Raw genomic sequence first — 54,818 nt, forward strand, 5'->3', positions numbered from 1 at the left:
GGGAGAGGCGGGGAATATTGTTGCTTTGACTGCTTCTGTCCTGTTTTTTTGCTGCCGGAGCAACAACGCGAAAACGTGTACGGGGAAGCTTTCCCTGAATAGAAAATAAGTGCATGAAAAAGAAAATAGAAATCGCTTCCTGGCCTCGAAGGTCCCATTATGAGTATTTCCGGACGTTTGACTGCCCTTCGTTTTCCATTACGTCTCCGGTCCGGGTGGATGCCCTGTACCGTTATGCGAAACAGGAGGGGATTTCCTTTTTCATTCTGTGCCTGTTTGTGCTGTTGAAGGCGTTGAACAGGGTGCCCCAGCTGCGCCAGCGGGTGGAAGAAGGGGAGGTGTGGGAGTATGAGTCCGTGAATGCCCTGGTTCCGGTGCTGGCAGCGGATGGAGAATTCACTCAGATTTTAGTGGAATACCGGATGGAGCTGGCTGATTTCCTGGAACATGCCGTTCCTCTTGTCCAGGCGGCCAAACTTGCTCCCGCCCAGGCGAATCCGTGCCACAGGGCGGATATTGCCGTATTCAGCTGCCTGCCGTGGATTCCATTCACACAAGTGGCCAGCGCTTACAGGGTGTTCCGGGATCAATACTTTCCCCTCATCCATTGGGGGAAGGTGGAGGCGGATGCTTCCGGCAGGATGGTGATGCCCGTAGCCATTCAGGCGAACCATGTGCTGGTGGATGGAGTGCACGTGGGCCGTTTTTACGGAATTCTGGAAGAATTGTGCGGAAATCAATTCAGTTAAAAGGATTTTCCTGTACGCAGCATTACCTGCGAGCAAACAGGAAGGAAACCTAAGCCAGACAGCCCGGACAGTTCTGGACTGAGTGCCCCGGGGATATTTCCACCAGCTCCGGTTCCCGGTCCGTGAAGCAGAGCGCCGGGTTTCCGAGGGTGTTTCTGGGGCGGAAGCTGCATCCGCAGGGCTCCTGAGTCATGTTGGGTGGCAGTCCGGGAATGGTATAGAGGGGGGCGCCTTTCGCATGCAGTCCGGGAATAGATTTCATCAGGGCTCTGGTGTAGGCATGCCGGGGATGTTCCAGAAGTTCTTCCGCCGGGGCGCTTTCCACAATGCGGCCTGCATACATGACGTTGATGCGGTCCGCGTATTGGCGCACCACGCCGAGGTCATGCGTGATGAGGATGACGGAGGTGCCCATGTCCTGCTGAAGTTTTCTGATGAGATCCAGCACCTGCTTCTGGACAGTGACGTCAAGGGCGGTGGTGGGTTCATCCGCGATGAGTATTTCCGGCCTGGTGATGAGGGCCATGGCAATCATGACGCGCTGGCGCATGCCGCCGGAGAATTGGTGGGGGTATGCGTCCATGCGCTGTTCCGCATCCGGTATGCCTGCCAAGGCAAGCTGTTCCAGCGCGCGTGCCCGCGCTTCTTTTTTGCCGGCCCCTTCGTGAATGATAAGGGGTTCCGCCACCTGCTCCCCGATGGTCAGGTACGGGTTGAGAGAGGTCATGGGGTCCTGGAAGATCATGGAAATGCGTTTGCCGCGGATGGCGCGGAGTTCCTTTTCCGTGCAACGGAGCAGATCCGTGCCGTCCAGCATGGCGGAACCGCTTTCAATGCGGCCCGGAGGCATCGGAATGAGCCCCATCATGGAGTAGCAGGTGACGGATTTTCCGGATCCGGATTCACCCACGATGCCAAGCGTTTCCCCCGGAGCTACATCAAAGGACACATTCCTTACCGCCCGGACAATGCCGGCCCTGGTGTGGAAGGAGGCGCTGAGGTTCCTGACGGAGAGCATGCGGAGAAGGAGGGATGATCAGTCGTTGCGCACGCGTGAACGGGCGGAGAAGATGACCGGAATGCCGGGAGCGGGGTAGGCTTCCCTTATTTTGTTGCGCAGGTACTGGGAATAGCTGTCCGTGAGCAGGCTTTTGTCATTGACGAAAAGAACGTAGCGTGGGACGGGAATAGTATTGTACTTGGGGTCCACCGCTGTGGTGGCGTAATATATTTTCAGCCTTCTGGCGGAACCGCTGGCGGAGCCGGGAGGGTTCATCTGCTGGGCGAGCTGGATCAGGCGGTTGAGCTGGCCGGTAGTGGGCAGGTTATGGGATTCCCGACGGATGCGCGTGATGACTTTGAAGATGATTTCCACGCCTTCCGCTTTTTTGGCGGAGGTGGCGATGAAAGGCGCATAGCTGATGAAGAAGAGTTCCCTGCGCACCTGTTCCTCCACTTCCGCCATGCGGTCCTTGCGGGGGGCATTCGGATGGAAGAGGTCGAATTTGTTGACGATGATGATACAGGGTTTTCCTTCTTCCGCAATGATGCCGGCAATGCGGCGGTCCTGTTGCGTGATGCCCGCCGCGATGTCAATGACCAGCAGGCAGATATCCGCCCGGCGGATGGCTTTCTCACTGCGCATGGCGGAGAAGACTTCTACGGAGGTGTCCCGACGGGAGCGGGGACGCATGCCGGCGGTGTCAATCAGCACGTAGGGCTGGCCGTCGTGCAGGTAGGGGATGTCAATGGCGTCACGGGTGGTGCCCGCCACATTGGAGACGATCGTGCGCCTGTCCTGGAGGATGGCGTTGACCAGAGAGGATTTGCCAGCGTTGGGGCGTCCCACTACGGCTACCTTGATGGGAAGGGGCGTTTCCTCTCCGTTTTCCGGTTTTTCCTCCAGTTCTTCTTTAAGCGGAGCCCCTTTCTGCTTGAGAAAACCGTCCAGCCGGGAGGCTAATTCGGAGAAGCCTCTGCCGTGGGCGGCAGAGAGAAAGATATGGTCGTCAAAACCCAGTCCGGCAAATTCGCCCAGATTGAGATCCTGTTTTTCATGGTCGGCTTTGTTAAGAAGGAGGATGACGGGAATGTCCGATTTACGGAGGTGGTCCGCGATGCTCTGGTCGATAGGGGTGAGGTGATCCCGGCAGTCCAGCACGAAGAGGATGAGGTCCGCCGTTTTTATGGCAATGTCCGCCTCCGCCTCCACCTGTTCCGCAAAGCCGTCGCTCAGGCGCGCGCCGATACCGCCCGTGTCCATGATTTTACAGGCGCGGTCCGTAATCCTGCAGGGGGCGGAGAGCCGGTCGCGGGTGACGCCGGGTTCATCATGCACGATGGCGATGCGCCTGCCTGCCATTCTATTGAAGATGGCGGATTTCCCGACATTGGGCCTGCCTACGATGGCGATGGTGGGGACGTGCTGCATGCACATCATGTTATCCGAAGCTCCCATGCTGTGAAAGCTAATTCCACGCCAGCGGGGGGGACTTCCGCCGGGGGCTTATCCCTTGTGCGTGGCCCGTTTGTGAAGGCGCAGCGCCACGGCAACCGTGATGATGTTGGGAAGCCAGAGCAGAATATAGGGGAGCATCGTGTCGTTTTTACGGGACAAGTCCGCAAAGATCAGGGCTAAAAAGTAGAGTGAGGCGATCAGGATGCCCAGGGCAAATCCCGTGGAGGTGTCTTTTCTGCGGGTATTGATGGCCAGCGGCACGCCGATGAGGGCAAAGACAATGCAGGCCAGGGAGAAGGAGGCTCGCCTGGGCAGTTCCGTGGCGAATTCCGTAGTCTGTCTTTTATCCAGATAGCCGGGCGTGTCCAGAGCTTCCCGGATTTCCCGGTTGGTGAAGCGGTTGGCCTTGATGCGCCGGGAGCGGGATTTGTCCAGATTGATGCTCAGAGGCATTTCGTCCATGGTCACGCTTTGGGAGATGGAGTCTTTTTCCTGAGTAGTGATGAGGGGATTGATGAGGTGCAGAGTGAGGATTTTTTTCTCGGGAGAGAAATCCATGGTTACGCGTTCCGAGTGCATGGCCACGGCCGGAGATTTTTCGTCCGCTTTCTGGTAAATGTGCATGCCGTGGATGACGTCGTCCACGCGTTTGTCGATGTAGATTTCCAGGTTGTCGAATTTGGTAATGGCCTGGCCTTCATTGAGAAGCCCTTTCGGGTTGATGGAAGCGGCTTTGATGAGCAGCTCGGAAATGGATTGCTTGGCACGCGGTGCGATGTCTATGTTAATCCAGTAGCAAAGGCCGGAAAGGGCAATGCCGATGGCGATGGCGGGGGCGCTCAGACGCCACAGGCTCATGCCGGACATGCGCATGGAGGTGAGTTCGTTGTCTGAGGCCAGACGGCCGTACACCAGAAGAACGGCCGTCAGGAATCCCCACGGAATGGAGAACATCAGTGAAAAGGGGATGACCTGGAAGATGAATTCCAGAACGATGCTGATGGGGGCCTTATTTTCCACCAGGAGGGGGCGCAGTTCCTTGAACAGGTTGCCCAGAAGGAGCAGGGCGCTCAGGGCCATTACCCCCAGGGCCGTGACACCAAGCAGCTGGCGGGCAATGTATCTGTCAAGGATCTTCATGCAGTAAAACCGTGCCTGATATTGTGCCTGAAGGCTGCGGACAAGTCAATCTCGCGCACGGAACAATGCACATCCCGTCCCGGAGGAAGGGCTTGGTGAGCGGGGTGGGGAACTTCCTTTGCTGCAAATGAAAGCGGGATAGGCATGTTGCTCAGCTTTCTTTTTGTTCCAGGCTTCCGAGCAGTTTTTCCCGCTGCGGGGGAAGCTTGCCGAAGTGGGATTTCAGAATGACGTGCGCCGGGATGCCTGGGTGGGCTATTCCATGCAGCTGGGCGAGTTCCTGTTCGAAGTGCAGGACGGCGCGGAGCGTAGGGTCATTGTTTTCCAGATAGGTGTAGGCCCTCTGCAGCAAGTCGTAAAATTCCGGAATGGGCGTGTCCGGTTCCAGCATTTGGAGAAACAGGCGCGCGAAATAGCCCGCCGCACTGAGCCGGAGGTAATTTTTCCGGAGGGCCAGGCGCGGCGAAAGCAGATCTGCGGAGGTCAGGGTGTGCAGATCCCCTTTTTTTGCCTGCGTCCACTGCATGCGGCACTGATAGAAAATGTCCAGACGTCCGGCAAAGGGACTGCTAGGTTTTCTGGCGCTTTTTGCCGCCGTTCTGATAAGGCCTTCCTCCGTGCACCAGACGGCAATCAGGCCGTTTTCTCCCAGGGGGTAGAGCTTCAGGACCGTCGCTTCCGCGTTCATTAACGGCGTTTTTCCAGTCCGGTTTTTACCGGCTGTTCGGTGGGGACGGTCTGCCCGTAAGGGGAGGGAAGGATGCCGGCTTCCGTCATGGCGTCCGTAAAGGCCTGGATGGCGCTGGTGCCTCCGTGGATGCGGATGGCGGAAAGAAGCTGTTCCTGGGCAGCCTCCTTGTTCCCTTCCATCAGTTTGAGGATGGCCTGGGTGCAATAGTAGTATGGCGTATCATCCATCGGGCCGTACAGCTTTTCCAGTTCCGCGGCAAGCGGCTGGTTATCCAGTTTTCGGGCGCAGATATAACGCTTGAATTGCAGCAGGGGCGTCATGCCGGAATTGTCCTTGAAGGAGGGAAGGAGTTCCGTGAAAGCTTTCAATGCTTTGGAATAGTCGTGATTGACGTAATGCGCTTCCGCCAGGTTGAACCGGATGGTGAGGTTGAAGGGATCCAGTTGCTGGGCTCTTTCAAAATTTTCCAGGGCCTTTTCGATATTGCGGATTTCAATGTAGCAGGCGCCGCGGAGGTTGTATAAGCCCGGATTCCCGGTATAAAGTTTTTCCAGCTCCATGAGGGAAAAAAGACATTCCATGATCCTTTTTTTGGCAAAGAGCTGTTCCGCTTTGCGGAATTGGTCTATATAGCTTTTCCTGGTTGTTTCCGGCAGTCTATTGAATTCCTGAATCCAGGCAGGGGAAGGGGAGCCCGGAAAGGACTGTTGCGCGGAGGCGGGAAGAAAGGCGAGCGCAAGCGCCGCCAGCAGGAAGGAGCGTGTCTTCATGAATCAATCAGGAGTTCAGGTGGGGAATGATTTTTTGTAGCGCGGCTTCCGCCGTGAGTCCATATTTTTTTCTGAGGATGGATTCCGAACCATGCTCAATGAATTGATCCGGCCATGCGATGGCTTCCACGGGCGTCTTGATGTCTCCGGTTTCCAGGGATTCAAGAACGGCGGAGTTGAAGCCGCCGCTGATGGAGTGGTCTTCGAAAGTGCAGACTACCCTGCTGCGTTCTGCGTGACGGCGGATACATTCATCATCCAGAGGTTTGATGAAACGGGCATTGACCAGGGTGACGGTATAGCCGCGCGCTTCCAGCAGCGAGGCGGTTTCCCGGGCGATGCCGATCATGGTGCCCAGGGAGACGAGGGTTACATCCTGCCCCGTCTGAAGTACTTCCGCCTTGCCGATGGGGAGGATTTCCCCCTTGGCGGGGACGGGTACTCCGGCGCCGCAGCCCCTGGGATAGCGGATAACGGTGGGCCCGTTCTGGTAATGGTTCATGGTTCGGAGCATGTGGACGAATTCAGCTTCATCCTTGGGCTGCATGAAGACAATGTTCGGGATGCTGCGAATCATGGCAATGTCAAACAGCCCGTGGTGTGTGGGTCCGTCGTCCGGGGACAGTCCGGCGCGGTCCATGCAAAAACGCACGGGCAGTTTTTGCAGCGCGGCGTCATGTTGAATCATGTCAATACAGCGCTGCATGAAAGTGGAGTAAATGGCGATGTAGGGTTTCATGCCCTCCGCCGCCAGCCCGCAGGCGAAGAGGGCGCCATGCTCTTCCGCGATTCCTACGTCAAAATAACGTTTGGGGAAAGCTTCCTTGAATAAGTCCAGCTTGGTGCCGCTGGCCATGGCGGCCGTGATGGCTGTGATGGATTCATCCTCGCGCGCCATTTTCACCAGCGTGGAGCCGAAGATATGGGAGAATGTGGGGGTGGGGGCGGCCTGCGTTTCCCCGTCCCTCACGCAATAGGAGCCCAGGCCGTGGAATTTGGTGGGGTTGTCCAGGGCGGGCTGGTAGCCCTTGCCCTTCTGGGTGACCACATGCAAAATAACGGGTTCGTTGAGATCCTTGATGTAGGCGAGGGTACGTATCAGGGTGGGAATGTCATGTCCGTCCAGGGGGCCGAAATAGCGCAGCCCGAATTTGTTGAACAGGAGTGACGGGAAGATCAGGTTCTGGGTGGTGCCTTCCAGCTTGAAAGCAAAGTCCCTGGCCTGCGCGCCGCCCAGCTTTTCAATGAAGGAGGCCGTTTTATCCCTTAACCAGGAAAAGGTTTCCGAAGTTTGCAGGGAGTTGAAGTATTTTGCCAGCGCTCCTACGTTTTTGTCGATGGCCCATTCGTTGTCATTCAGAATGGTGATGTAGCGTTTGGTGGTCTGGCTGATATTGTTCAGCGCCTCCAGAGTGGTGCCGCAGGTGAATGCCGCATCTCCGGCTACGGCCACCACATGGTAGTCTTCTCCTTTCAGGTCCCTGGCCGCGCACATGCCCAGGGCGGCGGAAAGCGCCGTGCCCGCATGCCCCGCTCCGTAGGAGTCGTGAGGGGATTCGGACATTTTGGCGAATCCGGAAAGCCCCCCATGCTGGCGGATGGTATGGATCAGGGGAGCGCGCCCCGTCAGCATTTTATGGACATAGGCCTGGTGGGAGACGTCAAAGATGATTTTATCCCGCGGCGTTTCAAAGACGCGGTGAAGGGCAATGCTCAGTTCTACTACGCCCAGGTTGGGGCCCAGGTGGCCTCCGGTGAGGGAAAGGGAGTGAATGAGCGTATTCCGGATTTCTTCCGCGAGCCTGGGCAGTTCCGACTCAGGAATTTTCATCAGGTCTGCGTGGCTGCGGATGCTTGCCAGCAGTCCCGGAAGTTCAGGTGAGGGAGAATTCATTGCTGTCTGGTTCATCGGTATCCGTTTTATCCTGAACGGTTTCCGGGTTGCTGAGAGTTTGAATGCGCAGTTCCGCGTCATGCAGGATGCTGCGGCAGTGACGGATGAGCTTATTGCCTTCTTCCACCAGGGCTATCATGTCTTCCAGCTCGGTAACGGGGGCTTCCGTCAGACGTATGATCTCTTCCAGGCGTGCTACGGATTCTTCAAAGCCTGGAGCGTTTTTCCGTTGTTTGGCCATATGGGGATTAAGGTTGAGGAGTGGTTTCCTGAAGGTCTTTGTAAAGAATCATTTCCGCTCCCTGAATGAATTGGCGGGAATCAGGCGTTCCGAAGCGCTGCGCCAGGGGAGCAAGCGCCTGACTGTGGTCAAAGAGGTACACGGGATTTTTATCCTTGGTCTGGAACAGAACGGTGCCTTCCAGAACGAGGGGGGTGAATTCTCCGTAGGAGGAGGCAATGGTGCGGAGGTTCATTTTTGATGTGGAAGAGGGAGTCACCAGAATGCTGCCCACCTTGCCGCCATGGAATTTCAGAATGCGTTCCAGCACCATGAGTTGTTCCACCATTTTGGGGATGCCGATGGCTTTCCGGTCTGCATACCAGCCGACGGCGGCCGGCTGGTCCGTGAGAATGAAATCCTTTTCCGCCGTCTGGGAGCGAAGATCCCGGTTAAGGCCCTGGGGATAGTAGGGAGGCCATGCCGGAATACCGCGGCCGGCCGTCAGGATGCCCACCCGCACAATGTGCGGAAGGTTGAGCAGAAGCGGAAGGGATGTGATGAGCAGGGAAAGCAGCAGAACGCCTCCCCGAAGGATGGAGATTAGTTCTCTGTTGGAATGCCTGGCAATCAGGTTGAGAACAAATGCCGTGCCGTAGGCCGTGAAAAAGGGAGCGAAGAGGATTTGAATCTGCCCTAAGGAAATGCCGGTTTTATTGGAGGTATAAATGGCCATGCCGATGACGGCAGGAACCCACATGGCAAAAATGCCCCATTTGGACTGGTTGACTTCCGGCCGTTTGAATTTATGCAGGAGGGCCAGCAGAAATACCATGGCCAGGGGAAGATTGCCGAGGTTTTCATAGAGAAGGTCACCCTGTGTCAGAATGTTGTTGATGACGGAAGTGACTACTTTTTGGGCGGCGATGGGAATGCTTCCGGAAACCAGAGCATTCATCGCTATTTCTTCATTGCCGGTCAGCCCCGTGAAGATGGTGTAGTAAGCCGTTCCGAAGAAGCCCCCGCTAAGGGAGCGGTTGATGTAAATAGGGTAGGCCAGGAAAAGAAGGAGAATGATAAGGCCCGGGATGCAGTACAGGCCGTGCGGCCTGAACCGGATGCCTGCAAAAATCAGAAAACCGGCCATGGGCCACAGTCCGATCCACCCGGTGAGGCAGACGCATGAGAAACAGATGGAGCTGCCGATGAGAGGCAGCAGGAATGCGCGGTTCTCCTCCTTGTTTTGCAGCGCCCGGTACAGAAAATAGATGCCCCAGGCAAAGAAGAAGAGCATCATCATCTGCGGGAGGCCGCTGGTGGCGTATTGCAGGAAAAGATTACTGAGTATCATCGTCAGGCAGGTGAAGCAGGCGATGGTGACGTCAAACATCCGGAGGAGGATGTAATAGCAGCTCAGGACGGCCAGGATGAAAAACATGCAGGAAATGCCCGCCACAATTCGGTCAGGCAAATAAATCATGGATGAGCCCGTCATGCTCCACAGATCAAATTTGTGGACGCCGGCCATCTTGAAGACGACTGCTTCCACCAGAATGTTCAACGGAGCGTTGCGTGTGTCCCGGAGGGCGTAGGGATTGAATTTTTCCGGATCGACGAGGGTTTCGCCCTGTCCGGCCCGGATGGCTTCCTGTTCGTGTATCTGGGCGTCTGAAAGAAAAGGGTTGAGGCCGGCGCGGGTACTCCCGGAGACCATCTGGATGGGCCTCAGCCAGTTGGTGGTCATCCCCTGCCCCCTGGCTACGTTGCGGGCGATTTGGGCGTGGTCCATGGCGGCGTCGGTGCCCAGCCCGTTAAAGTTGAAAAAGTACTGCACCCCCGTGATTGCCAGCAGCAGGATAAGGATGATGATAAAAGGGGTGCGGGATGCCGAGGAGGACTCATTCATGAATGGAGGATATCTTGTAGTTTGCGTTGAAGGGTGCGCCGGCTGATGCCCAGCAGGTGGGCCGCTGCCGTTTTGTTGCCGTTTGACTGGGCCAGCGCTTGTTGGATGGCATTCCGTTCCAGCAAGGATAAATTCAAAACCCCGGCCGGGACAAGCCCATTCTGCGTGTTGGGTGCATTGTCCTCCGGCCGTTCCTGTGGAGGGGCTTCCGGAGAAGTATCCTGCAGTTGAGGGGGAAGATGGTGGATGCCTATGCTGGCGGAATTGCTCATGACGACGCCATGTTCCATGGCCGTGCGGAGTTCACGAACGTTTCCCGGCCACTGGTAATTCCGGACGGCTTCAAGCGCTTCCCGGGAAAGAGGCTTGAATTCCTTGTTGTTTTCTCTGGCGAATTCTTTCAGGAAGGCGGTTGCAAGCAGGGGAATGTCTTCCCGGCGGTCCCGGAGGGGGGGCATTTGGATATGCACCACATTGAGACGGAAGTAGAGGTCTTCCCGGAATTTCCCTTCCTGGACGAGTTTTTTCAATGATTTGTTGGTGGCCGCGATAACGCGCACATTGACGGGAATGGATACATTGGACCCTACGCGTTCTATGGTCCGTTCAGACAGCACCCGCAGCAGCCGGACTTGCGTTCCGGCGTCTATTTCCCCGATTTCATCCAGAAAGATAGTGCCGCCGTCCGCCTGCTCAAAGCGGCCGATGCGGCGTTGTCCGGCTCCGGTGAAGGAGCCTTTTTCATGGCCGAACAGCTCGCTTTCCAATAATTGGGGGGAAAGGGCCGCACAGTTGACGGCCACGAATTTATTTTCCGGCCTTCCGGAGAGGGAATGGATGGCCTGGGCTACGAGTTCTTTCCCGGTGCCGCTTTCCCCCTCAATCAGCACGGTCGTTTTGCTGGGAGCCACCTGGCGAATAATGGAGAATACGTGTTCCATGGCGACGGACCTGCCCAGCAGTTTTTGCAGGCCGGAGTCCGCCTGGATGCGGGTGGTGAGTTCCTGGTTGGCCGTTTCCAGGTTCCGTGTGTGGAGCGCCCGTTTAAGCACCAGCTCCACGGCGTCCAGATTCAGGGGTTTGGTGACGAAGTCGTACGCTCCCTCTTTTATAGCTGCTACGGCGGCATCCACGGAGCCGTAGGCAGTCATCATGATGCTTTGCGGAGGGTGGGGCAGGGCGGCGGCGGCTTTCAGCACATCCATACCGCTTTCCCCGCCCAGTCTCAGATCCGTCAGGACCAGATCCGGAGATTCTTCCCGCAGGAGGGCGGAAGCCTGGGAGAGATTGGCGGCGGTGTATACCTCGTAATCATCCTGAAAACCCATGCGCAGAGCGTCGCGCGTAGGTTTTTCATCATCTACGATCAGCAAGACAGGCATCTTCATGATGGAATGGAGGGGGGCAGGAGCCTGATGGTGCGTTCCACGCGCGGCAGGAAGACCGTGATGGTGGTTCCCTGACCCGGCTGGCTGGCCAGGGTGATGGAGCCGCCGTGTTCCTTCACGATGCGGCGAACGATAAGCAGCCCCAGTCCGGAGCCGGTGGATTTGGTGGTCAGGAAAGGTTCATAAATACTGCCCATGACCTCCGGTGAAATGCCGCAGCCGGTATCCGCCACAGTGACGAATACGCTGTCATCCGTATAACCGCTTTTGAGCAGAATAGTGCCTCCCTCCGGAGGAATGGCCTGGTAGGCATTCTTGATCAGGTTGTAAAAGACCTGTTTGATCTGGACGGGGTCCAGTCTGAGGATGGGAAGACTGGGCTGGAGGTCCGTGTTGATCTGGATGCCGCGCTGCTGGATTTCCGGTTCCAGCAGTTTCAGCACTTCCATGAGGATAGTTTCAATATTGTAGGGTTCCCGGATGGGCCTGGTGGGGCGGATGGCCTGGAGGAATTGCTTCAGGATAACGTCCAGCCGCGTGGTTTCGCTTTCCGCTGTTTTCAGCAGTTCCTCCATATCCGTCCGGTATTTTGGAGGCAGCTGCTTTGCCTTTCTGGCCAGGAGCTGGAGATGGAGGCCTATGGAATTGAGGGGGTTGCCTATTTCATGAGCCACTCCTGCGGCCAGTAGCGTCAAGGCATTCAGTCGTTCTGCCTCAATGTTTTCCGCGTTTTTCTTCTGCCGGGGTGTTTCATCCCGTATCAGGACCAGGTGGCCCTGGTTTTTGCCGCCGATAGGGGAAATGAAGATGTTCAGGAATCTGTGCTCCGGGTAAAAGATTTCCGTGTCCCGGGAGACGGCGGTCCGGCTCTGCTGGATAGTGTCCCATGTACAGTCCCTGCCCAGGAAAATACAGAAGTCATCCGGAGTGATCTGCCCGCGTTCCTTGTCAAAGAGTTTGAGGGCAGCCTGGTTGACGAACAGAATTTTCCCCTTGTTATCCAGCAGGATCAGGCCTTCCTGAATGGCTTCAAATACCTGCTGGAAAAAACCCTGCTGTTCCGCCAGCTTGACAAAAAAGCGCTGGAGGTCTTCCTCCTTGATGTGGTCAATGCGGCCGATCAGCTTGTCAATGGTGTCTTTTTTCATGGCGGCGGTTCCGTTGCCGTGCGGCTCGCTCTTATATATAAAGAGCGGCATGTCACAAATCAAGCTGATGTGACATATTGTCGCGCATTTGCGGCTGGACATGATTCCGGGGGAGAGGGCAGGATGACGGCATGCCTGAAGATTTTCCCTGCATTCCCTTTGTCAGAACGCGCCAGGTAGCTTTTCATGATACGGATGCTTCCGGGGTGGCCCATTTCTCCCGTCTGCTTTGTTTGGTGGAGGAAGTGGAGCACGAGTACCTGCGTTCCCGGGGAGTGGAGATTTTTTCCCCAGACTGCGGCTGGCCCCGCGTGCATGTGGAGGCGGATTACTCCAGCTCCGCGGGGCTGGGAGATTGGCTGAGCATTGAATTAAGTCTGGGAACGGTGGGAACCAGTTCTCTGGAATGGAAATTTGCCGTGTTCCATTCCGGGCGTCCGGTGATGAGGGGAAGATATGTGGTCGTTCGTTTGGGGAGGGGCGGCAAACCTCAGGCAATTTCGGAATCGGAGAGGGAATGCCTGATTTCAGGCTTTTCAAAAGGAGGAGATGCCTGTAAATAAAGCCCATGTCTTCTAAAAAGCCTGTCGTTCTTGTTATTCGCGACGGTTGGGGCCGCAATCCGTTGGGGCCTGATGTCGCGAAAGAGTACGGTGACGCCACTGTTCTGGCTGATACCCCCTTCACTGATTACCTCCTTGCCAACTATCCCCATAGCCTGCTGGGCGCTTCCGGGGAGGATGTGGGCCTTCCGGACGGTCAGATGGGCAATTCCGAGGTAGGGCATTTGAACCTGGGCGCGGGCCGCGTTGTCTTTCAGGATCTCTGCCGGGTGGACAATGCCATCAAAGATGGTTCCATGGGGGAAAACGCCGTGCTGAAGACCGCTTTTTCCCAGGCCGCTTCTTCCCGCCTGCACCTGCTCGGCCTGGTGAGCGACGGCGGTGTGCACAGCCATATCAACCATTTGATCGGCATCGTCAAATATGCTTATGAAGCGGGTGTCCGCGATATCTGCATCCATGCCATTACGGATGGCCGCGATTGTTCGCCGACCAGCGGAGCCGGTTTTGTCCGCCAGCTGGAGGAAGCCGTCAGGCCGTACGGCGCCAAAATTGCCACGGTTGTCGGCCGTTTCTATGCGATGGATCGGGACAAACGCTGGGACCGCAATAAGCTGGCATGGGATGCCATCGTGCTGGGCCGCGGCGAACAGTGCTCCTGCTCCCCTGCCGAATATGTGGAGCAGTGTTATGCGAAGGGGGAGACGGATGAGTTCCTGAAGCCCGGCATTTTTGCCTATGGCAACGAACAGCGTGTACGGGATAACGACGTGGTGTTCTTCTTCAATTTCCGTGCGGACCGCGCCCGGCAGATGAGCGACGCTTTCCTTTATCCCGAATTTGACGGCTTTGACCGTGAAGTGACGCCTAAAGTGCACTATGTGACGTTAACGGAATATGATGCCAAGTATCCCTCTCCCATTGTTTTTGAACAGGAACAGTTGAACAATATTTTCGGGCAGATTGTGTCGGAAGCCGGGAAAACCCAGCTCCGCATAGCGGAAACGGAAAAGTACGCCCACGTTACTTTCTTCTTTAACGGAGGTGTGGAGACCCAGTTCCCCGGAGAAGACCGCATTCTTGTTCCTTCCCCCCGGGAAGTGGCCACTTATGACCTGAAGCCCCAGATGAGCGCGGCGGAAGTGGCGGATAAGTTTGTGGACGCTGTGGACAAGTACGATGTGGTCATCATGAATTTCGCCAATGGGGACATGGTGGGCCATACCGGATTTGTGGAAGCCGGCATTGCCGCCTGCGAAGCGGTGGACAGCGCCTTGGAAAAGTGCGTGAAGAAGGTGTTGGAACTTGGCGGCAAGCTGCTTATTACGGCGGATCACGGCAATGCCGAACACATGCGCAATGAGGATGGTTCCCCGAATACAGCCCACACGACCAACCTTGTGGACCTTATTTATGTGGCGGCTGATAAGGATCAGGTAACCCTTTCCAATGGCATTCTGGCGGATGTCGCTCCCACGCTGCTGAGCCTGATGGGGTTGAAACAGCCTGCTGAAATGTCCGGGCATTCCCTGGTGGCGTCCAGGAAATAGCGGTCTGCCTGGTTAATTCATGAAATCCGTTTCTGGATGCGTTCCGGAAACGGATTTTTTATGTCATATTTTCCGGATAGGGCAAAATGGGACAGCTGTCGGATGCGCAATGAATAACCCGGCTTCCGTTTTTGATGAAAAAAACTTTTTCGCGAATTCTGATGACAGGCGTGTTTTGTTCGTGTCTCTCCGGCGCTTCAGGCATTTTTTTGCGGTAAGGGGCCGGACATGAAGAAATAGTTTTTCTGCCTGCGGGGAAATTTTTCTGTTTTATTCTTCATCTGTGGAGAAACCGCCGGACGGGGAGGAAAAAGGATCCCGGGAATCCGAAATGGAGTTCTGGAAGGAGCGGGGAAAATGGCACGGATAAAATATTTAGGAAAAGATGAATAAAAGACTTGTCATGATATAAAATCACGTTATATTGGCCGTCCCCAAACGTGCCGAAAGGCACAAGAAATACGTTTTCTATCGGGTTTGCCTCCGGAAAAAAGGCGCGCTTCCTGCTTATAAAAAGGAATGTTCGCCTTGAATATCGGATCAGACCGACGAACCACAACCAAAGCAGGAAAACATGCCGACCATTAATCAGCTCGTCCGCAAGGGACGTATTACTCCGGAAGAGAAGTCCAAATCACGTGCTCTTCATAGCTGTCCGCAACGCCGCGGTGTTTGTCTCCAGGTGATGACCCGTACGCCCAAAAAGCCGAACTCGGCTCTCCGTAAAGTGGCTAAAGTCCGTCTTACCAATGGTGAAGAAGTGATCGCCTACATTGGCGGCGAAGGTCATAACCTTCAGGAACACTCCATCGTGCTTGTTCGCGGCGGTCGTGTGAAGGACTTGCCGGGTGTTCGCTACCATATCGTCCGCGGCGCTCTTGACTGCCTCGGTGTTGACAAGCGCCGTCAGGGCCGCTCCAAGTATGGCGCCAAGCGTCCGAAGGCTGCTGCCAAGTAAACCAAACATCTTACCTACTATATATTATGGCTCGCCGTAAACGCGTTTATAGAAAAATCGAACGTCGTGACCCCCGTTACGACAGCGCTCTTGTTGGTAAACTGATCAGCAAGGTTATGCTGGATGGCAAGCGCTCCCTTGCGGAACGCATTGTTTATGCCGCTATTGACATGGCTAATGAAGGCACGGACAGCATTGATCCTCTGGAAGTGATCACCCGCGCTATTGAAAATGCCAAGCCCCGTGTGGAAGTGAAGAGCCGCCGCGTCGGTGGCGCTACTTACCAGGTGCCGCTTGAAGTGGATCCGGCCCGTTCCGAATCCCTGGCCATGCGCTGGATTGTGAACTATGCCCGCAACCGCAAAGGGGTGCCGATGCACAAGGCTCTCGCCAACGAAATCAAGGAAGCCGCCAACAATCAGGGTTCTTCCGTTCGCAAGCGCGACGACGTTCATAAAATGGCTCAGGCCAACCGCGCCTTTGCTCATTTCCGCTGGTAATTCCTTCCGCGACTGTCAGCCGAATCATTCACTTTCGATCACTACAGATACTTTCCAGACACTATGTCCGATCACGTAAATAATCCCAATCGCAAGGCTCCCCTTGAGCGTTACCGCAATATCGGTATTTCCGCTCACATTGACGCCGGCAAAACCACGTTGTCCGAGCGTATTCTTTTCTACACCGGCATGATTCACAAGATTGGTGAAACCCACGACGGTTCCACCACGACCGACTGGATGGAGCAGGAACGCGAACGCGGTATCACCATTACCTCCGCTGCTGTCACCACCAACTGGAAGCAGGTGAAGAATGAAGGTATCAGCAAAGTGTTCGAAGGCGAAAATTTCCAGCTGAACATTATCGACACTCCCGGACACGTTGACTTCACCGCTGAAGTGGAACGTTCCCTTCGCGTGCTTGACGGCGCCATCGTGGTGTTCTGCGGCGTGGCCGGCGTTCAGCCCCAGACGGAAACCGTGTGGCGTCAGGCCACCAAGTACAGCGTGCCCCGCATGTGCTTCGTCAACAAGATGGACCGTACCGGCGCCAACTTCAACAATGTGCTGGACGATATCCACAACAAACTGGGCGCGAATGCCGCTGCCATTCTGATTCCCATCGGCGCTGAAGACCAGCTCCGCGGTCAGATCGACGTGGTGAACCAGAAGGCCGTCATTTACGCCGACAACGACCGCCTGGGCTCCACCTACACGATTGAGGATATTCCCGACGAACTCAAGGAAGAAGCCGAACTGGCCTACCATGAACTCGTGAGCCGTGTGGCCGACGTGGACGATGAGCTTGCCGAAAAGGTGCTCATGGAAGAACCCTTCACTCCCAAAGAGCTCAAGGAAGCTATCCGTCGCGCCACCATCGCCAACAAATTTGTGCCCGTTGCCGGTGGTTCCGCTTTCAAAAACAAAGGCGTCCAATTCCTGCTTGACGCTGTGGTGGATTACCTTCCCTCTCCGGTAGAAACCGTTCCCGCCCATGCGGAAAGCACGCTGGATCCGGAAAAGACCTTCGAAATCACCGCTACGGACGACGCCAAGCCCATGGTGCTGGCGTTCAAGCTCTGGGCTGACAAATTCGTCGGCAAGCTGGTGTTCATCCGCGTGTACTCCGGTGTTCTCAAGAAGGGTGACACTGTGTACAATCCCCGCACCCGCAAGACGGAACGCGTGGGCCGTATTATCCAGATTCAAGCTGACCAGCATACGGATATTGATGCCGTGTACTCCGGTGACATTGCCGCCATCGTGGGGCTGCGCAACGTGACCACGGGCGACACCATCACCAGCCCGGACAATGATATCTGCCTGGAACCCCCCACCTTCCCGGAAACCGTTATTTCCATGGCGGTAGAACCCAAGACCAAGGCTGACCAGGAAAAAATGTCCAATGCTCTGGGCCGTCTGTCTGAAGAAGACCCGACTTTCCGGGTGAAGACTGATGAAGAAACCGGCCAGACCCTGATTTCCGGCATGGGTGAGCTTCACCTGGAAATCATTATTGACCGCCTGATGCGCGAATTCAAGGTGGAAGCCGACATCGGCAAGCCCCAGATTGCCTATCGCGAAACCATTACTGCCCCTGCCCATGGCGACGGCAAGCTGGTCAAGCAGTCCGGCGGCCGCGGCCAATACGGCCACGTGGTCATCGATGTGAAGCCGAACGAACGCGGCAAGGGGCTTACCATTGAAAACAAGATCGTAGGCGGCGCCATTCCCAAGGAATACATGAACGCCGTTTATGCCGGCCTTAATGAAGCCATGACCACGGGCGTCGTCGCCGGTTATCCGGTGGTGGACGTGCACGTTGAAGTGGTGGACGGTTCCTACCACGAAGTGGACTCCAATGAAAACGCTTTCAAGATGGCTGCCATCTTCGCCATGAAGGACGCTTTCAAGAAAGCCAAGCCGATCATGCTGGAACCCATCATGTCCGTTGAAGCTTCCACCCCGACCGATTACCAGGGCGACATCATGGGCGACCTGAACCGCCGCCGCGGCCAGATCAGCAACATGGAAAACAAGGCCAATGCCTGCATTTTGAAGGCCATGGTCCCCTTGTCCGAAATGTTCGGTTATTCCACCGCCATCCGAACCCTTTCCAGTGGCCGCGCTTCCTATTCCATGGAGCCCTCCCACTTTGAACAGGTGCCCCAGAACCTCGTTGACCAGATTGTCAGCGAGAAGGCTAAATAAACAAACCTTTGAAGTATAACCAATAGACCGCACGTCCATGCAAAGTCCAAAAATCCGCATTCGACTCCGCGCATTTGACTACCGCGCTATCGACCGCTCCTCCCAGGAGATCGTTGAAACCGCCAAGCGCACCGGAGCCAAAGTTCACGGCCCAATTCCGTTGCCGACCCGCATTGAAAAGTTTTCTGTGAACCGCTCCGTTCACGTCAACAAAAAATCGGCCGAACAGTTTGAAATCCGCACCCACAAGCGTCTGCTCGACATCGTCGATCCGACCGCGCGCACGATTGATGAGCTCAAGAAGCTTAATCTTCCGGCCGGGGTGGACATCACGATCCGCATCTAGTTTGGCACCCGGATAAGTAATTAAAAAACAGAAAGACACACTACAATGGCTCTAGGACTTATCGGAAAAAAGGTCGGCATGACCCGTCTGTTTGACCAGGAATCCGGCGCTATGGTGCCCGTGACCGTCATTGACGTCAAAGGCAACACCTTCGCTCAGATTAAAACGGAAGAGAAGGACGGCTACAATGCTATCCAGGTCGCCTTTGATGCGCAGAAGGAAAGCCGCGTGGCCAAGCCTCAGGCCGGCCACTTCAAGAAACTGGGCATCCAGCCTACCAAACTTCTCAAGGAATTCCGCGTAGAAGCATCCGAACTGCCTGCTGAAGGCGCTGAAGATCCCGGCGTGGATCTTTTTTCCGCCGGACAGTGGGTTGATGTGATCGGCACTTCCAAAGGCAAGGGGTTCCAGGGCGCGATGCGCCGTCACAACTTCCACGGTTCTCCCGCCGCCCACGGTTCCATGATGCACCGCCGTACCGGCGGCGTAGGCGGCTGTTCCACACCCGGCCGCGTCTGGAAGAACCAGAAGATGCCCGGACAGATGGGCAATGCCAAGCGCACGGTGCAGAACCTTAAGGTCGTCGCTGTTCGTCCGGAAGATAATGTCATTCTTATCTCCGGCGCTGTGCCCGGCGCGCGCGGTTCCTACCTCGTGATTCGCCCCGCCAAGAAGAAGTAAGGCTTTAGTTAACCTCACATTGATTATAGGAAAACCTATCTATGTCCGCAAATACCTTTACATTAGAAGCCGCCGCCGCCGCCAACATTCAGGTTGTAGGCAGTGACAAGGGCTCCCAGGCTGTGCATGACCTGATCATGGCTTACCAGGCGAACCGCCGCACCGGTTCCGCCAATTCCAAGACCCGCGCAGAAGTCAGCGGCAATAACAAGAAGATCTTCCGTCAGAAGGGCACCGGTAATGCCCGTCACGGCGATAAGCGCGCTCCCATCTTTGTGGGCGGCGGCGTGGTCTTCGGTCCCCGTCCCTGCGACTACAGCAAGAAGGTGAACAAGAGCACCCGACGCCTGGCTCTGCGCCGCGTTCTGGGGGACCTGATTGCCGCTTCCAAGGTCAGCACCGTTTCCGAATTCTCCGTGGCTGACGGCAAGACCAAATCTTTCATCAAAGCCGTCAAAGACCTGACGGACGCCAAGAAGGTGCTCATTGTGGCAGCTTCCTTTGACGAAACCACTTACCGTTCCGCCCGCAACGTTCAGGAAGTCCTCCTGATGACCGCCGCGGAAGTGAACATTGAACAGCTCATGAATGCTGATGCAGTGATCCTCGTTGACAACGCTTTAGAAACCCTCGCCAGCCGTACTGCTTAAGAAGCCATGAAAGACATTTACCAAGTCATCAAGAAGGTGCGCATCAGCGAAAAGGCCACCATGCTCCAGGAAACTACCGGCGAGCTGGTCTTTGAAGTTGATCGTGACGCCAACAAAATCGAAATCAAAAAGGCTGTCGAAGTCGCTTTCGGCAAGAAGGTCGCATCCGTGCGTACCGCCAACTATGACGGCAAACTCAAGCGCCAGCGCCGCTCTGATGCAGGTCGCACCGCTCATTGGAAAAAGGCTTACGTCAAGCTTGCCAACGGTGAAACCCTTGATCTCGTTTAACGCCCCCTACTAGGAAGGAAAGCTATCATGTCCCTTAAGTCATTCAAGCCAGTTACTCCCTCTAACCGTTACAAGGTGTGGCCGTCCTTTGACGAAATCACTACCTCTACCCCGGAAAAGAGTCTCTGCAGACCCCTCAAGAAATCCGGCGGCCGCAACAACAACGGCCGCATCACTACCCGCCACATTGGCGGTGGTCATAAGCGCAAATACCGTCTGGTGGACTTCAAGCGCAACAAGTTTGACGTGCCCGCTACCGTTCTTACGATCGAATACGATCCCAACCGCACCTGCCGCATTGCTCTGATTGAGTACAAGGATGGTGAAAAATCCTACATTCTGGCCCCCACGGGGCTGCAGGTGGGCATGAAGGTGGAAAGCGGCCAGAAGGTTGCTCCCAAGGTAGGCAATGCCATGCCCTTGAAGAACGTTCCTCTGGGTACTTCCGTTCACAACATTGAAATTCGTCCGGGTTCCGGCGGCAAGGTTGCCCGCGCTGCCGGCCAGCAGGCCATCGTTTCCAACCGTGAAGCAGGCTACGCGCTGATCAAGATGCCTTCCGGTGAAATCCGCCGTTTCAATGAAGATTGCTACTGCACGATCGGTCAGGTGGGCAATACCCAGCACATGAATGAAATGTCCGGCAAGGCCGGTCGTACCCGCTGGATGGGTGTTCGTCCTACCGTGCGCGGTATGACGATGAACCCCGTCGACCACCCGAACGGTGGTGGTGAAGGCAAATCCAAGTCCGGTGGCGGTCGCCAGCACCTCAAATCTCCGTGGGGCCACGTCAAGGGCCAGAAGACCCGCCGTCTCCGCAAGCCCAGCGACTCCGTCATCGTACAGCGCCGCAATGCCAAGTAATCAATATATTATAACTTTAACTAGGATTATATAACATGGGACGTTCTCTCAAAAAAGGCCCTTTTGTCAGCCAAAAGCTTCTCGCCAAGATCGACGCTCAGCTTGAATCCGGCGACCGCAAGCCGATCAAGACCTGGAGCCGCGCATCCATGATTACGCCTGACTTCGTCGGCCTGACTTTCCTGGTGCACGCCGGCAAGAACTTTGCCACCGTGTACGTCACGGAAAACATGGTAGGCCACAAGCTTGGTGAATTTGCTCCGACTCGTGTCTTCAAACAGCACGGCGGTATCGGTAAGAAGTAATCAGTAAGTTAACAATCAACATGTCGAATTCTTCTTCCATCCTTGCATACTCTCTTACCACCCTTGTAGGGCTGGGCGGGGTGTTGCAGGGAGCGGAAGAGGATACGGCGGCACTGACGCGCAGAATCGAGCGCCTCGAAAAGCAGAATGCGGCCCTCAAGGCATCTTATGCCCAGGCCCGCAGCGACGCCGACAAGGCGGCCGCACAGCTGGTGGAGATCCGTTCCAGGCTGGAAGCTTTGGGGGGCGCTGCGCTAGGTAACAGCGAGGAACGCCTGATTCAGGCGATGGCGGACATCGAAGCCTTTAATGACCGCATTCAGCGGCTGGAGCAGGCGTCCGTCAAGCTCTCCGGAGCCATCCTTGCCTACATGAAACAAGCCATATCCGAAGATGCGAACGCCAGGACGGCTGTGGAGAGTTCTCTGCGCCTGCTGGAATCCGTTCTGGGATACAGGCAACAGCCCGTGCGAGATGGCGCGGGAACCCTGGCGGAAGCCAAGGTGCTCAGCATTGATTCCGAATCCGGAGTGGTGGTGCTGAATACCGGCAGAACGGCAGGAATGCAAGTCGGGATGCCGGTTCGGTTAACCCGGGGAGCTCAAACCATCGGAGAAGCCGTAGTCACGGACGTCCGCAAGGAAGTATGTGGCGCGCTTGTTCAGAAGCTTGAGACGCCTGCCGATCCGGTGCGCGTCGGAGATTCTGCCTCAGTAAAAACCAACGACTAAATCATCTTCATAATAACCTGCACTACGAGGAAAAACCCATGGAAGTGAAAGCTGTTTACAAATACGCCCGCATCTCCGCCAAGAAGATGCGCGATGTTGCTCAAGAAATCCAAGGCTTGTCCGTCTCCCAGGCGACCGACATCCTGTCCTACACCCCCAAGAAGGGTGCCTACCTGCTGAATAAGACGCTCAAGTCCGCGCTGGCCAACGCCGAAAATAATGCGGAACTGTCCGTTGATACGCTGGTGGTCAAGTCCGTCATGGTCGATGAGGGCCCCACGATGCGCCGCACGATGCCCCGCGCCCGCGGATCCGCCAACATGATCCGCAAGCGCACATCCCATATCACCGTTATCCTGGCCGATCAAGAAGGCTAGGCCATACCAATCTAACACACATATAGCTGAACTAATATCATGGGTCAGAAAGTAAATCCAATCGGGTTCCGCCTCGCCGTCAACAAGGACTGGCGCTCCAAGTGGTACGCCACGGGCCAGGATTACGCCACCAAGCTGCATGAAGACTTGGTGATGCGCAAGTACATCAAGGAACAGTTGATGTCCGCCGCCGTTTCCAGCATCGTGATTGAACGCGCCTGGAACAGTGTCCGTATCACCGTCCACACTGCCCGTCCGGGTCTTGTCATTGGCCGCAAGGGTGAGGAAATTGAAAAGATCCGCCAGTATCTCCAGGGCCTGTGCGGCGCTTCCACCCAGGTCAACATTGACATTGTGGAAATCCGCTCCCCTGAAACGGACGCCCAGCTTATTGCAGAGAACGTGGCTGTCCAGCTGGAACGCCGCGTTTCCTTCCGCCGCGCCATGAAGCGCGCCGTGCAGGTTGCCATGGAACGCGGGGCCGACGGCATCCGCATCCGTTGCGCCGGCCGTCTTGGCGGGGCTGACATTGCCCGTGCCGAATGGTACCGCGAAGGCAAGGTGCCGTTGCAGACGCTCCGCACTCCGATTGACTACGGTTTCGCCGAAGCCCGTACCCTGTACGGCATCATCGGTGTGAAGTGCTGGGTCAACAAGCGCGATGAAGTCGTCTCCCAGCAGAATTCCCGTCCGTCCGGCCCCCGCGGACCCCGTCGTCCGCGCGCCTGAGAAAGCCGCTACCACATTTGTTCATCACACTTAACACAAGGAGGAATAAGATATGCCTTTAATGCCCAAGAGAGTGAAGCACCGCAAGATGCACCGCGGCAGCCGTTCCGGCAATGCCACCAGCGGTACCTATGTTGCTTTTGGTGACTTCGGCCTTCAGGTGCTCGACCGTGGTTGGATCACCAACAACCAGATTGAAGCCTGCCGTATTGCGATCAACCGTTACCTGAAACGTAAAGGTAAGGTGTTCATCCGCATTTTCCCGCAGAAATCCTTTACGTCCCGTCCCCCGGATACCCGTATGGGTAAGGGTAAGGGCGCTGTGGAAGGCTGGGTAGCCGTTGTCCGTCCCGGCAACATTCTGTTTGAAGTAGGCGGCGTGACCGAATCTCAGGCGCGTGAGGCCCTTCGGCTGGCTTCCAACAAGCTGGGCGTATCAACCCGCTTCGTCTATCGTCAAGGCGTTCAACACTAAAGCTACTCATCACCATGTCCGATAAGAACTCCGCCAAAGAACTTCGTGCTATGTCCGCCAAGGAGCTTTCCGCTCTGGTGCGCAGCCTTCGTGAAGAACTTTTCAATCTCCGCCTCCAGCAGGCTACCGGTCAGCTGGAAAACAACCAGAGAATCCGCACCGTCCGCAAGGACCTTGCCCGCGCCCTTACCATTCAGGGCGAAACCGGGGAGGTTTAATTGAGGATTTCCGGTAATTACAGAATATTCTAACACTTTTAGAATCCAATGTCCGAACAAACCGAAACAACCAAGAAGCCCGGCCTTCGCAAGACGCGCGTCGGCGTGGTGACTTCCACCAAGATGGACAAGACCATCGTTGTGGAGTACGTCGCCCGCGTTCCGCACCCCAAGTTCAAGAAGATCGTCAAGAAGAGCAAGAAGTTCTATGCCCACGACGAGAATTCCACGGCCAAGGTAGGCGATAAGGTACGTATCGTTGAAACCCGCCCGCTTTCCAAGCTGAAGTGCTGGGAACTGGTGGAAGTGCTTACCCATTAATCAGGAATCAACCATTAAGTAAAGGAGATTTGATACCATGATCCAGATGGAATCCCTAGTCCAGGTAGCCGACAATACCGGCGCCCGCTCCGCCAAGATGATTGGCGTTATCGGCAAGCGCACCCGTCAGGCTCACATTGGCGACATTATTACCTGCCACATCCGCGAATCCATTCCCACCGCTTCCGTGAAGAAAGGAACCGTGGTGAAGGCCGTGGTAGTACGCACCGCCGCCCCGATCCGCCGTGATGACGGTTCCGTGCTTCGTTTTGACGGCAATGCCGTCGTCATCATCGACAAGGATAACAACCCGCGCGGCACCCGTATTTTCGGGCCAGTCGCTCGTGAACTCCGTGAAAAGAAGTTCATGAAGATTGTTTCCCTTGCTCCGGAAGTGCTCTAATCGAAACGCCTCAGGATTTTAAACGCCGTCCTCTGAAAGGGAGGACGGCGTTTTTTATTGTCTGCATTTTGCTGATCAATTTGCATTGCAGTGTGGTTCCCATATAGGGAGAAGGTTGTCGGAACACATTCCTTGCCTGGCGTACGAGAAGAGGAAGGAGACGTTTTTATTCGGAAGATCCGGGGAAGCGGCCTTATAGCCGTATTTTTCCTGGCTGGCGTTGGGGCGGTTCCTGTTGGTGGATTTTTATAGAATAAGTTACCGGAAGGGGGGTAGGCTTTGCCGGAAGCCGTTCCCTGGAACCAGGAGAAGCAGGAAGGGGCTTTCTGTTCTGTCAAAACGCGGATTTGAAGTGAGGGAACAGGGGAAATAATGGAAGGAAGGACAGACGAGGAATCTTCTTCCAAATGCCTGGCAAGGGGAAAAGAGAAGGCAAGAAACCGGGAACCCGGGAAGTCTGGCGCAGGAGCTAAGGCTTCGTTAATGCCTGTGCTGTTCAGTTCGGCATTTTCCCAGCTGCTGGGAGGAACCGCAGGCCGGGCAACGGAACCAGCGGAAGAGGAATATATGCAGCGCCGTGGCAAATACGTAGCCGAACAGGGGAATGTGGTGGGCCGCCTTATTGCGGGTGTATTTTTTAAAGGAAAAGACATGAGCCCTGCACACGCTGCATTTCCGGGGAAGCGCCAGGGAGAGATAGAGAATCATCGCCAGAATCCAGGGGCCGAAGCAGAGGCTGATTAATGGCCAGCCTCGTTCTCCATTGAGAAGCACAAGGGTGGTGACCGAAATGGAGAAGAGGATGCAGACGAACAGGAGCAGGACGGTAACGGCTCCCATCCATGTCCGGAAGGAGGTCATGTGCTTGATGCCCTTTTTGCGAAGGTAGGTTTTCGGCTTCTTGAGGGTGTGAACATGTTTTGCGGGATGGTAGCAGTGTTCTTCCTGCAGCCTGGCCTTGGCGGAGAGATGTTTTGGCGGACCGTCCGTATGGGAACGTCCCCGTTCCTTTCTGTTTTCTGAAGAATCAGTAACCGGAGGGTCAACGGGCGTGGCAAGGGGGAGGGCGTCTTCCTCATGGGAGGGAAGAAGGTCCGGTTCCGGCGCCGTGGGAGCGGAAAGAGCCTGATTTACCCATTCCCTGAAAACGGGAGCGGAAGGAATTTCCGTTTGCAGTTTCAACATCCGTTTTGCCTGGTGGAGTTCAGGCAAAACGGTGGAGGGGTCCGCGGAAGCGAATTGTTCAAGAGTGCGTATGCCCACCGCTTCAAGCAATTCAATGAATTGCTCGCGGCCGGCAAAGTACTTTTGAATATTATTCATTCCCGGAATGATAGATGGTTAGGAAAGGGAATCAAGCATCCCTTTTAACTGGGATTGTTTTGCTTCCCAGTCCGCCAGACGGGCTTTTTCCTGGTTCACGACTTCCGCCGGAGCTCTTTCCACAAAGCCTGCATTACCCAGCTTGGCCGCGGATTTGGCTATTTCCCTGGCTATTTTGTCCAGTTCCCTGCCCAGGCGTTCTTTTTCCGCTTCCACGTCAATAAGGCCTTCCAGAGGCAGGAAGAGTTCCCCAAGCGGCGTGAGGGCTGCCGGCGTTCCTTTGGGAGAGGAGTAGGCCGCGTCCCGGATGACGGATTTGGCGTTCGCCAGAATGGCCAGGCGGGAGAGAAGGTCCTGGGGAACGTCGTGGGGAGTTTTCAGGATGAAGCTGACGTTTTTATTGTTGGAAAGGTCGTATTCCGCTTTCAGGTTGCGGGCCTTGTTGGCCGTTTCATAAAGAGCCGCGGCCTGGGTATTCGCCAGGGTGATGCGGCTTTCATCAAGTCCCGCCAGAAGGTTTTCGGCAGAGGGGAGGGGAGTGCGCATGAGCGGCAGGCCGCCGTTGCCTTCCGCAAAGCCCAGGGAGGCCCAGAGTTCTTCCGTGATATGAGGCATGACCGGATGCAGAAGGGCCAGGTAGTGCCTGAGCACCGTGTCCATGGTGGTGAGCGTGGCCGCCCGCGCCGCAGGGTCCGCCCCGTCCTTCAGGTCACCTTTGACAGCTTCCAGGAAGCGGTCGCAGTATTCGTTCCAGAAGAATTGGTACAGGGTCTGGATGAGGGCGTTGAATTCGTAGTCCGCCAGAGCTTTTTCTACATCTGCATGCAGTTGCTTGAGCTTGGAGATGATGGAAATATGCACGGACGAATAGTGCGGGGCCGTTCCTCCCCTGGCGTCTCCCTGCATCAGCCGGAAGCGCGTGGCATTGTACAGTTTGTTGGCAAAGTTGCGGCCTTCGCTGATCTGGTTTTCGTCAAAGCGCACATCCGTTCCCGTGGGGGCGATACGCATGAGGCCAAAGCGGAGGCCGTCTGCTCCGTAGTTGGCGATCAGGTCCAGCGGATCCGGGGAGTTGCCCAGGGATTTGCTCATTTTACGCCCGATTTTGTCACGGATGATAGACGTGAAAAAGACGTTGCTGAATGGTTTGTTATGCTGGAAGCGGTATCCGGCCATGATCATGCGCGCCACCCAGAAGAAGATGATGTCCGGTCCCGTGACAAGATCCGTAGTGGGATAGAATTTGGCGCGGGTCTCTTCATCCATGGTGGAGAAAGGCCACAGCCAGGAGGAGAACCATGTGTCCATTACGTCGTTGTCCTGAATCCAGTTGTCCGGGTCCTGAGGCGGTTCGGTTCCCACGTAGAGGAAGCCCTGTTCCAGTGCGGAGGCGTCCAGCGCCGGGGCGTTCTTGAGTTCTTCCGCCTTGTCTTTGCGGTACCAGACGGGGATGCGATGGCCCCACCAGAGTTGGCGGGAGATGCACCAGTCCTGGATGTTTTCCAGCCAGTGGGCGTAGGTTTTCGCCCAGCGCGCGGGGCGAAAAGTGATATCCCCTTCCGCTACGGCGTCCGCAGCTTCTTTCACGCAGGGGTATTTGAGGAACCACTGCATGGAGAGGCGCGGTTCAATCGGGACATTGGCGCGTTCGGAGAACCCGACTTTGTTATCATAGTCTTCAATGTTGACCATGAGTCCGGAGGCTTCCAGCATTTCCACGGATTTACGACGCGCGTCAAAGCGGTCCATGCCGTGAAGTTCGGGCACTTCCGGGCAGTTGATATGACCGTCGGGGGTAAGGATGTCGATAATTTCCAAGTTGAATTTCCTGCCTATTTCAAAGTCGGCCTTGTCATGGGCCGGAGTGATTTTCAGAGCGCCCGTGCCGAATTCTATTTCTACATATTCATCTCCGATGATAGGAATGGGGGTGGGGTTGAGCGGACGCATGACGTTTTTCCCGATGAGGTGGGCGTACCGCGGATCCTTCGGGTTGACGGCCACAGCCACGTCCGCCATGATGGTTTCCGGGCGGGTAGTGGCTACATGGAGGGCGCCGGAGCCGTCTTCCAGTTTGTAAAGAACGGTGTAGAGCTTGCTTTTTTGCTCAGTCATGATGACTTCTTCATCGGAGAGGGCCGTGAGGGATACGGGACACCAGTTGACCATGCGGCGCCCCCGGTAGATGAGCCCTTCCTTAAAGAGTTCAATGAAGACCTGTCCGACGGCTTTGGTGTATTCCTCATCCATCGTGAAGCGTTCGCGGTCCCAGTCGCAGGAGCAACCCAGCTTGTGGAGCTGGTTGATGATGATGCCTCCGTGTTTTTCTTTCCATTCCCAGACTTTTTCCAGGAAGGCTTCACGGCCCAGATCATGACGGCTCTGGCCCGTTGTCTGTTTGAGGTCTTTTTCCACCCTTACCTGCGTGGCGATGCCGGCATGGTCTGTGCCGGGCAGCCAGAGGGCTTCATATCCTTTCTGGCGCGCGCGGCGTACCAGGATGTCCTGGATGGTGTTGTTCAGCACATGGCCCAGATGCAGCACTCCCGTGACGTTGGGGGGAGGGATGACGACAGAGTAGGCAGGCTTTTCAGAAGCCGGGTCAGCCTTGAAACAACCTTCTTCAATCCAGCGGGATTGCCATTTTTCTTCCACCAGGGAGGGATCATATGCTTTGGGCAGATCAGACATGGGCAAAAGGGTAGCATAAAGTTTTTTTCTTTCAATCCCTACCTGTCCGGGAGAGAGGGGAAAGATGTCTCTTTTCCCCCGGAATAATGTGATGAAAAAGCCGCCGGGTTCCTGTTGGATCCCGGCGGCCGGAACGGAGAGTTTTCCGGTTTGTTATTTGACCGTCACAGTGGTCTGAGCCGGCTTGAGGCCGTTGGAGATGACTTGGAGCGTCACTTTTCCAGATTCTCCCTTACGGGAGCGCAGAACGACCTGGGCAAGGCCGTTGAAGGCCTTGATTTTCATGATTTTCCTGTTTTCCGGATTCGCCATGGTGGTGAAGTCCGTGGGATCGCCGTTGCAGATGCCGGCGATGTCCGCGGGGCCGCTTACCTTGAAGGTGAGCTGGTTTTTGCTCCGGGGCACCATACGGCCCTGGGCATCGCGGACGGCTACGGTGACATAGGACAGGTCATATCCGTCCCCCTTGATTTCGTTGCGGTCCGGCTTGAGGGTGAGCGCCGCAGGTTTTCCGGTAGTGGTTACCGTGTCCGTAGCCCAGATTTTACCGTCCTTTTTGGCGACTACTTTGAGGGTGCCGGGCGTGTATTTGACGTCTTCCCACACGAGGCGGTAACGGTCTTTTTCCCCAGTGCCCTTTTTGCGGACGCCCAGGGATTTCCCGTTCAGGAAGAGTTCCGCTTCATCCCCGCTGGTGTAAACATGCACGGGCGTTACCTGTCCCTTGCGTTCCGGCCAGTTCCAGTGCGGCAGGATGTGCGCCATCTTGACATCCGGTCTCCAGTGGGCCTGGTAGATGTAGAAGCGGTCCTTTTTGAAGCCGCACAGGTCCACGATGCCGAAGTAGGAGCTACGGGAGGGCGCGCGGTCTCCCAGTTTTTTGAGTTCCGCCATCAGCTTTTCACGTTCCGGCCCTTCTGGAACGTTCAGGGCGTTGGTGGCGTCCAGGTTGTACGGGGTGGGTTCTCCGATGTAGTCAAAGCCCGTCCATACATATTCTCCCGCGCTGTTGGGGTTGTCTTCCTGAGCGGCGAATTCCACATCCGGACGGTTGGCCCAGCCTGGGGCGTACAGGTCATAGGAACTGACCTGGTAGAGGTAAAATCCCTTGCCCTTGTTCCAGTCCACAGGGAAGAAGTATTCTCCGCGAGAGCTGACGCAGGATGCTGTTTCCGCACCATAGAACGGCTGGTGAGGGCGGTCCTTGGCGAAGCCTTTATAAGCCCAGGGCTTGTAGTTGTAACCGTAAACGTCCAGGGTGTCCCCAAAGCCGTTGCGTGCGGCATTGGCGTTGTTGCAGCCGGAGGTTACTTTGCGCGTGGGGTCTTCCCGGTGGAAAAGATCCGTCAGGGTCTGGGAGATATGGTGAAGATTCGTCATTCCCTGTTCCGGAACTTCATTTCCCGAACTCCACGCAATGACACTGGGGTGGTTGCGGTCCCGGTGGCAGAGGTTGACCACGTCCCGTTCATGCCATTCGTTGAAGGATTCGTTGTTGACGCCTTCTTTGGAGCATTGCCATACGTCGAAAAGCTCGTCAATGACCAGGATGCCCATTTTATCGCACAGATCCAGCACTTCCGGAGCGGGCGGGTTGTGGGATGTGCGGATGGAGTTGACGCCGAATTCCTTCAGGATTTCAATCTGGCGTTCATAGCCTCGCTTGTGGGCGGCGGAGCCGAGCGGTCCCAGGTCATGGTGCTGGCAAACGCCCTTGAGCTGCACGCGCTCCCCGTTAAGGTAGAATCCCGTGGGTTTCCATTCAACGGTTCTTACACCGAAGTTGGTGACTTTTTGGTCGATGATTTTGTCTCCCAGCCGGACCGTGGTTTTCATCTTGTACAGATGGGGCGCGTTGAGTGTCCACAGAGTGGGGTTTTTGAGCGTCAGCGTACTGGTGATTTTACCTTTTTCCCCGGCGGGAATTTCTTTCCCCTTGGCGGTTGTGGAGGCGACGATTTTACCGCCGTCCAGAATTTCTTCAGTAACAGTGGGGATGACGGCTTTGTCCGTAGTGTTTTTCACCGTGGTGTCCACTTCCACCTTGGCGGCGGATTTGGTGATTTCCGGAGTTTTGACGAAGACGCCCCAGTGTTCGATATGCACAGGATTGGATTCCGTGAGCCACACATGGCGGTAGATGCCGCCGCCCGGATACCAGCGGGAGGAGCTGGGCGGATTGTCCACTCTGACGGCAATGGTGTTTTTCTGCCCGAATTTCAGGAAGGGCGTGATGTCTACGCGGAAGGAGCTGTAGCCGTATTTCCATTCGCCGGCCAGATGCCCGTTCACATAGATTTTCGGGCGGGACATAACGCCGTCAAAGTCCAGGTAGAATTGGTTGCCCTTGGCATCCGCCGGGATTTCCAACGTCTTGCGGTACCAGCCAATGCCGACCCAGGGGAGTTTTCCTGTTCTGTTCTCAATTTCCATCCGGAAGGGGCCTTCCACGCCCCAATCGTGCGGCAGGTTCAAGGAACGCCAGTTTTTGTCGTTGAAAGAGGGGCTGGAGGGATTGTCCGCGTTGCCGGTTCCGGCGGCGGCCTGAGGACGGATAGTTTCTCCTTTGTCGTTTTTAAAGGTGATTTCACGGATGCTTGCCCAGTTGCTCTGGTTGTTGCCCGTGACGGTGATGCGGAAGTAACGCGGTTTGCCGGTTTTGTTTTCTACCGTGTCTTCCCTGGAGTCGTTTTGCCCGGAAGTTTTGTCTTCAATAGTCGTCCAGCGTTTCCCATCACCGGAGCCTTCCAGCTTGAAAAGATGGTTGCTTTGTTTTTCCCACAGGATGTTGACGGTTTTCACGTCTGCGGGGCGTCCCATGTCCACGGTGATTTTTTCTCCGCTTTTGCCGCTGTCGGCACACCAGCGGGTGGACTTGTCCCCGTCCACGGCATTGTCCGCCGGATTGCCGGATTCTTCACTGGTGGCAGTGGCGAAGCCCATGGCTTTTCCCGGTTCCGGTTGAGTACTGCCATCCGGCATTTTCCCGAAACGGGCGAATTTCCAGTTCCAATCCAGGCTCTCCGTTTTGGTCGCATCCAGAGGCGCCGCCATGAGGCCGGCGATGCTGAACGCAGTAATGCAGAGGGTCGTGCGTGTAATATTGGTGAACATATCTGTGATATTACGACTGGAAATCTGCGATCTTGCAAGATTTTTATTCAGCGGAATCCGGTTTCAGGCCGGATTCCGTCAACAGGGTTTCACGCGTCAGGCGGGATGACTTGCCGCAGCCGTCCAGTTATGTATGAAGGCGTCTTCCGGAGATATGGGCCAGCGGAAGATGCCCCGGTTATGAGAAGGAGAGCGGACGGAACGGCCGGCGGCCAGGGAAACGGGGGAATGAAAGAGAGAACGCCGGACCGGCCTTGCTGAATGGGCCGGTCCGGCAACGGGAGGAAGGAGAAAAAGTCAGATGTATATTTTGACGATGGCTTTTTTCCGGAGGCGTTCCACCCATTTTTTATAACGTTCATTGCTGCGTTTGTTGCGCGCCATGATGTCAATCTGCTCCTTGATGGCGGAGAGGGGGGGCGGAGGAGCCAGTTCTTTTTTCTCCACCAGCACGATGGTGAAGCCGGTGGAGTCCACCAGCGGCCCGATGATTTCGCCGGACTGTGCGCCAAAGATGATGGCCGCGGATTCCGGGGAGAGCGTGGAGCGTTCCGTAACGGGCCAGTCACCGCCTTTTTCCGCATATAGATCCTTGGAATAGCGTTTGGCCATTTCCTCAAAGGTGGCGTTTTTGGATTTGATTTCCTTGGCGATGAGTTCCGCCAGGTTAAGCTGTACTTCCGGCGTGGAGGCGGAGTCATCCCCCAGCATCGGGATGAAGATTTTCTTGAATTTGATTTTGTCTTTGGTCAGGTCCCGGTATTGTTCTTTGGTAGCCTCGTATTCCTGCTGTATTTCCTCCGGAGTAGGCGGTATTTCCTGGTCGTATTTGGAAGCCCGCATGATTTGAACCTGAAGCTGTTTTTTCGTCATTTCCCGGAAAGCGCGGATGGTCATGCCGGAGAGGTTCAAATTTTTCAGGAAGGCGGAGCGATCTCCGTTGAAAGTGGTCAGGATGGTGCGGTTGATTTCTTGGTCAATGAGTGAGTCTCTGATGACGCCGCCCATGCCTTCAAATTCGTTGCGGAGCAATTCTCTTTCCACCAGGTCTTCAATGATGTTTTTTTTCGCCAGGGCAAGTTGTTTGTAAAATTCGGGCCCCTGTTTGGGGTATTGGGCCGCGAGTTGCGCTCCGATGGGCATGAGCCGCACGCTGACTTCATTGGCTGTGATGGGACGGCCGTTGACTGTGGCGGCAATCCGGTTGACGATTCTCTGGGGTTGAACGCGGGAGGCCGGCGCTTCATTCGAGGAGATGCGCTTGGATTCGTCTGGCCGTACCGTTTCCCTGCCATCATCCCCGTGAAGCTGGACGGCCCGCGGAAGGGAGGCCCCTGAATCCACGATGCTTTGTCCCTGTGCGGACAGGGGCATGGTACAGATGAGAAGCGCCTGGATGTGGGTCCTGATATTCATGGGGGAGAGAAGAGTATTTTTAATGCTTCCGGCATGATAGGGGCCCGCCCCGCAAAGACAATCTATTTCTGGGTATGTATGGATGCCTCCCTGCATTGGGGGGATAGCGGTTCCCGCACTTTTACTGACTGTGGATGTGCTTGGTCATTGCTGTTTTTCCCTGTACAGTATGCGGCGATGCATGATTGCCGTTTATTGAGAGGATTGCTCCGTTCCTCCCGTCCGGCCAATATTCCCACGTTGTTTACCAATGCGGCGGCGGCGTGGGCTTCCGTCCGGGGGGCGGAGCTGCCGCCTCCCGCCCTGTATGCGGGCGTAGCGCTGATGGGGCTGTGCTTTTATTTGTATGGCATGTGGGAGAATGACCGTGTGGACGCCGGATGGGATGCCGCCCGTTATCCGGACCGCCCCGTTCCGTGCGGCGCGGTGAGCGTTTCCGTACTGAGGCTGTTGTCTTTGGCGGCCGGGTTGTCCGGTTTGTTGCTGAATATGGCGCTGGGCGGGGAGTTTGCCGTGGGGGCGTTGCTGCTGGTTGTGATTTCCCTGTATAATGTGTTCCATAAACTGTGGAGCGGCTCTATTGTTTTGATGGGGTTGTGCCGCGGTGTGTGGGCGCTGGCCGCCGGTCTGGCGTTTGCCCGTGCGGGGGGAGAGTCCGTTCTTCCTCCGGCGTTGTTGTGGTATGCTTTCGGTTTGTTTTTGTTTACCTGCGTGATTTCCGCCGCAGCACGGCGTGAGGCGAGCAGGCCCCGGGTTCAGACGGCCGTAGTGGCGCTGCTTTCCGGCATGTGCCTGTTTGATGCGGTATGGCTCCTGAGTTTCGGCTCCCTGCTGTGGGTTGGTGCCGTCTTATTATGGGCGGGAGCTCGGTTGCTGCAGAAGCTCGGCTGCCGGGCCACATAGGTTTGAGTTGAATTTACATGGGAAGTGTGCATGATCTAACGCGAAAAAGAGGGTTATGAATGAATTGATCATCAAGATAGGTCCGTTGTTCTGGGTTTTGAGCGTTCTTGCCGTTTACGCGCTGGCGGTTGTTGCGGAGCGGATTTTGTATTTTCACAGGATTCAGATTAATACTGGAGATTTTTTAAGAGGCATTTCCAAGCTGGTAAATGCCGGAAAGACGGATGAAGCCCGTCATGAGGCTTCCATTTTGCCGGAACCTGCGGCCCGAGTGGTTTCTTCCGTGCTGGCTCATGCCGGATTGAGGCGTGAAGAGCTCCGGACTGTGGCAGAGGATTCCGTGCAGATGGAGGTGTTTCAGATTGAAAAGAATATCCGCGGATTGCTGGTGGTGGCTACGGTGAGCCCGCTCGTCGGCGTGCTGGGGACGATTCAGGGGCTGGTGGGGTTTTATTCCCAGCCGGGTGTTCTGGAAGGGAAGGCGCCCACTCTCGCCATGTCGGATGCCGTTTACCAGGCACTGCTTAGTTCCGCGCTGGGGCTGAGCATTGCTATTCCCGCTTATTTGTTTTATTCCTACCTGGCTTCCCGCTCCCGCCAGATTGTACATTCCCTGGAACGGGCCGGTACGGAGGCCGTTTGCCTGGTGTGTGATGCCCGGCAAAGGCGCGAGGCCGGAGAGAGCATGAACGGCCGGGGCGTGTGAGTGCAACAGGGAAGGAGGAAAGTCATGCAGATCAAGACCCGCTCAACATTGCCCGCCGGGGCGTTTTTTATTCAGGTGGTCGTCCTGCTGGATTTGGTCGTTCTTGTTTGCGTGCTGACGCTCATGACTTCCCGTGTGGGTATGGCGTACGGGTATGAGGTAAAGGCTCCTTCTTCCCATTTTCTGATGAACATTGTGGGGGATGTGGAGTTTATTTCAGTTACGGCTGGCGACCAGCCCGCTTTTTATATCGGAAACCGCCTGATTGAAGGCGGTCTGCCAGGCGTTTCTTCAGAATTGGACCGGATTTCCCGGGAACACGGGGAGAATGGGAGCCGTATGGGGATTGCCCTGCGTTTGGATTATTCCGTTTCACGGGCCCTGGAACAACAGCTGGTGGATATGGTGCTTGCCAAGGGAATGACGTGTTATATTGCCGCCGAGCCCGCGGATTGATTTTTTCCCTTTTTACCTCATGAAGCTGAATAAAAAGAGCCGGGATAAAATTTTCGACCTTCATTTGGGATTGACGTTTGACTGGAGGGAGACCGGCATGCTGCGCTGGCGCATTTTGATGTGGATGCTTTTTTTTGGCGTTTGCGCTTTTGCCGCCGCCCTTTTTGTTCATGTGGAGATGCCGGAAATCCGTAGCAGGGGGGAGCAGCCGGGGGCCGTGGTGTTGCTGCCTGCGGATCATCCGCGTCTGCACCAGTATGTACTGCGCAATACTCCTCTGCCTGTGAGAGGCCCCGTCTGGGCTGATCCGGTCACGGCCGGCCCGACCGGAGAAATGGGCGTGGCTTTGCCTTCTCCGCGTTCCACGGATACTTCTCTGGCGCTTCTGCCTTCCCTGTCCGTGCCTACTGTGGCGGATCAGGTCTGGCGTATGTGGCAGCATCCGGATTTTCATATACGCGCCATGATGAATCCTTCCTTGGAGGTTTCCGGAGCATGCATTCCCTATTTGTCTTTTTGTTCTCCGGGGCTGGATGGACGGATTGTTATAGCCGGCTCACTGTCCGGTTTTTCCAGAAGTGAAGATCACACGGGGCTGAGGAGTGATTTTTTTGTGGTGGTTGATGTCTGGGGCGTTCCTTCTCAAGTGTTGTTGCTGGAGTCTTCCGGCAGCAATGGCGCGGATGAGTCCGCCATGAGGTTCGCCCGGTCTTTGCGCTGGGTTCCGTCCAGGGAGCCGCGGAGCGGCACCATGTCCATCGAATGGAAGGAGGAAGAACCGTGAGCATGACCCTCCAGGATTTTTTGCTGCGCCTGTTTTTACTGGCCGCCGGCGGTTTTTGCGCTGTGGTGTTTGTTTTCCTGGTTGTGGGATGGGTACGGTCTTTTCTGGAGCGAAGGCGCAAGTTCCAGTGCCGGATATGCGGATTCCGGTTTTATATGGAGGATGGGAATTCCCGTGCAGAATGTCCGCATTGCGGTGCGGCCAATAGAAGGGGCTGAGAAAATTCCGGGCAGGAAAGGGCGCACGGGAAGATTCCGGCGGAACTAGTAAATCCGCAGAGATTCTTCATCAATGGGGAGTGAGTCCATGCCCAGGTCTTCCGCCCCGTGCGTTCCCATTTCTTCCCGAACATAGATGACGTCCACGCGGCTGCTCTTGCCTTCACCGGAACGGTAGCGAATGCGGGGTTCCCTGATGACGACGGTATTGCCTCCCATGGCCGCAGCTTCCCTGGTGAAGTAGTCGATTAGTTCCTTATCTTCCATGGAGACATGGACAATGCGCCCTTCCGGTCCGTTAAAATGCCCCACGTTGGTGTATTCCCCCATGGGGTATTCGTCAATGACCAGAACTTCGTTCTGGGGGATGGGCGCACGCGGGGAACCGGAGGTGACCGGCGTCCACGCATTGGGGCCGGAGGGGGAAGAACAGGCTGTAATCAGGCTTGTAATGAGGCAGAAGGCCGGACTGAAAAAAGGCGCTTTCATGGTTGTCCTGCCGTCAATAATCGGCAGGCGGCACAAAAATGCAACGGTAAACTTCGTTGCCGTTATGAAAGATTTGAACCATGACACGCTCCGGAGTTCTTTTAACGCAATAGGAGTCGTGTTCCTCAGGGATGGGGGGCGCGTAACGGCGCGTGCTGCGGCGCGCAAAGACATGCTGGCGGAAGACTCCCACGACGGCATGATTGCTCATTTTGACAATGGTATGGTAGTCGCTGGTAGGCAGGGTGATGGAAGGAGGAACGTCTTTGGCACTCACGGGAGGAATTATAGATGGCGGCTGAAAACAATGTCGAATCTGAAATGTGGCATGGGATCACGTCTGAAACATCGGCGCGTTAGTCCGTACGCCCCATCATTTCCCTCGTTTCCTGGATAGTGTGCGCCTGGGCCTGCCGCGCACTCATGATAGTTGGTTGTCCAAAGCTTTGTCTCTTGGCTTCAATGTCCCGGTTGACGGTGCGGCCGAGGCTTTTGTCCGCTTCTTTCCAGGAGCGCCCCTGAAAGCCGGATTGCTGTGTGGCGTATTGTTTGGAGGCATCCTGCCAGGAGTGAGTATTTACTCCCCTGGCGTGGGCGATGAAGTCTGGCGTTTCCAGTTTGCCATCCGTGAAGGATTTGATGCCGTCCCATTTCTTTGTTTCAAACCGGGTGGAGGCGCCGTCAAAGTTCTTTTTTTCAAAGGATGCGGTTTCAAAAGCCTTTTTTGCGATTTGAGACGTGTTGCCGCTGTACCGGAGCCCTTCAAAGGAACTTCGTTTCTGGGACACCATCCTGGTATTTCCTTCCTTGTCCGTCTGCTGGCCGAAGCCGCCGGCGAATTTCGCTTCCAGAGCATCCATTAGCTCTGCGTCCGTTTTTTCCGAATCAGGGCGTTGCCGGGGTTGAAAGTTTGTGGCTACCGTGCGTTCTGTGGCGCAGGAGCAAAGCGTTGCTGCGGCAATCAGAAGAAGGTGCTGTATCCGGAACATGCTCACGGTCCCTTATATTCCCGAATGGCGCGCAAATTGCAAACAAAAAGACGCCTCCATTGTTTGATGGAGGCGCCCGGAGTAATCTGTCTGATCCCTGCAGGGATTACTTGGAAGCGGTCAGCTTGGCGACCTGGTCCTTCAATTCCTTGCCAACCTTGAATTTGACAACGGAACGAGCCGGAATCGGCACATCCTGGTCAGGGTTTTTGGGGTTGCGGCCTACTTTGGGCTTCACTTCCTTCACCTGGAAGGTTCCGAAATTGCGAATCACCACACGGTCGCCTTCAGCAAGGGTGCTGGAGATAATGTCCACGGCACGCTGTACGATGTCGAACACTTCAATCTGGGTGAAGTTGGTTTCGGCGCTGATTTTGTTAACGAGGTCTCGTTTTGTTAATGTTTTAGCCATATGAAGTGCAGAATGATATGAATGTATGAGTTTTATAGTTCAGCGTGCATGATTTGTCTCCTAAAAAATCACATAATCCGTGGCATGCTTGATTTTTACGTCCTTAACCGCGCGATGCGGGAATTTTGCTTGACCGGAATGGTTGGGATGCTTCCATTGCTTGCCGCCGGGGTGTTCCGGCTCCGGGAAGGATGATATATGCGAACCACGTTTACAACCATGCTGACTGACGCCCAGGCCGGAAGGCTTGAGTCCATTCTTGAGGAAAAGGGGTTTGAAAGAAGAGAGGTTCCCTACGCGCGTTTTTCCTTTGCCGGGCCTTCCCTGCTGGCGACGGTTTACGAGAAGAAGAACAAGCTTCTTCTGCAGGGGAAGGGAACGGATGATTTTGTAGAGTTTACGCTGGAACCGCAGGTGACCGGAGTTTTGACCCAGCCGGAAGAGATGGAAGAAGGAGGCGGTTTTGTTCCCCACTTCGGGATTGACGAGAGTGGAAAGGGAGATTACTTCGGCCCGCTGGTGGTTGCAGGCGTTTATGTGGACGGGGGCATCGGCGCCGCTTTGCGCAAGCTGGGCGTTTGCGACAGCAAGATGGTAGGGTCTTCATCCAGAATCCGTTTCCTGGCGGAGGGGATTCGCAGGGTGCCAGGCATCCGGTTTCACCTGGTAAGCATTGGTCCGGAACGGTATAACCAGCTTTATCCGGAGTTCGGGAATTTGAACCGTTTTCTGGCCTGGGGGCATGCTACGGTGATTGAGGGGCTGGCTGCCAAGGTGCCGGATTGCCCCATGGCGTTGAGCGACCAGTTCGCCAATCCGTTTGTTCTGAAGAGGGCACTTGCCGCCAAAAAGGTGTCTATCCGGCTGGAACAGCGTGTTCGGGCGGAGAGCGATGTGGCTGTGGCCGCGGCATCCATTCTGGCGCGCGAACGTTTTGTGAACTGGATGGATGCGGCGGGGGAGGGTGCCGGCATGAAGTTGCCGCTGGGCGCTTCCGGCCAAGTGGTGAAGGCCGCGCGCCAGCTGGTGGCCCTGCATGGGGAAGAAATGCTGCCCAAGGTGGCCAAGATGCATTTTAAGACCACGCGGAATGTGTTGAAGTAGGGAATCAGACCGGAGTGGCGCAAGGGGGCGCTTCTTTTTTCCATTTCCCGTCTCCTACGGAAAGGACGGTGATTTTGACTTTGTCCAGTCCGTGGTGTTTCATGTCCAGCCGTTCTGCGGCTTCTTCACTAAGGTCGATGATTCTGTTTTTGATGAAGGGCCCTCTGTCGTTCACGCGGACTTTCACGGTTTTGCCTGTTCGAAGGGATTGAACGAGCACTTCGCACGGGAGGGGAAGGGTGGGATGCGCCGCGTGCAGGTGCCAGGGGCGCACGTTTTCTCCGATAGCCGTTTTTCCGCTGACGAGCCCCCAAAGGGCGCATTCATTGTAATGGGAGGCAATTCCCGTTTGTTCATACGTCAGCGCCTGTTCCACGTTCATGGGATGGTAGCGGTGCCCCCGGATGGTGTAGGGACGGATCATGTAGCCCGGATAATCCCGGCTTTTGGGAGAAGATGAGCAGGATGCCAGCCATAGCAGCCCGGCCAGCACGGACATTCCCCTGATGATACCTGTCTGCATGATTCTATTATATGGACGGGAAGATGGTGAAATGCAAGACGCGGGCGCGTTTTGCCGCCCATGAGAAACTGGATTCCTGAAGTGGCGTGATGTTTGCTGGGGTAAAGGGGGAGTTTTTTCATTGCCGTTCCTATTTTGATTTTGGTTGACTTGGTTGGACCGCTTGCGTAGCGTTGGTACGATTCTGGGAACTTACTACAATAATAGATAACATAATGAGCAGACAGGCATTTTATCCGCATCTCTCAGTGGATTGTGTGTTGATCGGGTTCGATGAAGAAGGTTTGAAAGTTCTTCTGGTGGAGAAGACGCAGTTTGAACCAGGACATACCGGCGCTATTTCCAAGTTGCCCGGCGATTTGATTTATGAGGAGGAAGAACTGGATGCCGCCGCCCGCCGCGTTCTGTTTGACATGACCGGCATGTCTTCCCCTCACTTGGAACAATTCCATACGTTCGGCGCGCCATCGCGCATCAAGAATCCGGAGGACAGGGCATGGGTGGAGGCTGTTTCCGGCCAGAAGATAGGGCGTCTGGTGACGGTGGCCTACATGGCCATGCTCAGAATTTCCACCAAGCTGCGCAGACTGATGGAAAGCCACAAGACCCGCTGGGTGCCTGTAGATGACCTGCCGGAACTGGCGTTTGATCACCGGGATATTATTGACCTGGCGCTGGAGAGAGTGCGTTCTTCCGTGAAGAAGGAGCCTGCGCTGATTTATGACATGCTGCCTGCCAAGTTTACGGCTCTTCAGCTCCGGCGGTTGAATGAGGAGATTCACGGCAAGCCCATGGATGTGCGTAATTTCCACAAAAAAATCGCTTCCCGCCCCTACATTGTGCCGCTGGATGAGAAGGAGGAGGGGGTTCCCCACCGCGCCGCGCGCTATTACCGTTTTGACCGTAAAATTTATAATCGCCTTTATTGCCGGAGCTGACGGCGTCGGGCCGTTCCGGTTTAATTTTTCCGTTTTTCCGGGCCCCGCCCCGCCATGTTTGCGGGGGCGGGGTTCTTCTCGTTTGACAGAGTCCGCTTTGTAACGCATCTTATCCGCACGTTGATTCCCATGATAAATCCGGCCTTTATTCCAGACGATTTTTTCAAGGTGCTGGCGCCTTCTGATATTTTTGGCGCGGATGGTCCTTTTGAGGTTGATTTGGGGTGTGGGGACGGTGGGTTCCTGCTCCAGATGGCGGATCATTATCCGGAGCGCCGTTTTCTGGGGATAGAACGGCTTTTGGGCCGTGTGCGGGGAGTTTGTTCCCGGGCGGCCGTCCGCGGACTGGATAACGTGAAGGTGTTTCGCGTGGAAAGCCGTTATTTTCTGGAATGGATGATGCAGCCCGGCTGGATTTCCCGGCTGCATTATTTATGTCCGGATCCGTGGCCCAAGGAGAGACACCATAAGAACCGGCTGGTGCAGGAGGATTTTCTTCCCGTGCTGCACCAAGCCCTGTCCGATGGCGGGGAGTTTCTGTTCAAGACGGATCATGAAGGGTATTTTCTGTGGGTGCTGGACCATGTGGCGCGCAGCGGGCTGTTTAGCCGCGCCAGTTGGGATGAGGACGAATTTTTTTATCCCCGAACGGATTTCCAGCTTCAATGGGAGGCCATGGGAAAACCGATTTACCGCGCCCGTTTTATCAAATTGCAGAAAGTCTGATTCCGATGCCTTTTATACTTCATCAAAAAGATTCTTCCACGGCTGCGCGCCTGGGTTCGCTTGAGTTGCCGCATGGACGGGTTTCCACCCCCATTTTCATGCCGGTGGGAACGCAGGGTTCCGTAAAAACCATGCATCCGCAGGATTTGGAGACGCTGGGTGCTGAAATTATTCTGGGAAATACCTATCATTTGTCCCTGCGCCCAGGTTCCTCTTTGATTAGGCAAATGGGCGGATTACACAAATTTTCCTCCTGGAACCGCCCTATTTTAACGGATTCCGGCGGGTTCCAGGTCTGGTCCCTTGCCAAGCTCCGTAAGATTACGGAAGAAGGGGTGCGTTTCCAGAACCATTTGGACGGGGCGTACATGATGCTGAGCCCGGAGCGGTCCATGGAGATCCAGGCGGACCTGGGCAGTGATATTGCCATGCTGTTTGACGAGTGCCCCCCTTATCCCTGCGACAGGAAGTACGCGGAGGCTTCCCTGGGTTACACGCTCCGTTGGGCCCGCCGCTGCAAGGCGTGGGTGCAGGAACATCAGCCCCGTTCCGGGGAAGGGCGTCAGCACCATTTCGGCATTGTGCAGGGTTCCGTGTATGCGGATTTAAGAAAGAAGTGCGCGGAAGAACTGGCAGCCATGGATTTTGACGGGTACGCCATCGGCGGCGTTTCCGTGGGAGAGCCGGAGGATGAAATGCTCCGCGCCATTGATCATTCCGCTCCCTGGCTGCCGGAGGAAAAGCCCCGGTACGCCATGGGGCTGGGCACCCCCCCCCAATTGCTGGAGATGATTGCCCGCGGCGTGGATATGTTTGACTGCGTGATGCCTACCCGCCTGGCCCGCCACGGCGTGGCTTTGACTCCGGACGGCCCCATGCATATCAAAAATCAGCGCTGGGCGACGGATTCCCGCCCGATTGATCCGGAGGGGCATCCGCATGTCACGCAATTTTCCCGCGCTTACGTGCGGCATCTGTTTAAAGCCGGTGAAATACTCGCTTTAAGATTGCTTTCTTTTCAGAATCTGGAATTCTATCTCCGGCTGATGGCCCAGGCGCGCGAGGCCATAGCCGCCGGCACGTTCGGTTCCTTCAAGGATTCGTTTATCGCGCGGTATCAAGCAAACGACATTTTATGAATATCTTTATGTTAGCACAGGCTCAGGATGCGGCGGGCGCCGCCGGGCAGGAACCTGCAAATATGTTTCAGCAGATTCTCGCCAGTCCCATGTTCATGTTTGTGATTATCATCGTCCTGTTCTGGGTGATGCTGATCCGTCCCCAGAGAAAGGCTCAGAAGGAGCAGCAGGCGCGCATCGCGGCCCTGCAGCGCGGAGACAAGGTGATTACAAACGCAGGGCTGCACGGTTTTGTGGAGAAGGTGAATGAGCGCACCGTTTCCCTCAAGATTGCGGAAGGCGTGGTGATTGAATTGGAAAAGGACGCGATCGTTCAAGTGGAGAAGTAAGTTTTTCCGCTTTCCGTACGTTTCCTGCATCCGCCCATGTCGCCCGCCGGCAGGGGCGGATGTTTATTTTTGAAACCGTCTTTTCCCGGCGGGGTTAGTAAAAGTGATGATGAGATTGCCCCACATGTTTATTTTGTCATGTTCTGCAGCGCTGGCGTGCGGTCTGTTCCCGTTTGCGGCAGGGCAATCCGTGTTTTCCGGAGACTGCGGGAAAAAGGAGACCGCCCCCGGGTCCGGACTGGAATGCCTTCAGGTGACTTTACTTATCCGCCAAATGGTCTTGGACCGCTATGACAGCACGGGCACGGGAATTTTGTCCGATCAGGATAAGGCCCGGTTAGTGGAGGATGCCTGCGCTGCGCGGCGGGAGGCCAGAAAGGCCTTTCTGAGGCAGTTTGATAAGGATGGGGACGGAAGGCTTTCCCCGGAAGAGTACAGGGCTTTCCGGCGACATGTAGAAAAGCGGAGAGGGGGGCGCAGAGCGGATGCTGGTCCAGACAAGAGAGACGGCATTCCGCTTTCCCCACCCGGTGAGAGGCGGAAAATTCCTCCGCCTCTCCCCCCTGCGGAGGGAATGGAAATGCCTCTGGTGGAAATTCGCACGGTGGGAAAGAAGCGTTTCATGGTTGCTCCCGGATTGTTTCTGCTGACTCGTAATATGTTACTGCATCATTATGACGCCAATGGGAATGGCCGCATTGATCCGGAGGAGCATGCCGTTGTCATGAAAGATGCCGCGGCTCTGTACCAGGTCAAAATGAAGGAGATGATGGAGCTTTACGATTTGGATCAGGATGGTGTGCTCAGCCCGGTGGAGAGAGAGCAGGCCCTGGCGGACAGCCATGAGGACAGCCCTCTGTATTCCATGGAAGAACCGGACGATATTGATTTGTTCATCCGGGCCAATATCAGCGAAGTGCTGCTGAAGGAATCGCCGGTGGATGCCGGGGATGAAAAAGATAAAGGTACGGAGTAATTTATTCTTCATGATGGGGATTCCTCTGGAACCGGAACAGGGCTTTCTTCAATATCTGGAGGTGGAAAAGCAGGCTTCTCCTCATACGGTGGAGGTGTACGCCCGCGCCTTGCGCCAGTTCAGGGTCTGGGCGGCTGATTCATTCCCAGGGTGGGAGAATTGCACGCCGGACCAGATGAGGGACTGGCTTTTCCAGGAGCTGAAGGATGAAGCCGCCACGTCCTCTATCCGGCTGAGGTTTGCCGCCCTGCGCAGTTTTTACCGTTTCATGATGCGGAGGCGCGGGCTGGAGGCGAATCCAATGACGGGCGTTTCCCTTCCCAGGAAAAAGAAAACGCTTCCCGTTTTTCTGACGCTCAACCAGATGTTGGAATTGCTGGAGCTTCCCTACAAGACTGCCGTTCCCTCCAATGCCCCCGCATGGCTTCCCTACCGTGATGCGGCCATATTGGAACTTTTTTATTCCTGCGGGATGCGCCTGAGTGAACTGGTAGGGCTGGATGTCGGCAGTGTGGATCACCGTTTCCGGGGCGTGAAAGTAATGGGGAAGGGGCGCAAGGAGCGCATTCTGCCGGTGGGAACTCCTGCTCTGGCAGCTCTGGAGACTTACGTTGTCATGGCCTGCCTGCCGAAGAATTCCCCCTTGTTTGTTTCCCGTATAGGAACCCGGCTAAGCGCTCGCGCCGTACAGATGATGCTGAATAAATATGTGAAGCTGTCTTCCATTCCTTTTACCATTTCTCCCCATAAGATCAGGCATACATTCGCCACGCACATTCTGGAGGCCGGGGCGGATCTCCGTTCCGTCCAGGAACTGCTGGGCCATGCTTCCCTATCCACTACCCAGATTTACACGCATGTGACGCGTGCCAGAATGGCGGAAGTGTACAGACAGGCGCATCCCAGGGCATAAGGATTGTTTTGTTCCATGAAGGAGGAATTTATTTTCCGCTGGCAGCCCATTCGTTCCTTTTACGGGACGGTATGCCGGAATACCGGATGGAATATTGTCTCTTGTGCTGGAGGCGGGAGGATTCAGCATGCTGTATTCTTTTGACCTCATGGCGGTGGAAAATTTTTCCTGACGCAGAAATGGATGAGAGGCTTTTTTCCCGTAAAAATAACTCTGGTATTGACAATGACTCCATTATATCGCATACATCTGCACCCGCTATGGAAAGCCAAACGCGCACGCATGTGAGTGGCAAGGCGCGCAAGTTTTCCATTAACACCTTTTATTTATAATTGATATGGCAGTAGCAATCAGACTCAACCGTCAGGGTTCCAAGGACCGTCCTTACTACAAAATCGTTGTTGTCGACAGCCGTGCGCGTCGTGACGGCCGTTACATCGAACAAGTGGGTTCTTATGATCCCATGAAGGAAGGCGTCAACTATACCATTAACCTGGAAAAGGTTGACAAATGGCTTGCCAACGGAGCGCAGCCCTCTGAAACGGTGAATTCAATGATCCGTAAAGCCCGTAAGGCTTAAGCCTTTCCCGGTACATTATCATTTTCCTGAAGGCGTTCCTTTGACGGGGATCGCCTTTTGTTGTTTCTTGCGCATAGAGCGGGAAAAAGGGTTTCCTTGGAAGTTCTTGCGTTAAGGCGGATCAGGAAGAGAAAGGTTCCCGCCCACAGAAAAACGGTGCGGCATTATTGCCGTCGGGACCGGAATACTCTGGCGGATTCCAGAATGCCGAATGCGATTTCATGAATGTGGAGATTGGCCGTATCAATGGTCAAGTGCGCCGTTTCCCGGTAAAAATCATGCCGTTCATTCATGAGATGTTTCAGCACGGCTTTGGGATTGGGTTGTTGGAGCAGGGGGCGGTTGGTGCATCTGGAAATACGCTGGTACAGGATATTCACGTCTGTATGGAGCCAGACGACGAAGCCCAGTTTTTTCAGTAGCAGCCGGTTTTCCGGTCTGATAATGATGCCGCCTCCCGTGGAAATAATGCGGCTTTGTACGGCGGCCGTTTGAAGCTGCCGCAGGATTCCGGTTTCCAGGTCCCGAAAATGTGATTCCCCATGAATTTTGAAAATCTGCGGAATGTGCATCCCCGTCTGGCGTTCGATTAACTGGTCCGTATCCGTAAAACTAAGGTGCGTTTCCCGGTGCAGTTCCTTTCCTATGGTTGTTTTGCCGCATCCCATCAGCCCGATCAGGATGATGTTTGGCAAGGATGTTGACGCGGCCCCATTCACGGCTTGATTGTACTCAATCCGGAGGCGTGAGAAAACAACTTTTTAGCGGAATGGCCTTTTCTCACGTCAGCTTTCATTCGAGGGAAGTCCGTAAAGGTAGAGCGGAGGAAAGGCAGTTGGAAAAAGAGAGGAGAAGGATGGTGCCGCGGGGCGTGCTCTTATTCATTTGTCTGTTTTCTCCCTTCCGGGAAAGGAGGTCTTGCTTGACGCAGGAGCTTCTTCAGGCAAGGATAAAGCCATGCAAACCGAATTGTTCGAGGTAGATCCCCTGTCAGACAACCGCAAACTGTATGCCCGTGCGGCGGAAGCTCTGGGTGCGGGAGCGCTGGTGGGGATTCCCACGGAGACTGTATACGGCCTGGGAGCGGATGCCTTGAACCCGGAAGCGGTGGCAAGGATTTTTGAAGCCAAGGGAAGGCCTTCTTTTGATCCGTTGATTATTCATGTGCATCATGGGAGTGAGGTGGAAAAATATACCGCCGTTCCGGAGGGGCTGAAAGATCTGGTGCATACGCTTGCTTCCAGATTCTGGCCGGGGCCGCTGACCCTGGTGTTGCCAAAGGCGGATATCATTCCGGATATTGTAACCAGCGGCCTTCCTACGGTGGCCGTTCGCGTAAGCGCTCATCCTGCCATGCGGGGGGTGGCGAAAGCGCTGGGGCGTCCTATAGCTGCGCCCAGCGCTAACCGCTTCGGCCATATCAGCCCTACTTCCGCTTCTGCCGTGCAGAAGGAATTGGGGGGCAGTATTGAAATGATTCTGGACGCCGGAGCCTGTTCCGAGGGGCTGGAAAGCACGATTGTGCGCCCTATGCTTGACGAGAAGGGCAAGCCTTTCCTGGAATTGCTGCGTGAGGGGCCGGTGACCCGGGAACAATTCCGCAATCTGGTCAAGGTAGTGCGCCGCAAGCCTTCCTGCCGCCCTGTTTCAGAAACATCTCCGGCAGATGCTCCGGGACAGCTCACCAGCCATTATGCCCCGCGTAAACCTATGCTGTTGCTGGAACCGGGGAGGGATTTCGCTCCGGCGGAGGGTGTGAGGTATGGCTTGCTTTCTTATGAAGGAACGTCCGATCTTGCCCGGGAAGGGAATTGGGCGGAAGTGGTAGCCATGAGTCCCGGCAGCGGGCGGCTGGCAGAAGCTGCCGTCCGCCTGTTTGCCCTGATGAGGCAGATGGATGAAAATGAAGCTATTGACGTCATTGTGGCGGAATCCGTCCCGGAATCCGGCCTGGGCCGCGCTATTATGGATCGTCTGCGACGCGCTTCGGCCGTCAGAGAATAACTTGCCCACGGTTTGCAAAACATGTTAAAGTTATTGCAGATTCTTTTTTAATCTTATGGCCGCTACGTTATTTGAAAAAATCTGTTCCGGGGAAATTCCCGCGGACATTGTGTATCAGGATGAGCAGTGTGTTTGTTTCCGGGACATTAGTCCACAAGCGCCGGAACATTTGCTGCTGGTTCCGCGCAAGCCCATTCCCCGCCTTTCCGAGGCCGGGGAGGAAGATGCCGCCCTTTTGGGGCACATGATGCTGGCGGTCGGGCGGATTGCCCGGACTCTTCATCTGGATGAAGGAGGATTCCGCCTGGTTATCAACAACGGGCATGACGCCGGGGAAGCTGTTCCCCATTTGCACATGCATCTGCTGGCAGGCCGCAAGCTGGAATGGCCTCCCGGTTAGGCCGGAGCGAATTTAGGAATTGCCTGAAAGGGGAATAGGTGTGTCATTTCCCATGAATGGTGCCGCCCTGCCTGCTTGCCAGGCATCAGGTATGCCTGTAAAATATATTCATGAAAAGATTGCTGGTAGAACTGGAGAACTTGCCGGAGGCCGGGAAAAAATACAGCGGCGAGCTGGATTCTGAAATTTTCGGCATTGATGATGAAGAGGTTACTTCCATTGGGCCTCTTGCTTTTGATTTGCATGTACAGAGATTTGAAAACGAATTGTTTATAAGAGGCAACATTTCCGCCCCCTTCAAATTCCGCTGCGTGCGTTGCCTGGGCTACTTTGACTACGTGGTGGAAGTTTGTGATTTCGCCGCTTCTTTCCAGATTGATTCACAGAATGTTGTGGATGTTTCAGATTCCCTGAGGGAGGAAATAGTTCTGGATTTTCCGGCATACCCGAAGTGTGCTGACGGAGGCATGGAAAACGACTGTATGGCGAAAACTCCGTATTTTGGAGTGGACAAAGAGGGGGGAACGGGTGTAAACAGTTCTGCCCCGATCAGGAATAGCGGCGTGTGGGACGCCCTCAATGAACTGGGAGATCATCATTAATCACCTTTTTACCAACTAAAATTATGGCAGCACCTAAGCGCAGAACGTCCAAGATGAAGCAGCGTACCCGCCTTGCCGCGCAGGCATGGCGCGCGCCGAAGCTCCGCAAATGCCAGAATTGCGGCAGCAGCACCCCCGGTCATACCGCCTGCCCCAATTGCGGTACGTACAAGACCCGTTCCGGCAAGGAAATCGTGGTGAAGGCGGAAGCGTAAGTTCCGCGGGCGCCGCATTTGCCTTGAAAATTATCGCCGTATTGCGGCGCCATCATATAGACTTTCCAGCCGCTTTTGCTTCGCAAAGCGGCTGAACTTGCTTGAAGCGGGCTGTTTTTTCTGCTAACACATTTCTTCAACAAATAATATGAAGATTGCACTGGATGTGATGGGCGGCGACAATGCGCCCGATATTAATGTGGACGGGGCGAAGCGGGCCCTTCGGGATTTCCCTCTCATTGAAAAGATCTACCTTGTGGGAAGGGAAGAAACGGTGCGCAGCTCTTGTGACCGCTGGGGACTTTCCGGTCCGCGCGTGGAGATTGTTCCGGCTGCGGAAGTTGTGGAAATGAACGAGTCCGGATTGCTGGCGGTGAGAAAGAAAAAAAATTCGTCCATGTCCATTTCCGTGGATCTGGTCAAATCCGGAGATGCGGATGCCGTGGTCAGCGCGGGCAACACGGGGGCGGCTGTAGCGGCTGCCACCGTCAAACTGAGGTTGCTTGAGGGTGTGGAGCGTGCGGGCATTGTGACCCAGCTTCCAAATGAATTCGGAGTCTGCAATGTGACTGATACCGGAGCCAACCCGGATGCCAAGCCCCGGCATCTGGTAGGATATGCCGTGATGGCCAGCATTCTGGCGCGTTCCGTTTACTGCAAACAGATGCCTAAAGTGGGAGTTATGAGCAATGGCTCTGAAGATGAAAAGGGAACAGATTTTACCAAAGGAACTTTTTGTCTGTTGAAGCATTTGGAGGAGCGCGGTGCGCTCCCTTTTAAATTTGTAGGCAATGTGGAAGGCCACGATCTTTTTGAACATGAAATAGATGTGGCTCTGACAGATGGTTTTACCGGAAATGTCCTGCTGAAAACATGCGAGGCCACCGCCAAGGCTTTCAGCAAATGGCTGAAAGAGGAACTTAAGGCAAACCCGTTCCGCATGGTTGGAGCTGCTTGCGCCTCCGGAGCATTCCGCGCCATGAAAGCACGCCTTTCTGCGGACTCCGTAGGGGGAAGCCCTCTTTTGGGCGTTAAGGGCGTGACCATCATAGCGCATGGCAGTTCTACCCCCGTAGCCATCCGCAATGCTCTGAGAGTTTCCATGGAAATGGTCCAGCAGGGTGTCAATCCCCTCATAGAAGAGGAGATGGCCCGGCTGGGCACTATTCCGGAGGTTGCCGAAGTGTACCCCAAATAATCATCATGTTTCAGTTTCTGAAAAAGCATGCCGCCGCCGCGGCAAAAGAAGGAGCTCCCCCGGAAGGCGCTGCTTCCGTGTCCCGTTCTGCTGGTGATCGTTTGGACTCCAGCTTGGCGGTATCCGTCGGGTTGTGCGTGCTGGTTTTTATCGTGCTTCAATGGATGGGCAGTTACAGCCCCCATTGGGGAAAATCCATATGGCATCATGTGTCGGAAGCTTTTCTGCTTTTTTCCGTGACGCTGGCGCTGATGCCTATGTACTGGTTATGCGCCGGTTCCCTGCGCAGAAAAAATAAAACCTTTGTTGTCACATGGGGGGCGGTTCTGGTTCAGCTCCTGTTTTTTGGCTTCATCCGGCATGTAACGGCTGACATTACTTCCGACATAGGCAATGAGCTTTTGTACATTCCCTATATGATGGCTCCGTTGATTGTCACGGTGTTGCTGGGGCCTCTTCTGGGTATGTTTGCCACTATTTCCATCTGCATGCTTGGCGGATTTTTCATTCTGCCGGAGCAATATGCTCCGGAAAAGCAGGTCCAGTTCTGGATTCTGAGCTCTCTCTCCGGCATGCTTACCGTGTTGCTTACCCATAACCTGCGGAATCGCGCCCAGTTGCTGCGGGCGGGATTCTTTGTGGGGCTGCTTGTCATGGTACTGTGTTGCATCATGGGGGTCATCAATCTCCAGGCATGGGATTACAACCTCACTGGAGTTCTGGTTTGCCTGGCTGTGGCTTTTGGCGTAAGCATGCTGACCAGCGTGCTGATCAGCGGCGTCCTGCCTATCATAGAAGGAGCTTTTAAAATCATTACGCCTATTTCCTGGCTGGAAATGGCGGATATGAACCGCCCTCTCATGAAAAGGCTGCAAATGGAAGCTCCGGGAACCTTTCATCATTGTCTGATGGTTGCCCAGCTGGCGGAGGCAGCGGCGGAAGCCATTGGGGCCAATCCCATTGAATGCCGGGTGGAGGCTTATTACCATGACATTGGCAAAATGCAAAACCCCCTTTATTTTATTGAAAATATCATGGACGGCCCCAATCCCCATGATGAGCTGACGCCCAGCATGAGCGCCCGTATCATCATCGACCACGTTCAGGACGGGGTGGCATTGGCCAGGGAGAACAACCTTCCGCGTCCTTTGGTGGACGTCATAGAGCAGCATCACGGCACCTCACTGGCTTACTTCTTTTACCGGAAAGCCCTTCAATACCGGGACGATATCCTGAGCCGCGTGGAAAGCGGCCTGGCTTCTCCGGATGACGTTCCGGAAGTAGTGGAATCCAACTTCCGTTACAAGGGGCCCAACCCGCAGAGCAAGGAAACAGGAATCGTCAGCCTGGCGGACATCGTGGAAAGCGCCACGCGCTCCATGGGTAAAATTTCCTGTGAGGAAATGCAGAAAAGGGTGGATGAACTTTTGAAGCAACGGGTGGTGGACGGCCATTTGGATGATAGCGGTCTTACCTTCGGAGATCTCAAGAAGATCCGCAACAGTTTCATTAAGACGCTGAAAAGCATTCACCACAACCGCATTGCCTATCCTTCCCACAATCCGGAGGCAAAGATTGAAAAAAATGTTCTTCCTGATGTGTCCGTCAGGGAACAGGAAGAGAAAGCGGTGAAAAAGGAAAGTGAGGGCAAAGCCGTTCCGGAAATCATGGAGTTGCCCGATGCCGAAACCCTTCAAGAGGGAAAATCCACGGAAGCGGAGATGGAGAACGGCGCGGTTACGGAGAAAAATGAAACCGAATCTTGAACTCTACAATCATCTGGAGGAGGGGAGGCTCAATTCATCCGTTATGGATGCCCTGATTGGCGCCTTGGAAAGTTGCCTTCCCTCTGTGTTGGCGTTGCCTGAAGGTCCTGTCCCCGTACTTTCCGGATTGGATGAAGTAGAAATCAGCGTGGTTTCCGATGAAGTCATCCAGGATGTGCATGCCCGTTTTTTGAATGATCCGACGGCGACGGATGTTATTACTTTTCCGCATGGAGACGGAATAGGAGAGATCATCGTCAGCTTTGATACCGCTATCCGGCAGGCTTCGGAATTCGGAGAACCTGTTTTTAGAGAACTTTTCCGGTACATGGTGCATGGTCTTCTGCATCTGCACGGGTATATAGATACGGAACCGGAGGAACGGGAGCGCATGTTTTCCTGTCAGGAGCCTCTGGTGCGGAAGTTTGGAGCGGCCCTGGCGAATTTATCTTTTACGCATGACCGCAGCTCCGGTGTTTAAAGCGCGCTTTTCAAAGATCCGGACTTGCCAAGTCGAGATGAACTCTGTTACTCTTTTGCCACATCATGCGTCCATAGCTCAGTTGGATAGAGCAACTGCCTTCTAAGCAGTGGGTCACTGGTTCGAATCCAGTTGGACGTGCCATTTTTTCAAACCCCGTATTCTTCTCAGGAATACGGGGTTTTTCATGTGATAAAGGCCTTTTTCCGTCAAAAGCGGGCTATCTTAAAAATAGAGAGGCAAGGCAAGCATGATTTGGTAAACAAGCTGAATAGAGGCATTATTTCGCATGGTTCGGCCTGTTTTTATGAAAAGTAATAGCGGTTGGTTTGCAAAACCGGGAGAATGGAGGAATGTGGCTGAAGATTTTTTCTCTGTATTGAGAGAAGGGGAATAGTCTGTGGCTGTTGTGACGAAAATGACAGAAAATGAAAGGGTTGAATGAAAAATAATGGGGCGGATGGGTAGAGAGTCTTCAATGCTTTTGAAGAGCACTGGCATGGACATGCAAACAGTGTATTTTTATGAATGATACCGAGAAAATTTGGAATTTTGAATATTTTTATTTTATCCGGCGGTGGGGAATGTCTCCGGTATTGGTAATAGGGGAGTATGGATGCATCTTTGCATATTCATCCTGAGTGAGTACATTGACGCATAACTCCAGGATTTTATGCATGCCGTACATGGGAAGATCGATGTCCGGATGCAGTTTCTGGAACTTGTGAACAATTTCCATTTCCGTTTCCGGAAAATTCACGGGAATGGTATTGGGAAGTTGAATTTTCCACGATTCGCCTTCGTTTATCAGCTTATCAATAAAAAGATATTGGGTAACAGGAATGTTGCCGCGTGCGGTAAACCAGGTGTGTACAGTGCGGACGGAAACGCGGCATTGTCCCGCAAGCCATTGGCGGGTTTTGCCGTGAGCACGGAGCCATTCCTTGATTCTGATTTTTTTCGGGTCACATTCTTCCGTATGGGAAAGTGGATTCTGCTCTGAATCGGAAATCAGGCCTGGAATGATGCGGGAAAGCGCTTTTTTGGTATGAGCTGATATTTTACGAACGCTCATTTGTGCATAAAAAGTTTGCGGCCGGATACCTATCTCTTCCGCCAATTGGTAGGACTTGCGGTTTTGGCTTTGCAGCCACTCTTTCACCTGAATGCGTATATCGTCGTCAGACATGAATTTGTGCAGATTTGTAACGAAAGAAAAGATAGGGAGGAGGCGGTAACGATACTATGTTCTCTTTCTCTGGAATTGATCCGGGATATGGGATTCTCTTTTTCAGCTTCTGCTTTTGATGCTGGAAAGAGCATCCAGTGCTTCACTTGCCCATTCCGGAACGGTCAGACCACGGCGTTCAGCTTCATTCCTGAATTTTTCATACTTTTGAGGAGTAACGGGAACGTGGATGCTGTTCGGATTTTTTGTTTGAACCAGGTGTGCCTGTTTGGCGTACTCTTCTTTCATAATTCTAATGATCAGGCGTTGTCTGGCACGGGGAATTGGAACAGTGGAAAGCCATTTATCGACCTGACTCTTGCTGACGCCGCAAAGGTCGGCAAATTCGTCCCGGGTCATTTTCGTAAGAGCTAAAAACTTTCTGATACTGGACTTCATTTCATCCATGCGCGCATTTTTCGCATTCAGAAAAATCTGGCAAGCCATTTCTGGTATATTTTCTATTTTAGAAAATAATATTGTCTTTGCGTATCCAAAAAGGTAAATCATTTTTCCTAAATCCAATGAAATTCAAAAAAGTGTGGATGTTGATCATGTTTGTTTTCTTCTTCCATATGAAGAAGATCATGATTAATATTTCTTCTTTTTCGGGGCATTTTGACTTCTGTCCTGATGGAAAGAACACGGTAACGGGCCTTCCTTCTTTTCTTTCTTTTTTCTATTGGCTTGACGAAGAAGGTTACGATAGTACCGTGTCACCATGTTAAATTCCTCTTTATTGGTTTTGGGGTGTTCCGTGTTTCTTGCGGCGGCTGCCGGAATGCCATTGCTGGCAGCTTCTTCTGAAAAAAAGGAAAACAAAACGGTTGCTTCGGAGGGCGCCCTCCCATCACTTGCTCTGGATGGTTTGCCGGATGTATGGATACAGGGAACTCCGGTAAAGGAATGGGAAAAGGACAAAGTGTATATTTTTGAATTTTGGGCTACCTGGTGTGGACCGTGCTTGGCTGCTATGCCCCATATGGAACAATTGCATCAGGCATTTAAAAATAATCCTCATATGCAGATTATCGGAGTTAATGTCATGGACAGGAAATCTCCGGAATCTCTGAAAGAATTTTTAAAAAACCGTCCATCCCCCCTGACTTATGCCATGGCCGTGGATGTGGATGGGAAAAAGACCAGGGAGAAATGGCTGTCCCCAATGGGGGTGAACGGCATCCCCCATGCTTTTGCCGTTAAAAACGGCAAGCTTATTTGGAGAGGACATCCCGGAAGACTTTCTGAAGAAATGATGCGGGCCATGTTGAAACCTGATTTTTCTGCAACATCTCTTCCAGAGGATAACCCCAGAGCGAACGCCCGTGCATGGAAGCTCTATCGTCAGGTTTCTGAGAGAGCGGGAGAACTTGCCCGGAAGGCGGGGAAGGCGGAAGCACAAGCCTTTTTAAGGCAAATTCAGGATTCGGGACAGTTCCAGCAGGATCAGATTATTCAACTGAAAATGGTGCCATTCAGCGTCTTGGCGGAATTGGAAAAATTCCAGGAAGCACAGGCCGTACTGGATGAACTGTGCAAAGAGTATCCGGACAATTACCGTGTACAGATTAATGTGGCGGAAACGCTTCTAAATGGAAAATCCGTGCCTGCCGGGAAAATGGATGCCACCCTGGTGGAAAGATGCCTGAACCGTTGTA

General features: G+C 54.7%; 62 protein-coding genes, 1 tRNA gene and 1 pseudogene (1 of these 64 only partly in view). 41 read left to right on the plus strand and 23 right to left on the minus strand.

The window, feature by feature from the left end; all coding sequences use genetic code 11:
- Window positions 1-113: 113 nt before the first annotated feature.
- The gene (locus B3075_RS04145; RefSeq protein ID WP_290488468.1) at window positions 114-749 is read left to right on the plus strand and encodes a CatA-like O-acetyltransferase; all 636 of its coding nucleotides are present in this window, start codon (window positions 114-116) and stop codon (window positions 747-749) included.
- 49 nt (window positions 750-798) lie between these two features.
- Here the strand turns inward: B3075_RS04145 and B3075_RS04150 are convergent, their stop codons facing one another.
- From B3075_RS04150 to B3075_RS04195, 10 genes are all read right to left on the minus strand, one after another.
- Window positions 799-1,767 carry an ABC transporter ATP-binding protein gene (locus tag B3075_RS04150; protein ID WP_290488467.1) on the minus strand — a complete coding sequence of 323 codons (969 nt, stop codon included), beginning with the start codon at window positions 1,765-1,767 and terminating at the stop codon, window positions 799-801.
- Window positions 1,768-1,785: 18 nt separating this feature from the next.
- On the minus strand, window positions 1,786-3,207 hold the full coding sequence (der, locus tag B3075_RS04155) for a ribosome biogenesis GTPase Der (RefSeq protein ID WP_290488466.1): 1,422 nt from the start codon (window positions 3,205-3,207) through the stop codon (window positions 1,786-1,788).
- 48 nt (window positions 3,208-3,255) lie between these two features.
- Window positions 3,256-4,347, minus strand: coding sequence for an LptF/LptG family permease (locus B3075_RS04160; RefSeq protein WP_290488465.1), 1,092 nt, complete (start codon window positions 4,345-4,347; stop codon window positions 3,256-3,258).
- A gap of 151 nt (window positions 4,348-4,498) precedes the next feature.
- Window positions 4,499-5,035, minus strand: a complete 537-nt coding sequence (gene recO, locus B3075_RS04165; RefSeq protein ID WP_290488464.1) for a DNA repair protein RecO — start codon at window positions 5,033-5,035, stop codon at window positions 4,499-4,501.
- Window positions 5,035-5,808, minus strand: coding sequence for a tetratricopeptide repeat protein (locus B3075_RS04170; protein ID WP_290488463.1), 774 nt, complete (start codon window positions 5,806-5,808; stop codon window positions 5,035-5,037). Before B3075_RS04170 ends, recO begins: the two co-directional genes overlap by 1 nt.
- A gap of 7 nt (window positions 5,809-5,815) precedes the next feature.
- A complete protein-coding gene (gene dxs / locus B3075_RS04175; protein ID WP_290488462.1) occupies window positions 5,816-7,702 on the minus strand; it encodes a 1-deoxy-D-xylulose-5-phosphate synthase in 1,887 nt (628 codons plus the stop codon).
- The gene (xseB, locus tag B3075_RS04180; protein ID WP_012419371.1) at window positions 7,683-7,943 is read right to left on the minus strand and encodes an exodeoxyribonuclease VII small subunit; all 261 of its coding nucleotides are present in this window, start codon (window positions 7,941-7,943) and stop codon (window positions 7,683-7,685) included. The genes dxs and xseB overlap by 20 nt, the downstream gene beginning before the upstream one ends.
- A gap of 7 nt (window positions 7,944-7,950) precedes the next feature.
- Window positions 7,951-9,828: an ArnT family glycosyltransferase gene (locus tag B3075_RS04185; RefSeq protein ID WP_094137482.1), complete on the minus strand. Its 1,878-nt coding sequence runs from the start codon at window positions 9,826-9,828 to the stop codon at window positions 7,951-7,953.
- Window positions 9,825-11,216: a sigma-54-dependent transcriptional regulator gene (locus B3075_RS04190; protein ID WP_290488461.1), complete on the minus strand. Its 1,392-nt coding sequence runs from the start codon at window positions 11,214-11,216 to the stop codon at window positions 9,825-9,827. Before B3075_RS04190 ends, B3075_RS04185 begins: the two co-directional genes overlap by 4 nt.
- Window positions 11,213-12,415, minus strand: a complete 1,203-nt coding sequence (locus tag B3075_RS04195; RefSeq protein WP_290488460.1) for a two-component system sensor histidine kinase NtrB — start codon at window positions 12,413-12,415, stop codon at window positions 11,213-11,215. Before B3075_RS04195 ends, B3075_RS04190 begins: the two co-directional genes overlap by 4 nt.
- An 80-nt stretch (window positions 12,416-12,495) precedes the next feature.
- Here B3075_RS04195 and B3075_RS04200 point away from each other — a divergent pair, with 80 nt between their 5' ends.
- From B3075_RS04200 to rplN, 18 genes are all read left to right on the plus strand, one after another.
- Complete coding sequence (locus B3075_RS04200; protein ID WP_094137485.1) at window positions 12,496-12,927, plus strand: acyl-CoA thioesterase; 432 nt, start codon at window positions 12,496-12,498, stop codon at window positions 12,925-12,927.
- A gap of 5 nt (window positions 12,928-12,932) precedes the next feature.
- On the plus strand, window positions 12,933-14,477 hold the full coding sequence (gene gpmI / locus B3075_RS04205; RefSeq protein WP_290488459.1) for a 2,3-bisphosphoglycerate-independent phosphoglycerate mutase: 1,545 nt from the start codon (window positions 12,933-12,935) through the stop codon (window positions 14,475-14,477).
- A gap of 574 nt (window positions 14,478-15,051) precedes the next feature.
- Window positions 15,052-15,435, plus strand: coding sequence for a 30S ribosomal protein S12 (gene rpsL / locus B3075_RS04210; protein WP_012419365.1), 384 nt, complete (start codon window positions 15,052-15,054; stop codon window positions 15,433-15,435).
- A gap of 26 nt (window positions 15,436-15,461) precedes the next feature.
- The gene (gene rpsG / locus B3075_RS04215) at window positions 15,462-15,935 is read left to right on the plus strand and encodes a 30S ribosomal protein S7 (protein ID WP_012419364.1); all 474 of its coding nucleotides are present in this window, start codon (window positions 15,462-15,464) and stop codon (window positions 15,933-15,935) included.
- A 63-nt stretch (window positions 15,936-15,998) separates the two neighbouring features.
- On the plus strand, window positions 15,999-18,146 hold the full coding sequence (gene fusA / locus B3075_RS04220; RefSeq protein WP_094137487.1) for an elongation factor G: 2,148 nt from the start codon (window positions 15,999-16,001) through the stop codon (window positions 18,144-18,146).
- A gap of 37 nt (window positions 18,147-18,183) precedes the next feature.
- On the plus strand, window positions 18,184-18,492 hold the full coding sequence (gene rpsJ, locus B3075_RS04225; protein WP_012419362.1) for a 30S ribosomal protein S10: 309 nt from the start codon (window positions 18,184-18,186) through the stop codon (window positions 18,490-18,492).
- A 45-nt stretch (window positions 18,493-18,537) separates the two neighbouring features.
- The gene (rplC, locus tag B3075_RS04230) at window positions 18,538-19,173 is read left to right on the plus strand and encodes a 50S ribosomal protein L3 (protein ID WP_022198349.1); all 636 of its coding nucleotides are present in this window, start codon (window positions 18,538-18,540) and stop codon (window positions 19,171-19,173) included.
- A gap of 41 nt (window positions 19,174-19,214) precedes the next feature.
- Window positions 19,215-19,823 carry a 50S ribosomal protein L4 gene (rplD, locus tag B3075_RS04235; protein WP_290488457.1) on the plus strand — a complete coding sequence of 203 codons (609 nt, stop codon included), beginning with the start codon at window positions 19,215-19,217 and terminating at the stop codon, window positions 19,821-19,823.
- Between the two features lie 6 nt (window positions 19,824-19,829).
- Window positions 19,830-20,114, plus strand: a complete 285-nt coding sequence (gene rplW / locus B3075_RS04240; protein WP_012419359.1) for a 50S ribosomal protein L23 — start codon at window positions 19,830-19,832, stop codon at window positions 20,112-20,114.
- Between the two features lie 27 nt (window positions 20,115-20,141).
- A complete protein-coding gene (gene rplB, locus B3075_RS04245; protein WP_012419358.1) occupies window positions 20,142-20,978 on the plus strand; it encodes a 50S ribosomal protein L2 in 837 nt (278 codons plus the stop codon).
- A 35-nt stretch (window positions 20,979-21,013) separates the two neighbouring features.
- The gene (gene rpsS, locus B3075_RS04250) at window positions 21,014-21,283 is read left to right on the plus strand and encodes a 30S ribosomal protein S19 (RefSeq protein ID WP_012419357.1); all 270 of its coding nucleotides are present in this window, start codon (window positions 21,014-21,016) and stop codon (window positions 21,281-21,283) included.
- Window positions 21,284-21,303: 20 nt separating this feature from the next.
- Window positions 21,304-22,014 (plus strand): hypothetical protein, encoded by a 711-nt coding sequence (locus B3075_RS04255; protein WP_290488446.1) that lies wholly within the window; start codon window positions 21,304-21,306, stop codon window positions 22,012-22,014.
- Between the two features lie 38 nt (window positions 22,015-22,052).
- The gene (gene rplV, locus B3075_RS04260) at window positions 22,053-22,391 is read left to right on the plus strand and encodes a 50S ribosomal protein L22 (protein WP_012419355.1); all 339 of its coding nucleotides are present in this window, start codon (window positions 22,053-22,055) and stop codon (window positions 22,389-22,391) included.
- 39 nt (window positions 22,392-22,430) lie between these two features.
- Window positions 22,431-23,120 carry a 30S ribosomal protein S3 gene (gene rpsC / locus B3075_RS04265; protein ID WP_012419354.1) on the plus strand — a complete coding sequence of 230 codons (690 nt, stop codon included), beginning with the start codon at window positions 22,431-22,433 and terminating at the stop codon, window positions 23,118-23,120.
- A gap of 52 nt (window positions 23,121-23,172) precedes the next feature.
- The gene (rplP, locus tag B3075_RS04270; RefSeq protein ID WP_012419353.1) at window positions 23,173-23,595 is read left to right on the plus strand and encodes a 50S ribosomal protein L16; all 423 of its coding nucleotides are present in this window, start codon (window positions 23,173-23,175) and stop codon (window positions 23,593-23,595) included.
- A 14-nt stretch (window positions 23,596-23,609) separates the two neighbouring features.
- Window positions 23,610-23,813 (plus strand): 50S ribosomal protein L29, encoded by a 204-nt coding sequence (rpmC, locus tag B3075_RS04275; RefSeq protein WP_022198347.1) that lies wholly within the window; start codon window positions 23,610-23,612, stop codon window positions 23,811-23,813.
- A gap of 48 nt (window positions 23,814-23,861) precedes the next feature.
- Window positions 23,862-24,134: a 30S ribosomal protein S17 gene (gene rpsQ, locus B3075_RS04280; RefSeq protein WP_012419351.1), complete on the plus strand. Its 273-nt coding sequence runs from the start codon at window positions 23,862-23,864 to the stop codon at window positions 24,132-24,134.
- A 37-nt stretch (window positions 24,135-24,171) separates the two neighbouring features.
- Complete coding sequence (gene rplN, locus B3075_RS04285; protein WP_012419350.1) at window positions 24,172-24,537, plus strand: 50S ribosomal protein L14; 366 nt, start codon at window positions 24,172-24,174, stop codon at window positions 24,535-24,537.
- Between the two features lie 480 nt (window positions 24,538-25,017).
- Here rplN and B3075_RS04290 read toward each other — a convergent pair whose 3' ends face one another.
- The 4 genes from B3075_RS04290 to B3075_RS04305 form a co-directional block, all read right to left on the minus strand.
- On the minus strand, window positions 25,018-25,860 hold the full coding sequence (locus B3075_RS04290) for a DUF4332 domain-containing protein (protein ID WP_290488440.1): 843 nt from the start codon (window positions 25,858-25,860) through the stop codon (window positions 25,018-25,020).
- Between the two features lie 18 nt (window positions 25,861-25,878).
- A complete protein-coding gene (locus tag B3075_RS04295; RefSeq protein ID WP_290488438.1) occupies window positions 25,879-28,551 on the minus strand; it encodes a valine--tRNA ligase in 2,673 nt (890 codons plus the stop codon).
- A 153-nt stretch (window positions 28,552-28,704) separates the two neighbouring features.
- Complete coding sequence (galB, locus tag B3075_RS04300; protein WP_290488436.1) at window positions 28,705-31,665, minus strand: beta-galactosidase GalB; 2,961 nt, start codon at window positions 31,663-31,665, stop codon at window positions 28,705-28,707.
- A 297-nt stretch (window positions 31,666-31,962) separates the two neighbouring features.
- Window positions 31,963-33,081, minus strand: a complete 1,119-nt coding sequence (locus B3075_RS04305; protein WP_290488434.1) for a peptidylprolyl isomerase — start codon at window positions 33,079-33,081, stop codon at window positions 31,963-31,965.
- Between the two features lie 195 nt (window positions 33,082-33,276).
- On the opposite strand from B3075_RS04305, the gene B3075_RS04310 reads away from it, so the two are divergent.
- Genes B3075_RS04310 through B3075_RS04325 form a run of 4 tightly spaced genes read left to right on the plus strand, consistent with a single transcriptional unit; the run spans window position 33,277 to window position 35,930 of the window.
- Complete coding sequence (locus tag B3075_RS04310) at window positions 33,277-33,984, plus strand: UbiA family prenyltransferase (protein WP_290488432.1); 708 nt, start codon at window positions 33,277-33,279, stop codon at window positions 33,982-33,984.
- A gap of 55 nt (window positions 33,985-34,039) precedes the next feature.
- Entirely contained in the window at window positions 34,040-34,690 is a 651-nt protein-coding gene (locus B3075_RS04315) for a MotA/TolQ/ExbB proton channel family protein (protein WP_290488431.1), read from the plus strand.
- 24 nt (window positions 34,691-34,714) lie between these two features.
- Window positions 34,715-35,146, plus strand: a complete 432-nt coding sequence (locus B3075_RS04320; protein ID WP_290488430.1) for a hypothetical protein — start codon at window positions 34,715-34,717, stop codon at window positions 35,144-35,146.
- A gap of 19 nt (window positions 35,147-35,165) precedes the next feature.
- Window positions 35,166-35,930: an energy transducer TonB gene (locus B3075_RS04325; RefSeq protein ID WP_290488429.1), complete on the plus strand. Its 765-nt coding sequence runs from the start codon at window positions 35,166-35,168 to the stop codon at window positions 35,928-35,930.
- Between the two features lie 263 nt (window positions 35,931-36,193).
- On the opposite strand, the gene B3075_RS04330 is transcribed toward B3075_RS04325, so the two are convergent.
- The 4 genes from B3075_RS04330 to B3075_RS04345 all read right to left on the minus strand — a co-directional run bounded on the left by B3075_RS04330 (window position 36,194) and on the right by B3075_RS04345 (window position 38,074).
- A complete protein-coding gene (locus B3075_RS04330; protein ID WP_094137499.1) occupies window positions 36,194-36,637 on the minus strand; it encodes a hypothetical protein in 444 nt (147 codons plus the stop codon).
- 13 nt (window positions 36,638-36,650) lie between these two features.
- On the minus strand, window positions 36,651-36,914 hold the full coding sequence (locus tag B3075_RS04335) for a hypothetical protein (protein WP_094137500.1): 264 nt from the start codon (window positions 36,912-36,914) through the stop codon (window positions 36,651-36,653).
- Window positions 36,915-36,993: 79 nt separating this feature from the next.
- A complete protein-coding gene (locus B3075_RS04340; RefSeq protein WP_290488428.1) occupies window positions 36,994-37,626 on the minus strand; it encodes a hypothetical protein in 633 nt (210 codons plus the stop codon).
- A 106-nt stretch (window positions 37,627-37,732) separates the two neighbouring features.
- Complete coding sequence (locus B3075_RS04345; RefSeq protein ID WP_306419612.1) at window positions 37,733-38,074, minus strand: HU family DNA-binding protein; 342 nt, start codon at window positions 38,072-38,074, stop codon at window positions 37,733-37,735.
- A 183-nt stretch (window positions 38,075-38,257) separates the two neighbouring features.
- Here B3075_RS04345 and rnhC point away from each other — a divergent pair, with 183 nt between their 5' ends.
- Window positions 38,258-39,142 (plus strand): ribonuclease HIII, encoded by an 885-nt coding sequence (gene rnhC, locus B3075_RS04350; protein ID WP_290488427.1) that lies wholly within the window; start codon window positions 38,258-38,260, stop codon window positions 39,140-39,142.
- A gap of 4 nt (window positions 39,143-39,146) precedes the next feature.
- On the opposite strand, the gene B3075_RS04355 is transcribed toward rnhC, so the two are convergent.
- Window positions 39,147-39,665 carry a septal ring lytic transglycosylase RlpA family protein gene (locus tag B3075_RS04355; RefSeq protein WP_094137503.1) on the minus strand — a complete coding sequence of 173 codons (519 nt, stop codon included), beginning with the start codon at window positions 39,663-39,665 and terminating at the stop codon, window positions 39,147-39,149.
- A 215-nt stretch (window positions 39,666-39,880) separates the two neighbouring features.
- Here B3075_RS04355 and B3075_RS04360 point away from each other — a divergent pair, with 215 nt between their 5' ends.
- The 8 genes and pseudogenes from B3075_RS04360 to rpsP all read left to right on the plus strand — a co-directional run bounded on the left by B3075_RS04360 (window position 39,881) and on the right by rpsP (window position 45,266).
- Complete coding sequence (locus B3075_RS04360) at window positions 39,881-40,603, plus strand: NUDIX hydrolase (protein WP_290488426.1); 723 nt, start codon at window positions 39,881-39,883, stop codon at window positions 40,601-40,603.
- Window positions 40,604-40,732: 129 nt separating this feature from the next.
- Window positions 40,733-41,329, plus strand: a complete 597-nt coding sequence (gene trmB / locus B3075_RS04365; RefSeq protein ID WP_290488425.1) for a tRNA (guanosine(46)-N7)-methyltransferase TrmB — start codon at window positions 40,733-40,735, stop codon at window positions 41,327-41,329.
- A gap of 5 nt (window positions 41,330-41,334) precedes the next feature.
- Complete coding sequence (gene tgt, locus B3075_RS04370; protein ID WP_290488423.1) at window positions 41,335-42,468, plus strand: tRNA guanosine(34) transglycosylase Tgt; 1,134 nt, start codon at window positions 41,335-41,337, stop codon at window positions 42,466-42,468.
- 8 nt (window positions 42,469-42,476) lie between these two features.
- Window positions 42,477-42,797 carry a preprotein translocase subunit YajC gene (gene yajC / locus B3075_RS04375; protein ID WP_290488421.1) on the plus strand — a complete coding sequence of 107 codons (321 nt, stop codon included), beginning with the start codon at window positions 42,477-42,479 and terminating at the stop codon, window positions 42,795-42,797.
- A 274-nt stretch (window positions 42,798-43,071) separates the two neighbouring features.
- Window positions 43,072-43,236: pseudogene (locus tag B3075_RS10420) on the plus strand (hypothetical protein); the annotation flags it as partial.
- Between the two features lie 219 nt (window positions 43,237-43,455).
- Window positions 43,456-43,773, plus strand: a complete 318-nt coding sequence (locus tag B3075_RS04380) for a hypothetical protein (RefSeq protein WP_290492027.1) — start codon at window positions 43,456-43,458, stop codon at window positions 43,771-43,773.
- Between the two features lie 10 nt (window positions 43,774-43,783).
- On the plus strand, window positions 43,784-44,686 hold the full coding sequence (locus B3075_RS04385; RefSeq protein ID WP_290488419.1) for a tyrosine recombinase XerC: 903 nt from the start codon (window positions 43,784-43,786) through the stop codon (window positions 44,684-44,686).
- A 337-nt stretch (window positions 44,687-45,023) separates the two neighbouring features.
- Entirely contained in the window at window positions 45,024-45,266 is a 243-nt protein-coding gene (rpsP, locus tag B3075_RS04390; protein ID WP_012419329.1) for a 30S ribosomal protein S16, read from the plus strand.
- Window positions 45,267-45,430: 164 nt separating this feature from the next.
- Here rpsP and B3075_RS04395 read toward each other — a convergent pair whose 3' ends face one another.
- Window positions 45,431-45,961 (minus strand): shikimate kinase, encoded by a 531-nt coding sequence (locus B3075_RS04395; RefSeq protein ID WP_290488418.1) that lies wholly within the window; start codon window positions 45,959-45,961, stop codon window positions 45,431-45,433.
- Window positions 45,962-46,223: 262 nt separating this feature from the next.
- Here B3075_RS04395 and B3075_RS04400 point away from each other — a divergent pair, with 262 nt between their 5' ends.
- The 8 genes from B3075_RS04400 (at window position 46,224) to B3075_RS04435 (ending at window position 52,076) form a co-directional block, all read left to right on the plus strand.
- Window positions 46,224-47,270, plus strand: coding sequence for an L-threonylcarbamoyladenylate synthase (locus B3075_RS04400; RefSeq protein ID WP_290488417.1), 1,047 nt, complete (start codon window positions 46,224-46,226; stop codon window positions 47,268-47,270).
- Window positions 47,271-47,325: 55 nt separating this feature from the next.
- Window positions 47,326-47,670, plus strand: coding sequence for a histidine triad nucleotide-binding protein (locus B3075_RS04405; RefSeq protein ID WP_290488416.1), 345 nt, complete (start codon window positions 47,326-47,328; stop codon window positions 47,668-47,670).
- 110 nt (window positions 47,671-47,780) lie between these two features.
- Entirely contained in the window at window positions 47,781-48,272 is a 492-nt protein-coding gene (locus B3075_RS04410) for a YceD family protein (RefSeq protein WP_143245752.1), read from the plus strand.
- Between the two features lie 23 nt (window positions 48,273-48,295).
- Entirely contained in the window at window positions 48,296-48,487 is a 192-nt protein-coding gene (rpmF, locus tag B3075_RS04415) for a 50S ribosomal protein L32 (RefSeq protein WP_094137512.1), read from the plus strand.
- A 148-nt stretch (window positions 48,488-48,635) separates the two neighbouring features.
- On the plus strand, window positions 48,636-49,685 hold the full coding sequence (gene plsX, locus B3075_RS04420) for a phosphate acyltransferase PlsX (protein WP_094137513.1): 1,050 nt from the start codon (window positions 48,636-48,638) through the stop codon (window positions 49,683-49,685).
- 5 nt (window positions 49,686-49,690) lie between these two features.
- On the plus strand, window positions 49,691-51,451 hold the full coding sequence (locus B3075_RS04425) for an HD family phosphohydrolase (protein ID WP_290488414.1): 1,761 nt from the start codon (window positions 49,691-49,693) through the stop codon (window positions 51,449-51,451).
- Window positions 51,435-51,932, plus strand: a complete 498-nt coding sequence (gene ybeY / locus B3075_RS04430) for an rRNA maturation RNase YbeY (protein ID WP_290488412.1) — start codon at window positions 51,435-51,437, stop codon at window positions 51,930-51,932. The genes B3075_RS04425 and ybeY overlap by 17 nt, the downstream gene beginning before the upstream one ends.
- A 67-nt stretch (window positions 51,933-51,999) precedes the next feature.
- A tRNA-Arg gene (locus B3075_RS04435) sits at window positions 52,000-52,076 on the plus strand.
- 81 nt (window positions 52,077-52,157) lie between these two features.
- Here B3075_RS04435 and B3075_RS04440 read toward each other — a convergent pair.
- The 3 genes from B3075_RS04440 to B3075_RS04450 all read right to left on the minus strand — a co-directional run bounded on the left by B3075_RS04440 (window position 52,158) and on the right by B3075_RS04450 (window position 53,670).
- Complete coding sequence (locus B3075_RS04440; RefSeq protein WP_290488411.1) at window positions 52,158-52,433, minus strand: hypothetical protein; 276 nt, start codon at window positions 52,431-52,433, stop codon at window positions 52,158-52,160.
- Window positions 52,434-52,494: 61 nt separating this feature from the next.
- Window positions 52,495-53,094 carry a hypothetical protein gene (locus B3075_RS04445; protein ID WP_290492028.1) on the minus strand — a complete coding sequence of 200 codons (600 nt, stop codon included), beginning with the start codon at window positions 53,092-53,094 and terminating at the stop codon, window positions 52,495-52,497.
- A 129-nt stretch (window positions 53,095-53,223) separates the two neighbouring features.
- Window positions 53,224-53,670 (minus strand): hypothetical protein, encoded by a 447-nt coding sequence (locus B3075_RS04450; protein ID WP_290488409.1) that lies wholly within the window; start codon window positions 53,668-53,670, stop codon window positions 53,224-53,226.
- A gap of 211 nt (window positions 53,671-53,881) precedes the next feature.
- On the opposite strand from B3075_RS04450, the gene B3075_RS04455 reads away from it, so the two are divergent.
- Window positions 53,882-54,818, plus strand: partial view of a redoxin domain-containing protein gene (locus B3075_RS04455; protein WP_290488408.1) — the beginning only. It continues 1,235 nt past the right edge of the window; the window shows 937 of its 2,172 coding nt (coding positions 1-937); it begins with the start codon at window positions 53,882-53,884; the stop codon falls past the right edge of the window.

It is taken from the genome of Akkermansia sp. UBA7090 (assembly GCF_002493465.1).
In the GTDB taxonomy this organism is placed as follows: Bacteria; Verrucomicrobiota; Verrucomicrobiia; order Verrucomicrobiales; family Akkermansiaceae; genus Akkermansia; species Akkermansia muciniphila_A.

Bases quoted from the DNA above. Each gene is read 5' to 3' on its own strand.
- rpsP (WP_012419329.1), top strand. From the start codon at position 45,024: ATGGCAGTAGCAATCAGACTCAACCGTCAGGGTTCCAAGGACCGTCCT.
- gpmI (WP_290488459.1), top strand. From the start codon at position 12,933: ATGTCTTCTAAAAAGCCTGTCGTTCTTGTTATTCGCGACGGTTGGGGC.
- B3075_RS04160 (WP_290488465.1), bottom strand. From the start codon at position 4,347: ATGAAGATCCTTGACAGATACATTGCCCGCCAGCTGCTTGGTGTCACG.
- B3075_RS04145 (WP_290488468.1), top strand. From the start codon at position 114: ATGAAAAAGAAAATAGAAATCGCTTCCTGGCCTCGAAGGTCCCATTAT.
- ybeY (WP_290488412.1), top strand. From the start codon at position 51,435: ATGAAACCGAATCTTGAACTCTACAATCATCTGGAGGAGGGGAGGCTC.
- B3075_RS04320 (WP_290488430.1), top strand. From the start codon at position 34,715: ATGCAGATCAAGACCCGCTCAACATTGCCCGCCGGGGCGTTTTTTATT.
- B3075_RS04380 (WP_290492027.1), top strand. From the start codon at position 43,456: ATGTTACTGCATCATTATGACGCCAATGGGAATGGCCGCATTGATCCG.
- B3075_RS04185 (WP_094137482.1), bottom strand. From the start codon at position 9,828: ATGAATGAGTCCTCCTCGGCATCCCGCACCCCTTTTATCATCATCCTT.
- B3075_RS04150 (WP_290488467.1), bottom strand. From the start codon at position 1,767: ATGCTCTCCGTCAGGAACCTCAGCGCCTCCTTCCACACCAGGGCCGGC.
- B3075_RS04290 (WP_290488440.1), bottom strand. From the start codon at position 25,860: ATGAATAATATTCAAAAGTACTTTGCCGGCCGCGAGCAATTCATTGAA.
- rnhC (WP_290488427.1), top strand. From the start codon at position 38,258: ATGCTGACTGACGCCCAGGCCGGAAGGCTTGAGTCCATTCTTGAGGAA.
- rplW (WP_012419359.1), top strand. From the start codon at position 19,830: ATGAAAGACATTTACCAAGTCATCAAGAAGGTGCGCATCAGCGAAAAG.
- rpsL (WP_012419365.1), top strand. From the start codon at position 15,052: ATGCCGACCATTAATCAGCTCGTCCGCAAGGGACGTATTACTCCGGAA.
- B3075_RS04305 (WP_290488434.1), bottom strand. From the start codon at position 33,081: ATGAATATCAGGACCCACATCCAGGCGCTTCTCATCTGTACCATGCCC.
- rplD (WP_290488457.1), top strand. From the start codon at position 19,215: ATGTCCGCAAATACCTTTACATTAGAAGCCGCCGCCGCCGCCAACATT.
- B3075_RS04410 (WP_143245752.1), top strand. From the start codon at position 47,781: ATGAAAAGATTGCTGGTAGAACTGGAGAACTTGCCGGAGGCCGGGAAA.
- rplB (WP_012419358.1), top strand. From the start codon at position 20,142: ATGTCCCTTAAGTCATTCAAGCCAGTTACTCCCTCTAACCGTTACAAG.
- B3075_RS04360 (WP_290488426.1), top strand. From the start codon at position 39,881: ATGAGCAGACAGGCATTTTATCCGCATCTCTCAGTGGATTGTGTGTTG.
- der (WP_290488466.1), bottom strand. From the start codon at position 3,207: ATGGGAGCTTCGGATAACATGATGTGCATGCAGCACGTCCCCACCATC.
- rpsG (WP_012419364.1), top strand. From the start codon at position 15,462: ATGGCTCGCCGTAAACGCGTTTATAGAAAAATCGAACGTCGTGACCCC.
- B3075_RS04190 (WP_290488461.1), bottom strand. From the start codon at position 11,216: ATGAAGATGCCTGTCTTGCTGATCGTAGATGATGAAAAACCTACGCGC.
- B3075_RS04425 (WP_290488414.1), top strand. From the start codon at position 49,691: ATGTTTCAGTTTCTGAAAAAGCATGCCGCCGCCGCGGCAAAAGAAGGA.
- B3075_RS04170 (WP_290488463.1), bottom strand. From the start codon at position 5,808: ATGAAGACACGCTCCTTCCTGCTGGCGGCGCTTGCGCTCGCCTTTCTT.
- yajC (WP_290488421.1), top strand. From the start codon at position 42,477: ATGTTAGCACAGGCTCAGGATGCGGCGGGCGCCGCCGGGCAGGAACCT.
- rplC (WP_022198349.1), top strand. From the start codon at position 18,538: ATGGCTCTAGGACTTATCGGAAAAAAGGTCGGCATGACCCGTCTGTTT.
- B3075_RS04385 (WP_290488419.1), top strand. From the start codon at position 43,784: ATGATGGGGATTCCTCTGGAACCGGAACAGGGCTTTCTTCAATATCTG.
- B3075_RS04330 (WP_094137499.1), bottom strand. From the start codon at position 36,637: ATGAAAGCGCCTTTTTTCAGTCCGGCCTTCTGCCTCATTACAAGCCTG.
- tgt (WP_290488423.1), top strand. From the start codon at position 41,335: ATGCCTTTTATACTTCATCAAAAAGATTCTTCCACGGCTGCGCGCCTG.
- rpsC (WP_012419354.1), top strand. From the start codon at position 22,431: ATGGGTCAGAAAGTAAATCCAATCGGGTTCCGCCTCGCCGTCAACAAG.
- rpsJ (WP_012419362.1), top strand. From the start codon at position 18,184: ATGCAAAGTCCAAAAATCCGCATTCGACTCCGCGCATTTGACTACCGC.
- rpsQ (WP_012419351.1), top strand. From the start codon at position 23,862: ATGTCCGAACAAACCGAAACAACCAAGAAGCCCGGCCTTCGCAAGACG.
- trmB (WP_290488425.1), top strand. From the start codon at position 40,733: ATGATAAATCCGGCCTTTATTCCAGACGATTTTTTCAAGGTGCTGGCG.
- rplP (WP_012419353.1), top strand. From the start codon at position 23,173: ATGCCTTTAATGCCCAAGAGAGTGAAGCACCGCAAGATGCACCGCGGC.
- plsX (WP_094137513.1), top strand. From the start codon at position 48,636: ATGAAGATTGCACTGGATGTGATGGGCGGCGACAATGCGCCCGATATT.
- B3075_RS04315 (WP_290488431.1), top strand. From the start codon at position 34,040: ATGAATGAATTGATCATCAAGATAGGTCCGTTGTTCTGGGTTTTGAGC.
- galB (WP_290488436.1), bottom strand. From the start codon at position 31,665: ATGTTCACCAATATTACACGCACGACCCTCTGCATTACTGCGTTCAGC.
- rpmC (WP_022198347.1), top strand. From the start codon at position 23,610: ATGTCCGATAAGAACTCCGCCAAAGAACTTCGTGCTATGTCCGCCAAG.
- B3075_RS04255 (WP_290488446.1), top strand. From the start codon at position 21,304: ATGTCGAATTCTTCTTCCATCCTTGCATACTCTCTTACCACCCTTGTA.
- B3075_RS04340 (WP_290488428.1), bottom strand. From the start codon at position 37,626: ATGTTCCGGATACAGCACCTTCTTCTGATTGCCGCAGCAACGCTTTGC.
- B3075_RS04440 (WP_290488411.1), bottom strand. From the start codon at position 52,433: ATGCCAGTGCTCTTCAAAAGCATTGAAGACTCTCTACCCATCCGCCCC.
- B3075_RS04195 (WP_290488460.1), bottom strand. From the start codon at position 12,415: ATGCCGCTCTTTATATATAAGAGCGAGCCGCACGGCAACGGAACCGCC.
- B3075_RS04325 (WP_290488429.1), top strand. From the start codon at position 35,166: ATGAAGCTGAATAAAAAGAGCCGGGATAAAATTTTCGACCTTCATTTG.
- fusA (WP_094137487.1), top strand. From the start codon at position 15,999: ATGTCCGATCACGTAAATAATCCCAATCGCAAGGCTCCCCTTGAGCGT.
- rpmF (WP_094137512.1), top strand. From the start codon at position 48,296: ATGGCAGCACCTAAGCGCAGAACGTCCAAGATGAAGCAGCGTACCCGC.
- B3075_RS04355 (WP_094137503.1), bottom strand. From the start codon at position 39,665: ATGCAGACAGGTATCATCAGGGGAATGTCCGTGCTGGCCGGGCTGCTA.
- rpsS (WP_012419357.1), top strand. From the start codon at position 21,014: ATGGGACGTTCTCTCAAAAAAGGCCCTTTTGTCAGCCAAAAGCTTCTC.
- rplV (WP_012419355.1), top strand. From the start codon at position 22,053: ATGGAAGTGAAAGCTGTTTACAAATACGCCCGCATCTCCGCCAAGAAG.
- xseB (WP_012419371.1), bottom strand. From the start codon at position 7,943: ATGGCCAAACAACGGAAAAACGCTCCAGGCTTTGAAGAATCCGTAGCA.
- recO (WP_290488464.1), bottom strand. From the start codon at position 5,035: ATGAACGCGGAAGCGACGGTCCTGAAGCTCTACCCCCTGGGAGAAAAC.
- B3075_RS04450 (WP_290488409.1), bottom strand. From the start codon at position 53,670: ATGATTTACCTTTTTGGATACGCAAAGACAATATTATTTTCTAAAATA.
- B3075_RS04200 (WP_094137485.1), top strand. From the start codon at position 12,496: ATGCCTGAAGATTTTCCCTGCATTCCCTTTGTCAGAACGCGCCAGGTA.
- B3075_RS04405 (WP_290488416.1), top strand. From the start codon at position 47,326: ATGGCCGCTACGTTATTTGAAAAAATCTGTTCCGGGGAAATTCCCGCG.
- B3075_RS04295 (WP_290488438.1), bottom strand. From the start codon at position 28,551: ATGTCTGATCTGCCCAAAGCATATGATCCCTCCCTGGTGGAAGAAAAA.
- rplN (WP_012419350.1), top strand. From the start codon at position 24,172: ATGATCCAGATGGAATCCCTAGTCCAGGTAGCCGACAATACCGGCGCC.
- dxs (WP_290488462.1), bottom strand. From the start codon at position 7,702: ATGAATTCTCCCTCACCTGAACTTCCGGGACTGCTGGCAAGCATCCGC.
- B3075_RS04400 (WP_290488417.1), top strand. From the start codon at position 46,224: ATGCAAACCGAATTGTTCGAGGTAGATCCCCTGTCAGACAACCGCAAA.